Here is a 57,671-nt window from a genome sequence, read left to right as displayed (position 1 = left end):
CGCGGGTGTCCAACCACGATCGCACGAACGACAATGCCCGCAACAACGATCTGGCGACGATCCCGGGAACGGCGGCTCAGGCGGCGGCGATCATCACGGCGGCCAACCAGAATTGCCGCGCGCCTTTCACGACCAGGTCGTACTTCGACGGCGACACGAACCTCAACCGCTTTGCCACGTTCGACAATGACTGCCTGTTCCGCACGTTCACCGGCAGCGACGACGCGTTGCCTTACCCGACCGACGGCCGCGATCCGAGCGACATCAACGTGCGCGAACGGATCTATGCGGGATACGGCATGGCGAGCTTCCGTTCGGCGCTTGGCGAGACTCCGTTTAGCGGCAATATCGGCTTGCGCTACGTGCGGACGGATATTCGCTCGGTCGGCTACCGTCAGGCCTATCTGATCACCGTGGATCCGACCGCCGATACCTATGTCGTCGCGGTCGATCCGGCGGGTGCGCTGACCCAGAATACGCGCAAGGGCCGGTACAGCTATCTGTTGCCGAGCGCGAACGTCGCGTTCGACCTGACCGAGAAGCTGAAGCTGCGCTTGGCCGGATACAAGGCGATCTCGCGCTCCGGTATCGAAAGCTTCGGCGCCGGTATTAACCTGTCGCCGGGGCCGGGGACGGGCGTGAACAACATCATCCTGAACGCCACGACTGGAAATCCGAACCTGAAGCCGCTGCGGGCCTGGAATGCGGACGCATCGCTGGAACTCTACGCGTCGAAGGACACGTTGCTCTCGGTCGCCGGTTATTACAAATGGGTCACCGGCGCGGTCATCGGCGCGTCGACGCCGATCCCGACGCCGATCACCGTCACGACGATCACCTTGCCCGGCAATGTGCGTCAGACGCAGGATCTCATCATCAATCCGGTCGCTCCAGCGAACGACACCGAGACCCGGCATTTGTACGGCGTTGAGGTGACGGCGGCGCATGCCTTCACTTGGCTGCCCTCGCCGCTGGACGGGTTCGGGTTCAACGTATCGGGCAACCGTGCGTTCGCCGATTTCAAGTTCCCGGACACGTCGCCGCTATCGACCTATCTGGAACCAGCGAACCTGATCGGCCTGTCGAAATATACGGCCAGCGGATCGGTCTACTTCGAGAAAGGGGGCTTCTCGCTGCGTGGCTCGTACCGCTACCGCTCGTCATACTATAAGCCGAATGGCGGTACGAACCGCAGCGTGCGCGGGGCAGGCTATGTCAATCTGTCGGCGCAATACGACATCACGAAAAACGTCCAATTGAAGGCGCAGGCGCTTAACGTCACCAGCACGAAGGACGTGTTCTACAAGGGCGGCTATGACAGCATCGCTGAGGTCAGCAACAGCGGTCCGCAATTCTTCTTCGGCTTCCGGGTGCGCATGTGATCCGGTCCAGCCGCGGCACGGTTATCTTCTACGCCGCCGCGACGCTCGCCACCGTCGGCGGGTATCCGGCGGCGGCGGATACGTCGCTTCGCGCGCCGGCGCGGGCGTCGCTCTGCAAAGGGCCGGACGGTTATGCCGCGGCGTTTGAAGGTCGGCGGACGTTCCACCTGAAGTCGGATCAGTTGCTCGCGATCAAGGCCGCTCGCGAAACCGATCCGGCGGTGAAAGCCGCCTATACGGCGTTAATGGCGAAGGCGGATGCTGCGCTCGCGCGCAGACCCGCATCAGTAATGGACAAGACGACGATCCCCTTGTCGGGGGACCGCCACGATTATCTTAGCATCGCGCCCTATTGGTGGCCGGACCCGGCCAATCCGTCGGGCCCGTATGTCCGCCGCGACGGCGAGGTTAATCCCCGGCGGGACATCAAATCCTACGATCGAACGGCGATCGGACGGATGAGCCGGGATGCCGCCACGTTGTCGCTTGCCTATTTCTACAGCGGCAATCGCGCCTATGCGGAAAAGGCTGCGCAGATAGTTCGCACCTGGTTTCTCGACCCGGCGACGGCGATGAACCCGAATGCGAAGTTCGCACAGGCCGTGCCGGGGCGCGAAAACGGACGTGCGGAAGGCGTGCTGGACACGAATGCGTTCATGAGCGTGATCGATGCGGTCGGCCTGATCGGCCCGGCGGCCGTGATGAGCGCGGCCGAAATCACCGAGCTGGAAGGCTGGTTCGGCCGTTATGTCGACTGGATGCTGACCAGCCCGACCGGCAAGGAGGAACAGGCGGCGAAGAACAATCACGGCATCTGGTTCGATGCGCAAATCACGCAATATGCCCTGTTTGCGCGCCGCCCGGACATCGCACGAAAGACCGTGCAGGACTTTCCGAAGCGTCGCATCGCGGCCCAGTTCGCGCCGGACGGATCGCTACCGGCAGAGCTGAGCCGGACGCGCAGTTTCCACTATTCGCTCTACGCGCTGGAACCCGCTTTCGACGTGGCCGAAATGGCCGGGTGCCTGGGAATGGATCTTTGGAACTATGCGGACGACAAGGGGCGGGGTCTGCGCAAGGCGACCGACTTCCTCGCGGGGTATCGCGGTCGCGCCGCCGATTGGCCGCACAAAGAAATGACCTGGCCCGCGACTGAACTCGATGACATTCTGACGCGTGCGGATTGGGCCTGGGGTCCGGGCACATATCCGCGCACGCTGGATGCCGATACGGCGCTTCTCTACCGCCCGGCGCCGGCCGCACCGTGACCTCCCGGGCCGCCGCCGGCCAGCCTCGATGTTGAACCGCCGGCACGTCCTTGCCAGTCTGGGTGGTGCACCTTTCGTGGTTCCGCTGGTCGCGAGCGTGGCGCCGTTCGACCTGGTCGCGATCGAAGGTGCCCGCGTGATGCGCGCGGTGTCTGCCTACGCCAAAAGTCCAATCCGCACGATCACAGCGATCGCCGCACCACGCAGTCCGGCGACCCGTCACGATTACTATTCCGAGGCTGATTATTGGTGGCCCGATCCGGCGCATCCGGGCGGGCCTCATGTCCGCCGCGACGGCTTCTCCAACCCTGCAAAATTCGATGGTCACCGTGATGCGCTGATCCGCTTCGGCATCGAAATGCCGGCGCTCGCGACCGCATGGTTCGTCTCGCGCAGACCGCACTTCGCCCTGCGGGCGGCGGCGCATCTGCGCGCGTGGTTCGTCGATCCCGCCACCCGGATGAACCCGGATCTGTCCCACGCGCAGGCGATCATCGGCGTGAACACAGGACGCGCAATCGGCATCATCGATACGCTCCAGATCGTCGAGGTCGCGTGCGCGGCCCACCTGTTGGCGCGTCATGACGCGCCGGGCTATGCAGCAATTCGTCGCGGCGTGGACCGCTGGTTTCGCGAATATCTCGACTGGCTGACCGGCTCGGCCGCGGGGCGGCAGGAGCGCGACCAAAGGAACAATCACGGGTCGTGCTGGCTGTTGCAGGTCGCCGCTTTCGGCGCGCTTGTCGGTAACGACGAAGCTCTCCGGGATGCACGAACACGCCTCGTCGATCAGATCATTCCGACACAGATCGCGACCGACGGCAGCCAACCGCTGGAACTCGCGCGGACCAAGCCATACGGCTATTCGCTGTTCAATCTGGACGTGCTGGCCGGGGCCTGCCGGCTGCTGTCCATCAAAGGGCATCTCTGGCGCTTCCAGACGGCCGATGGCCGCAGCGTCGCGAAAGCGACGGCGTTCATGGCGCCATTCATTCGCGACAAGGCGCTTTGGCCGTACACGAAGGATGTCGAACATTTCGCGGACTTTCCAGTGCGCCATCCCAGCCTGCTTTTCGCCGGACAGGCGCTCGACCGGCCGGATTGGCTCGCTCTATGGCGTCGGCTCGACCCGGATCCACGCGTGGCCGAGGTGATCCGGAATTTCCCGATCCGGCAGCCGCTGCTCTGGCCTGAAGAATGATTTGCGCGAACGTCGCGATCACGTGGTGGAGAGGTGGCCGGTCAGCGCCTCGAGGAACAGGTGCACCTTGCGCGGGATGAGCCGCCGCGTCGGCATCACGGCCCAGATACCCTGATCGGGCAACGCACCGTCGCCGAGTGTGATCTCCACCAATCGTCCTTCGGCGACATCATCGCGAACGTTCCATTCCGAAATCCGGACGATGCCGAGACCGCGGATGCTTGCTTCGTGCAAGGCCTCCAGACTATCGGCGGCGAAGCGACCGTTCACCGCCTGGCGAACCGTCCGTCCCTTGCGCTCGAACGTCCATTGTCGCGCGGCTTGGCCGCTCAGACATTTGTGATCCCGCAAGCCCGCTACGGTCGTCGGGGCGGGATGCCGGGCCAGATAGGTCGGTGAGGCGTACAGCCCGCGCCGGTTACCGGATAGGCGGCGCGCCACCAGCGTACTGTCGCGTAGGTCACCGAAGCGGATCGCGACATCGACTCCCCGCGCCGCGATATCGACGACCCCATCGTCCAGCAGCAGTTCCACGCGAACTTGCGGATGCTCCGACAGGAATTGGACGAGCATTGGCGTCAGGATCTTGCGCCCGAACGGGACGGACGCCGCGATGCGCAGCAATCCCGTCGCGCCCTCCGTTTTGCCCGCGACCGCGGCTCGCCCCTCCTCGGCATGTGCGAGAATGGCCTCCGCATGCGGCAGGAACGCCTCGCCTTCCGGCGTCAATGACAGCGACCGCGTCGTCCTGTGGACGAGCCGGGAGCCGACTTCCGCTTCCAGTGCCGCCAGCCGCCGCGATGCGACCAGCGGCGTCAGGCCGAGCCGCCGCCCCGCCGCCGACAGGCTGCCCTGCTGCACCGCTTCGATCAATATGGCGAGGTCCGCGAGATCCAGCATATCTTCGTATGATAAGCCGGCATGTCGCAAAGCGCTACTTATGCATCCAGGCGACAGGGTCCAGATAGATCCGAACGCCGAACGATCAGGAGGTCTGCATGACAACCGAAATACAAACCGCCGGTACCGGGCAAAGCGCTTGGCAGCGGTCCGCGCTTACCTTCTCGATGGCGGTCGCGGCGGGCGTCGCCGTTGCCAATATCTACTACAACCAGCCAATGCTCGGCATCATGGAGCGCGACCTTCCCGGTTCGATCACCAGCTTCGTGCCGACCACGACGCAGCTGGGCTATGCCGCCGGCCTGTTCCTGTTGGTCCCGCTGGGCGATCTGGTCGAGCGCAAGCGCCTGATCGTCCTTCAGTTCGGCGGGCTCGCGGTAGCGCTCGCGATCGCGGCCGTCGCGCCGGGGGCGGCGCTGGTCGTGCTCGCGTCTTTACTCGTCGGTATCCTGTCGACCGTCGCGCAACAGGTCGTCCCGCTCGCCGCGCACCTGTCGACACCCGACCGACGCGGTGCAACGGTCGGAACGGTCATGGCGGGCCTGCTCTGCGGTATCCTGCTCAGCCGGACGCTGGCCGGGTTCGTCGCGACGCATCTCGGATGGCGCGAGATGTTCTGGCTCGGCGTACCGATGGCGATCGGTGCCGGTGCGCTGATGGCGGCGGTCTTGCCGCGTAGCATGCCGGACACGACGCACAGCTACGGCTCGCTGATCCGCTCGCTTGGCGGGCTGTGGTCCGAATTCGCCGCGCTGCGCAAGGCGGCAGTCACGCAGGCGCTGCTGTTCGCCGGGTTCAGCGCCTTTTGGACGATCCTCGCGCTTCACCTCCAGGAACCGCATTTCTCGCTCGGCGCCGACGTGGCGGGGCTGTTCGGGATCGTCGGCGCGGTCGGCGTCCTCGCAGCACCGGTCGCGGGCAGGATCGCCGATCGCCGCGGTCCGCGCCTCGTGATCTTGCTCGGCGCGATCATGACTCTGCTGTCGTGGGTCGTGTTCGGACTGCTGGGCTCGATCGCCGGGCTCGTCATCGGCGTGATACTGCTCGACTTCGGCGTCCAGAGCGCGCTCGTGTCGAACCAGCACATCGTCTACGCCCTGCGGCCCGAAGCCCGCGCGCGACTGAACACCATCTTCATGGGCGCGATGTTCCTGGGCGGAGCGGCCGGTTCCGCCGGCGCGACGATGGCCTGGGGGGCAGGCGGCTGGGTGCCGGTCGTCCTTCTCGGCGGGTCGTTGTCCGCGTTCGCCGTGCTGATCCAGATCGCCGGCGCAGGCTCGCGTTCAGCTTCCGACGTTTAAGATCACACGGGAAATTAGCCGAGGAAATATTCCGATGTACCCGCTCAAGATCGCTCTCGTTCTCACCGGTCTCGCCATCGCCGGCACCGCTACGGCAAGCGTCGATCGCACGCCGGGTCCGGGCGGGGTGTATCGTTTGAAGCCGGGCATCTACGTGCAGAAGGGGGTAGCTTGCGGCTCCGCGCCGAATGCCGCAATCCGGGAATATGACGGGCGAGGCATCAGCACCCCCCACACGCGCGCCTGCCGCGCACGCATTCTGTCGAAACGGGGCAACCGCTACACCGTCAGCCAATCGTGCATTGATGCGGGGGCGGGGCCAGCGCCACGCTTCACCGAGCGCCAGACCGTGGCGGTCGCCGACGCGCTCACCTTCTCGATCGCAACACGCGGCGCAGCGACTGCCTATCGCTATTGCCCAATGTACATGCTGCACGCCGGTATCCGGCCAGCCGCACGATAGCGGCACATCGATGCATATCGACTAGGCGACGGCGGCCTCGATCGCCTCCAGCAGTGCGTCCGGATCGATCGGCTTGGTCAGAAACGCCCGCGCGCCGCTGGCGATCATCCGGTCGCGCGTGGCGGCCGTCGGGAATGCCGTCATCGCGATCAGCGGGTGCGTGCATCCACGTCGCTGCAATTCGAGTTGCAAGTCCGGGCCGTCCATACCGTCCATATGAACGTCGGTGACGATACAGGCGAAGCTCTCCAGTTGCGCGCTGTCCAGCAGCGCTCCGCCTTCGGGGAACTGCACCCCGGTCAATCCGGCTGATCGCAGCAGACTTTCGATACTGCCGCGGACGCCGGGATCGTCATCGACGATCGCCACGAGCCGTGAAAAAGGCAAAACGCACTCCGAACCGGGGGCCTGAACGCTCCCGTCGTATGGAGATGGGCCCTTGGCGCCGCCGACGCCATCATACTCAGATATTAAACCGGTGAATGCTTTCGTCCCGCACGCCCAGCTGTTCTGCCATGCGTACGAGGTCGGCCAGCGACTGCGCCTCCATCTTGCGCATCACGTTTCCGCGGTGGATCTTGACGGTGATCTCGCTGAGCGCGAGCCGCGCGGCGACCTGCTTGTTCATCAACCCGGTTACCACGAGCCTCATGACCTCGCGCTCCCGCGGGGTAAGCCGTTCGTAACCGGCTTTAAGCCCCGCGACGCCGGCCGATGTCGCGCGGCGCGTTCGATCGGTGTCCAGCGCGGCGGCAACGGCGGTCAGCAATTGATCGTCTTCGAACGGCTTGGGCAGGAAATCGATCGCGCCCGCACGCATTCCCCGTACGGTCATCGGAATGTCGCCATGTCCCGTGATAAGCACCACCGGGATCACGATACCCTGGGCGGCAAGCCGCTCCTGAAAGTCGAGTCCATTCTCCCCGGAAAGGCGAATATCCAGGACAAGGCACGACGTTGCATCGGGCGATCCGGCGGACAGGAACGCGCCCGGGCCGTCATACAAGCGCACATCGTACCCTACGGAGCGCAACAGGCTGCCGATCGCTCCGCGAACGTCCGCATCGTCGTCGATGACGCAGACGCAGTCGAGTGGCGCTTCTGTATCGGCTGACGTCACGCCGCGATCCTTTCGAACTCGTCCGCAATCGGCAGGCGGAGGCTGAATGTCGCTCCGCCGCCCGCATTTCCTGCCGCTGACAGCGTGCCGCCATGCTGCTCCACGATCGATCGGCAAATCGACAGACCCATGCCCATGCCGTCCTGCTTGGTGGTAAAGAACGGTTTGAACAGGCTTTCCGGATCGGCGCCGGAAAGCCCTACACCGCAGTCGCTGATATCTATCACCACCCGTTCGCCTTCGGTGCGGGCACCTATACATAACGAACGACGCTCCACGGGCGTTTCCACCATCGCCTGCTGTGCGTTGATGAGAAGGTTCATCAGCACCTGCTGCGAATTGGACGCGGTCTCCGCATACGGACGGAAGACGATTGTCCAGCGCGACCTGAACGGCGACATGCCCGGCACCGAGATCGCGGTCCAGGATCGTTACGGTGTCCGCGACCAGTTTCGAAATCTCGACCGTCTCGCGCTGCGGCTCGGTCTTCCGTGCAAGGTCGCGAATGCGGGCGATGACATCCGCCGCACGCCGCCCATTCGACGCGACATGATCGAGGCAATCGGCCACTTCCGCGGCGCCCGGCGCTTCCTGCGCAAGCCATCGTCGGCCGGATTTGGCGTAGGTGATGATCGCCGACAGTGGCTGGTTCACTTCGTGCGCGATCGACGCCGCCAATTGTCCCAGCGTCGTGACCCGCGCCATATGGGCGAGTTCGGCCTGCGATTCAGCAAGCTTCGCTTGCGCACGGTTGCGCTGCGTCACATCCAGCGCGGTGATCAGGACATGCTTCCACCCCTGATGGTCGGGCGGCAATGTCACGCGCAGCACCACGTCGATAAGGTCGCCGGTCGTCGTGCGAAATTGCACTTCTTCCTCGACCGGCATGTCGCCGCGCAGCAGCCGTTCGAAAATCCGCACCTGCGCGGTTTGTGCGGCAACCGTGTGATGCGCGATGATGTTGCCGCCGATCAATTCGGACCGATCGGAATAGCCGAACAGTCGCGCGACCTCCTGGTTGGCATCCCGGATATAGGTCGGCCCGGCCGCGCGCTGCACCAGATCGAGGCTGGATGCTTCGCCGGCCGTCAGCATTTCATAGGCGGCGGACCAATCCGATTCCCAGATCGGAAAGCCAGTCGCGTCGAAGATCATGCCATAGCGTTCGTCGGCCCGCCTGCGCTCCGCCGCGACGGTGATCTGGCGGGCGCACAGCAAGGCCGTGGTGGCGATCGCGACGAGGCTGACGCCCAGCCGCATCGTCGGCGATCCCAGGGGATCGGCGCCGTGACTGATCCAGTATCCGATGATCGCCAGAGACGCACACACGGCGCCAGCGATATGCACTGGAAGGCGTCTCTGTTCGCGCGCGATCAGCAGGACGACGATCGTGTACAAGACCGCGACGGCGCCCTGTAGCGGGCTGAGTATGTCGAGCGCGAAGATACCCGCTGCAAGGCACGATGCCATTGCGGCGCGGATAACGGCCATCCACCGTCCGCCCAGTCTGTCACCCCCCATTGCCGCCTCCCGAAACGATCGAACAATCGCGACCTCCGCGCAAAGGCTGACCGATTGCACAAAAAACTGCAACTCCATCGCGTTGCAATGGAGATCGAAGACATATCCCATCACGCATCTGGTCTCCGCCGCGCATATTCAATGCCTCTCGGGCGTGCGGCGTAGCCGGTGCGTCGTGCGGCGGGTCCGATGGACGGCCTCGCACCCAAACCTGCGTATGATGGCGTGGACGGCGGTGTCATGCGACGTCATGTTCCTGAACGACTTTGCCGATCACTCGGAAACAAGGACATTATCAGCATGATCGACACGCGAGAGCACCAGCGTTTCCCGGTCCTGACACAGCCGCAGATCGATACGGTACGCCGTTTCGCCAGCGGTCCGGAGACTCGCTTCGATCCGGGGGAGACGATCTATGCGATCGGCGATCATGGCGCGCCGGCCTGGCTGGTGCTTGACGGTACGATCCACGTCGTCCGGCGTGACGGTCTCAGCCGCGAGGCGACGATCACCGTTCATCAAGCCGGACAATTTTCGGGCGAGGTCAACCAACTGGCCGGGCGACCCTCGATCGCCGCCGGGCGTGCGGGGCCGGACGGCTGCACCGCATTGCCGCTGGACCCGGCACATTTGCGCGCGCTGATGGTCGGGTCGGCGGACGTGGGTGAGATCGTCATGCGCGCATTGATCCTCCGGCGCGTCAGCTTGATCGAGGAAGGGGGCGCAGGCACGATCCTGATCGGCACCCCGGGCACCCCAGACATGACACGCTTGCAGGATTTCCTCGGCCGCAGCGGTCTTCCGAACCTTGTCCTCGATATTCGCTCTGATGAAGAGGGCAGGGCGCTCGTCGAACGGACCGGCGTCTTGCCGGAAGAACTGCCGTTAGTGGTTTGCCCGGCGGGTCCCGTGCTGAAGCGCCCAAGCGTCGAGGAGCTTGCCGCCTGCCTTGGAGTCGTTCCGGCGATCGACGCGGACCGCGTGTTCGATGTTGCGATCGTCGGCGCGGGGCCTGCGGGTCTGGCGACGGCCGTCTATGCCGCGTCCGAAGGACTGTCGGTCATCGTGCTGGATTCCAGGGCGATGGGTGGCCAGGCCGGGGCCTCGGCGCGGATCGAGAATTATCTTGGTTTCCCGACGGGCATTTCGGGTCAAGCGCTCGCTGGACGCGCGTTCAATCAGGCGCTCAAGTTCGGGGCGGAGGTCGCAATTCCCGTTTCGGTCGAGCGACTGGATTGCGATACGCCGGGTCTGCGCTTGCTGTGCGCGCAGGATCGCCGCGTGACGGCACGGTCCGTCGTGATCGCGAGCGGCGCGCGCTACCGCCGCCCGGACATCCCCAATCTCGAGCAATTCGAGGGTGCGGGTATTTCCTACTGGGTGTCCGCGATCGAGGCTCGGCTTTGCACGGGCGAGGAAGTCGTGCTCGTCGGCGGCGGCAACTCGGCCGGGCAGGCGGTGGCCTTCCTCGCGCCGCAGGTGCGCAAGCTGCACCTCGTCGTACGCCGCGAACTGGAGGCAACGATGTCCCGCTACCTGATCGACCGGATCGCCGCCTTGCCGAACGTAGAGTTGCACGTCGGCAGCGAGATTGCCGGGCTGGAGGGCGACCGGGAGAGCGGTCTTTCCGCTGCGACGTTTCGCGACCGGCGTAACGGTACGCTGACGCGTCGCGAGGTGCGGCACATGTTTCTGTTCATCGGTGCGGACCCCAATGCCGACTGGGCACGCGAATGCGTCGAGACGGACGGGAAGGGCTTCATCGTCACCGGTGCCGAGTCGCTACCGCTCGAGACCAGTCGGCCCGGCGTCTTCGCGATCGGCGATGTGCGCGCCGGCTCCACCAAGCGCGTGGCTGCTGCGGTCGGCGAGGGCGCTGCCGTGGTCGCCCAGATCCACAGCATGTTCGCAGCACAGTCCAATCCGGAGATGCAATCATGACCTGCACGCACATGAATACCATCCACCATGTTACGCCGAGTGCCAGGGGTTGCGAGGAATGCGTGAAGATCGGCAGCAAATGGCTGCACCTTCGCCTGTGCCGCGATTGCGGGCATGTCGGCTGCTGCGACCAGTCCCCGCACCGGCATGCACGGGCGCACTTCAACGCGACGCAGCATCCGATCATCGAAGGCTATGATCCGCCGGAAGGCTGGGGCTGGTGCTATATCGACGATGTCGAGGTGGAATTGCCGGATCAGACCCGGCAGGTCGGGCCTATCCCCCGCTATTATTAGCGCGCCGGCTGGGTTCGGCGCGCACGGAAAAAGGGGCGGAAGATTTCCGCCCCTTCGTCTTGCTCTCGATGGTCAGGCGCGGACGAATGCCAACAGATCCGGGTTGATCACATCGGCATGGGTCGTGAGCATTCCGTGCGGGAAGCCTTCATAGACTTTCAGCGTCGCATTCGGCAGCAGCTTCGCCTGCAACAGGGATGCATCCTTGTACGGCACGATCTGATCGTCATCGCCTTGCAGGACGAGGGTGGGTACCGTGATCGCCTTCAGATCCTCGGTCTGGTCGGTTTCCGAAAACGCCTTGATGCCTTCGTAATGTGCATTCGCGCCGCCCATCATGCCCTGCCGCCACCAATTGCGCACGACCCCGTCGGAAATCTTCGCACCGTCCCGGTTGAAACCGTAAAAAGGACCGGATGCCACATCGAGGAAGAACTGCGCGCGATTGGCCGCCAATGCCTCGCGAAACCCATCGAACACCGCGATCGGCGTGCCATCGGGGTTTGAGTCCGTCTTGACCATCAGGGGGGACGGCACTTACCAGAACGGCCTTTGCGACCCGCCCCTGCGGCTGACCGAATTTCGCGACATAGCGCGCGACTTCGCCGCCGCCGGTCGAGTGCCCGATATGCACCGCGTTCCTCAGGTCGAGATGTTCGGCCACCGCTGATGCGTCGGCGGCATAATGATCCATGTCGTGGCCGGACCCCGTCTGCGACGAGCGACCATGACCGCGGCGGTCATGCGCGACCACGCGGTAGCCGTTGGCCAAGAAAAACAGCATCTGCGCATCCCAGTCGTCGGACGACAGCGGCCAGCCGTGATGGAACACGATCGGTTGCGCATCCTTGGGACCCCAATCCTTGTAGAAAATCTCCACGCCGTCTGCTGTCGTGACGTAAGCCATGCTGTCCTCCATCTGTGTCCCGGACGACCGCCCGTCCGATGGATGCTATGTCGTACAATACCGATACGACGGGTATCATACGGAGGTTTCGGGTTTCACCAACGCCATGACGGCCTCGCTTGGAATTCTGTCGGTTCGTCGAAGCGAGATCAGTCGGGCTGTTTGGCAAGCCTGTCGAACGCGACAAGGCTCCGCAGCAATGCGGGCATCTCCTGCAATGGCACCATGTTCGGCCCATCGCTCGGCGCCCGATCCGGCGCTTCATGCGTCTCGATGAAGACCGCTGCCACGCCCACGGCTACGGCCGCGCGAGCAAGGGGGCTACGAACTCGCGCTGCCCGCCTGAACTCGTGCCCAGCCCGCCGGGCTGCTGAACCGAATGCGTCGCATCGTACATGACCGGATATCCGGTTTCCGCCATGATCTTGAGCGATCGCATGTCGCTGACCAACGTGTTGTATCCTAAGCTCGCGCCACGTTCGCACAGGATGATGTCGTCGTTGCCGGAGGCGGCGATCTTTGCCGCGACGTTCTGCATGTCCCAGGGTGCGAGGAACTGGCCTTTCTTCACGTTGATCGTGCGGCCTGTCCGCGCGGCGGCGACAAGCAAGTCCGTCTGTCTGCACAGGAACGCGGGAATCTGTAGAATATCGACCGCTTCCGCCACCGCCGCGCAGTGGCTCGCATCATGCACGTCGGTGAGCACGGGGCATCCGAAGCGCGCACGTAATTCTGCGAATACGTCGAGCGCCGCGGCCATGCCGATCCCGCGAGGGGCGTCGATCGACGTCCGATTCCCCTTGTCGTAAGAACTCTTGTAGATGAACTGGATGCCGGCTTCTTCGCAGATACCGGAAATGGCCTGTGCCATCTCCAGTGCATGTGCGCGACTCTCCATTGCGCAGGGCCCGGCAACGAGCACCAGCGGCTTGTTGTTGGCGATCTCGATCGCGCCCACCTTCACTGTCTTCAGCACCGTGGCTTTCCTTCAAAATGCGCCATGATCCGCGAGGATCGCTTCCACGTCGCGACCGCGCGCCGCCTGCATCCGGATATTCGCCTCGCAAGACAGAACTGCCCAGGCTTTGTCCTCGACCTCCGCCCATCGCGCGCGCGGAATGACGATGACGCCGTCTTCGTCGGCAAAGATGACGTCGTCGTTGCAGACCTGCACCCCGCCCATGCGGATGGGACGGTTCATCGCCTTGACCGTGCCTTCGTATTTGATGTCGTCGCATGTCCGGCTGCGGGCGTAGACCGGCAATCCAAGAGCCCGGACGTCGGTCGTATCGCGGGTTGCACCGTCGATCACGGCCCCGACGGCCCCCGACCGGATCGCGAGATTGGCGTTCAGGTCCCCGAAATAGGCGTGCTGTGGTAAATCGGTGGCGACCATGATGACGTCGCCTGGACGGACGAAGCGATAGGATTGAAGCGCATCGTAAATGCCGTTCCAGGCTCCTCCGACCGACCGGTCGGGCCGCTGCGCCAACGCCGTCAGCTCCAGTGTCTTGGCTCTTCCCAACAGCTTGCCGCCAGTCGTCGGGCGGATCGCCGCCGGCAGTACCACTTGCAACCCAAGCTCCTTCGACACATCGGATAATATCGATGAGGAAAGATGCGGCAGCATGGCGCGGAACCGGGTAACTTCCGCAGCTCGAACTCCCGCCGCGATCGTTTCCGCGACGGTCAGGTCTTGAACGAGATTTATATCGATCTGCTCCAGTGGATCGAGATCGAAGAGTATCGGGTTCGTACCGTAACGCCGAGCGGGGCAGGATTCGCTATTTTTCCGCACGATGTACAGGCTCATCGCCTCGACGATCGTGGCGGGTAGATCGACACTGTTGGGGATGCGGCCGACGCCATAAGCTGGCGTCTGTCCTTCCCATCTATAGTGTTTGGACCTGCTGACCGCGACAAGGCTGTCGGCCTGAGGATTTGCCAGCAGCGCAGCTATCGCGCGCGAAATCGTGTCCTTGGTCACGAACGGCGCGGTGCAGAGCAACTGTACCCAAAGGTCCGCGTCGGGACGCTGCGCGCATTCCCAGGCGAACATCTCGTGCCCGTCCGTATCGTTTGTCGCCAGTGCTGGAGGACGTGCCAGAATTGAAACGGGCAAGTCGTCGGCAAGCGCGGCCAACGCGTCACTCTCGGTATCCAGGCAGACTTCGGTGATCTCGGGACAATCGAGCGCTTGCTGTAATTTGCGTTTGAACAGGTACTCGCCGTCCAGAATACGGGTATTTTTGCTCGCGACACGCTCGCTACTTCCTTTTGCAGGAACGAAGGCGACGATCTTCATCTTATCAACCAATCATGATGTCGTTGGAATGGACGAGTCCGTGGAGCCGTCGATCGTGATCGACTACGGGCAGTACGAGCACACCCGTTCCGACACCGCGCAGCGCCAGCATCGCATCGCCGACGGTCGCATCGGGTGCAATGACGCGCGGGTCGCTTTTCATGACCGTGCGGGCAGGTGTGGAATAGACGTCGTGACGTGCCTGCAGATGCCGCCTGATGTCGCCATCGACGACCAGGCCCAGCAATACGCTCGAATGATCGACAACACAGGCCGCCCCCATCTGGCCGCCGGACATGACGGCCAGCAGTTCCGCCATCGAAGCAGATGGCAAGACACGTGGAACATCGGGGCCAGTCTTCATGATCGCTCGGATCGGGGTCATTTGCCGCCCCAGTGCGCCGGCGGGGTGATGGCGAAGAAAGTCGGCCCGCGTGAATGCGCGCGCCCGGCTCGCCGATATGGCCAAGGCGTCGCCGATCGCCATTTGTAAAGTGGTACTTGCGGACGGCGCCATACCGATATGGTCCGCCTCGCACTCGACGGCCGCCAGTATGGCGTGATCGACCAGTCTGCCGATAGGCGATGCTGCACACCCGATTATGCCGATCAACACGCAGTCTCTAGCCTTTAACGACGGCAGGATACGCAAGATCTCTTCCGTACTGCCGCTGTTCGAGAAGAGTAGCACGACCGATCCCGGCTGGATTGCGCCGAGATCGCCATGCGCCGCTTCCGCTGCGTTGACGAAGAACGCCGGAGTGCCAAGGCTGGAGAATGACGCCGCGACCTTCGCAGCGACCAGGCCCGACTTGCCGATACCGATGCAGAGAATGGGTTGCAGACTGGCCGCGAGCAGATCGACCGATGCTGAAACGTCGTCGGGAATGTCATGCTCGAACCGCTCGAGCGCCCGCCGTTCGCATGCGATGACCTCGGTAAACCACTCGACCGAAGCGTGCTTTACGAAGGATCGCGGCGCGACAACGGCTGCGGAACGGCTCACTGAACCGGCTCGTGCTTGACCGCGAGTACGCGCGCCATGCCGGCGTCCCACCGATCGGGATTGACAGCGCGAGTCATGCGATCAACCAGATCGTCTCCGCTTAGATCAGGATCGGTCGGATCGAAGGCTTCATTCGCAAGATGATAGGCAAACCAGCGTCGGGCGTCTGATTGTGATGGGGCGGCGGTTTTTCCGGTCCGTGCCAATGGCTCGAACCTGTCCAGATCGGTATCGCATGCGAGCCAGTCGGCGCTCGCAAACGCCGATCGCCGCACCATCGGGACCGAAAAGAGCGCGCCAAGCCCGAAACTTTTCGAATTGCCGAGCACCATGCCGTTAGCATGCCGCGCCACAGCCAGCGTGGCTGGTATTCCCGCGACTGTCGGTTCGGAAAGTTGCACATTGCGGCCAAGTGCCGAAATCGCACTGCGCAGCTTCGATCGATCTACATACAGTTCATTCAGGGGATGGTCGGTGACGACGATGTGCCAATGCTCTGCGAACTTTTCCGCGACCTCCCGGATCATGGCAAGACTGCACGTGCCTGTGCTCATATAATGATCGTTGAAGAAGTTCTCCTTGTCGTCGTATTCGAGCGGCATGAGTAGCAGCGGGCGGTCATCAGAAATGCTCAGCGCCTCACGCAAAACGGTCCGGTCTGGGATCGTGGCGTCCCAATGCTGTCGCATTTCGGTCCAGCGCGAGTCCACAAGGTCGTCCAGACGGCGTGATGCCGCAACGCCTAGTTCGGGCATGACGCCGTTTGCGAACGGCCGTTCGGCAATCATCGACGTGCAAGGGGTGACGTAAAATGGAGTAGCGGCCACCTCCATCAGAAATCGCACTATCCCGGGAAATCGATACGCGGTTTCAAAGTCAGCGGTTCGGCACAGGGTAAGATCGGGCGCCAAGCTGCGAACGAACGATAGGAGATCTTCGCGGACGTTTGTGGCGTTGAACCGCAGATCGGTATGGCCGGGGTCGTCAATAATGTGCCAGGTAATTTGCGGCAGGTCGCGGCAACTAGAAATCTGTTCCGGACGGATCCCCGTATTGCGCCAAGGAATAGGCGCAAGGATATGGACATCCGCCACCTCTACAAGCCGTCGCATGATCGGTTCGATGATGCTCGTGTACCACCACGGCGTCACCACCGGCAGGTATAGAAGCACCCTCACAATTGGCTTCCAGAAGCGATCTTCTCACGATGGCGCATGCCGACAGAATGGGTACGATGCATTGCTATCTCAAACGCCAGCCGATCTCATTGTCCCATTATAGAACGTTGATCGGCCGCCGGGCCGCATAGGCAAGATTTTCCTATCCGCGCGGTTCCCGACATCAGCCGAAGAGCGGCACCGTGTTTAGAAACTCAACCAATCTCGCAGTGGGCGGAATCGACAAGCACCATCGCGCGCAGCTTTTCCAGGATGATAGCCCCGCCGGTCTCGCTGAGCGCGTCGATCGTGATGTCGATGGCATATTCATCTCCGTCGGTCGTCACACGGAACTCCTCGACCAACAGGGCCTGCTGGGCGAACAGATTGAACACCCTGAGGGGGAATTGCGCATCGCGCCCGCCGCGTACGACGTACCGGTGCATCGGCGCATGGCTTTCCGTCATGCAACCTCGCGCAATGCGCCTCGATCCTGGATCAGGCGGCGGCAAGATCGTCGGCTGCGTCGTTCATCGCGAGACCGTTAGCTTCCGCATGCTGGAAGACCCGGTCCAACCGCTCTGCCGTTGCTTCGACGCGGGCTTGTGCGGCGAGCGCGGACCATCCGAGATACTCGGCCGCGACGTTGACGATCCCGCCGGAGTTCACGACGTAATCGGGGCAATACAGCACGCCCTTGTCGGCGAGGCGCGCCGTCCTCCGGCTTGGCTAGCTGGTTGTTGGCCGCTCCGCAGACAATTTTGGCCGCGATCTTGCCAATGACTTTGTCGTTGAACGTTGCGCCCAAAGCGCACGGTGCGATTACGTCAGCTTTCGCGGTCAGAATATCGTCAAGGGATACGGCCGTCGCTCCCGTGCGCGCTAAAACGTCCTCGATCGTCGCGGCATTCACATCTGCAATAAGCAACTTGGCCCCCGCATCGTGCAGCATCAGCGCTAGGTTGCGCCCGACATTGCCGACCCCCTGAATGGCGACGGTGCACTCGGACAGCGGACGGCTGAGGCGTCGTTCGACCGCAAGCTGCATCGCCAAAAAGACGCCGCGCGCGGTCCAGGGAGATGGATCGCCGCCCGGACGATCTTGTCTCGGCGGCAGTCCCGCGACGTGCCACGTCGATTCTGCGACGGTCTGCATATCTTCGACCGAGGTCCCGACATCTTCCGCCGTGACGTATCGTCCGTCGAGTGACCGAACCGCCTCTCCGAATGCGCGAAACAGCTTGCGCCGGTCGAAGTCGCCCCTTGGCTGGCGAAGGACCGCTTTGCCGCCGCCCAATGGGAGATCCGCCAGCGCGTTCTTGTATGTCATTCCTTCCGCGAGCCGATGCGCATCGACCGTCATCGTGTCCCTATCTTCGTACGCCCAGAAACGGCAGCCTCCCGCTGCCGGACCAAGAACGGTGGAATGTAGAACGATCGCGGCGTCGAGGCCAAAGGCGGCATCGCTGAAAAGGTGAACCTCCTCGGCGGGTTTTTGAAAGGAATTGAGGACCAATGGATATCTCCTTCGCGATAGCCGCGCTTATCGCCGAAGGCCCGGGACAAATCTGACCTAACCCCGTCTGGATCTTCGTGAATCTGGTCGGATTGTGCTGATGATGTTGCTATCGCGGAGAATATGACCAGCCTTGACGCCTTCGAGATAAAGATCATCCGCGAATTGCAGCGCGATGCGTCGCTCACTACTGCCCAGATCGCCGATCGGGTAGGGCTGTCGCCGTCGCCGTGCTGGCGAAGGATCGACCGGCTGGAACGCGATGGAATCATCAAGAAGCGCGTCGCGGTGATCGACCGGCGGAAAGTCGGGTTCAACGCGCACATCTTCGCCCAGGTTCGCCTCAACGCGCATGGTCGCGCGAACCTGGACGATTTCAGTCAGGCGATCCGGGATTTTCCGGAGGTTCTGGATGCCTACGTGCTGATGGGCACGACCGACTTCATGCTGAGGATCGTTACGCGCGACATCGAAGCCTATGAACGTTTCTTCTTCGAAAAGCTCAGCAAACTCGACGGCGTACAGGAAATCACGTCGACCGTCGCACTGTCGGAGATCAAGTCGACCTCCGAACTTCCGATCTAGCGCGCGACCGGACCTCAGTTACCGAGGTCGTCCGGTTCGCGGCTTGCACGCCCCGCCATCCGGCCATCCTCGCCAGCCTGGTCCGCGCACGACCTGACCTGGGCGCGCCCCGGTGGGTTCGCCATTACGAAGGACCTGCTGCCCGTTGACGAAGACGTGGCGCATGCCGGTAGCGAACGCCTGCGGTTTTTCGACGGTCGATCGGTCGAGTATGGTGCGTGGGTCGAAAATCGCGAGATCCGCTTGGTATCCGACCTTCAATTGTCCACGATCGCGCAGTTTCAGATTCGCGGCGGGCAGGGAGGTCATGCGGCGGATCGCTTCGGCCATCGGCATGCGCTTTCCGTCGCGCGCATAATGGCCCAGCACCCGTGCAAAGGTTCCGTAAGCGCGCGGATGCGGCCGCGATTTCAGGAACGGACCCTCCGGTGCCTGCGAGTCCGCGTCGGAACCGAAGCTCATCCACGGCAGAGAAACGGCACGCGCCACGTTCTTCTCGTCCATGAAGCGATAAAGGATACCGACCCGGCTGCCATCCTCGATAACCAGGTCCATCATCGTTTCTTCGGGACCGGTGCCGCGCATCTTCGCAATTTCGGCGATGGTCTTGCCCGCCAGTGGTTTAAGCCGGTCAGACTTGAACCCCGATGCGATCAGCCCCTCGGCCCCGCCGGAAGCACGATACAAATTCTCCCAGCCCACGCCCGGCGCGCGCATCTCCGCGATCAGCCGCTTGCGGATTTCAGGCTGCTTCATCCGCTCGATCCACGCCTCCAGCCCGCCGTCCTGCACCCAGGTCGGCATCGACGCGTCCAGCCCCGATCCGCCCATCGTATAGGGATACATATTGGCGGTGATCGGCAGGCCGCCTGCGCGAGCGGCCTCGACGCGAGCGATCGCCGCGTCGATCTTCGGCCAATTCTCTTTGCCGGCCTGTTTGAAGTGATAGATTTCGGCCCGCGCGCCGGTCTGGCGGGCGATGGAGATGAGTTCGTCGATAGCCTCGATCAGCCGGTCGCCCTCCGACCGCATATGGCTGATATACATACCGTCGCAGCGGGCGACCTCATCGACCAATGCAATCAGTTCCGGCGTTTCGGCATAGCTTGCCGGTGCGTAGATCAAAGACGATCCGACACCCATCGCCCCGCCACGCATTTCTGCCGCGACCAGAGCACGCATGCGGGTCAATTGCTCGGGTGTCGGGTCTACGTCCTTCTCGCCGAGCACGTTGGCGCGCACCGTTGTCGCACCGACGAAGGATGCGACATTAGGGGCAATGCCGCGTTTGGTGAGCCATTCGAGATATTCAAACAGAGACTGCCAGCCGACGTCGTAGCGAACGTCGCCCTGACGCTGTTGCGTGAGACGCTTCATTTCGGGTGATAGCGGCCCCATGCTGTCGCCCTCGCCGAACACCTCCAGCGTAACGCCCTGCCGGATGTCGCTCAGGCTCCGGCCATCGGCGATGAGCGATTCCACGGCCCAACTGAGCATGTTGATGAAGCCGGGAGCGACTGCGAGCCCCTCCGCATCGACCACTGTCGTCGCGGTGCCAGGCGCTCTCGGCCCGACATAGACGATCCGTTCGCCCTTGATCGCGACGTCGCCGACCCGCCCGGCGCCGCCGAGCCCGTCATAGATCGTGCCGCCGCGCAACAGCGTGTCGTACATGGGTGCAGGGGGCGGTGCAAATGCCGCGGCAAACACCATTGCACCCGTGGCGATCGCAACCTTGATCCGCCGTATTTTCATCCGCCTGCTCCTGCCACCGTTCGGAGTGCCTCAGTAATTCACGCTCATCGCCATCAGGCCGAAGGCGTAAGCGATCCACAGGATTACCAATGCGGACAGCAGCAGCAGGATCGCCCAGATCCGCCCCGGCCACCCGGCCGGTGCCGTCCAGGCTGCCCAGAGGTTCCACGCCATGATCGCGACACCGCCGACGAAGACGACCGCGCCGGCAATTTGCAGCATCCACAGCGCCGGATCCATTGCGCTGCCGAGGCTGTTTGTGTCCGCGCTCATCACGGTGACGGTCGTCAACCAGCCGACAAGCACCAGCACGGTGGCAATCGCCATGATCCGCGAAGCGCGGAATGCGCGCAGCCGCTGCGGCGTCATGGCGAGTACGCCCTTGAACCGACGGCGCACGATGGCCCGGATCGGCCACAGCACGGCCGTCAACGCCATCACGGCGAGTGCGACGTAAAGGGCGGGCAGCAGCCAGGAGGAGGATCGTGCCGCCGGCGTCTGGTGATATTCCATTACCGGTGCGACCTGGTCCATCGCGAACCGGACGACCTTACCGTCCTTCACCTCCGCGCCAAGCCGCTCGTGGCTCATCGGATCGGCCCACAGGAAAGGCGATACCTCTACCCATTTGCGGACGCCGCCGCCGAAGCCTTTCAACGCAGGGACGATCAACTCGCCTTTCGGGCCGCTCGATACGTTCATCTGCCCGAGCAAGCCGACCAGCGCCATGAAGCTCGACTGCGACCCGCGCGTATTGCTCCAGTTGCCGGCCATCATCGCCGCATGCTGGCGCGCGTTCGCATCGTCGACGCCCGCCACGATCGGGCGGCTGGGCGACGGGAAGTAGCGATCGGCGAAAGCGTCGAACAATGCGATCCGGATCTTGCCGGCCGCGCCCGCGTCACCCGCGCTGCTCAGCGACAGATACAGCCCGACATTCTCGGCGGGGAACAGATGAAGGGCACTGTGAAAGGCTTCGGAATCGCCCAGATGCCCGATGACGCGACGATTGTTGATGTTGCTTTCGAAAAAGCCGAGCGCCATGCGGTTCAGGTTCGCGATTCCACCTGGTTGGGCGGCATGCATTTGCGCCGTCGTTGCGGGGGACAGGATGCGCCCGCCGTCATATTCGCCACCGTTCAAATGCGCGAGCATGAAGCGCGCCATGTCGTTGCCGGTGATGCTCAGGCTGCCCGCGGGTGCCGGGCCGACGAGCTCAAAGGGGATCGGCTTGCCGCTTGCACGTCCATATCCTTGCGCGGCCTGCGCCGTGAACCGCGCCGGCAGCGGCTGGCGGAACGTCGCGTTGTTCATCCGCAAAGGCGCGAAGATATTACGTTCGACATAGACTTCGAACGGTTCGTTTGAGACGCGCTGAACGATGTATCCCGCGAGCGTCGTCGCCCAGTTCGAATAGGCCGGAACCGTTCCCGGCGCGAAAACACGCCTCGGTATCCAGCGCTTCAGATAGGCGTCGATCGGCATGAGCCGCTTCGGATCATGAAAGATGATGTCCTTCGCCGCTTCCTCGAACCCGGCGCGATGAGTCATGATCTGGCGCAACGTGATCGGCTTGCCGTCGCGCGGCGGAATCTTGAAGTCGAGGTATTGGTTGACGTCCGCATCCAGGTTCAACTTGCCACGCTCGACCTGCTGCATGACGGCGGTCCACACGAACAACTTGGATATCGATCCCGGCCGCATCAGCGTGCGTGCGGGATCGACCGGTGTGCGCTTCGCGATATCGGCATAACCGAAGCCGCGGCTTGTCAGGATCGCGCCGTCCTTCACGACGACGACCGTCGCGCCCGCGATGTCGCCATCCGCCAAGGCGTAGGGCATGAAGCCATCAAGCCACGTGTCCACGTCCGCACGGGTTAGCGCGGGCGCGCCGCCGGGCGGCGGCGTCAATCGCAGAGCGGGCTGCGCGATGCCAGCGGGCCGGGCGATCGTCGGGGCAGGCCCCTGTGCCGTGACGAGGGAGGGGGTGACCACGGCCCCGACCATTGCGACCATGCCGATAAATCGTCGAAACATCATCCCATTCCCCGCCTTGTTTTATCTAAGGACCAGTCGGGTCCATATCGAAGCCTAACATAGATTCTCGGTACGCGACCACATTTTTCCGAACGGAGATATCGTTGCAGTATCGAGGCTGGTTGCGTGCGGCGTAGGAGGGAGGTCGATTCAGAACCGGAACCGGACGCCGGTCGCAAACTGCCGTCCGATCACGTCGTAGAAAACCCCGTTGGTCTGTGACGGCGTCTGGAACGTACTGGGCGTATGCGGCGGATCCTGGTTCAGAAGATTCCGGACGTTGAAGAACAATTGCACGCGTTGACGGGGTGTATCGACCACCTTCAACTGCAGCGACAGATCAACGTAATTGCGCCCCGACACGCTGTTGTCGTTGATGTCGACACCCTCGACATATGTCGCGTCATAAGTGCCACCGCCGACGAACCGGTCCTGCAGGAAGAGAGTGAACGGTCCCCGATCGTAGGTGATGCTCGCATTCGCTTTCCAACGTGGCACCCCGCTCGATCCCAGACCAACCTGACCGACGCGATCGATGTTCGATATCAGCACGAGTTTATCGACATACGTGCCCAAGCCACGGATGCTGATCGTCCCGTCGCCGAGCGGTCGCGTGTAGGAAAGCTCGAGATCGACGCCGCGGGTCGTTTGACGCGCCACGTTTACCTGCGTGCTTGTCACCGACGTGACCTGGTTGCTGCCGTTACGGGCGATGAACCCGCAATACTCGGCATTGCCGGTGAAGCAGCCGTCGACGGTTTCCTGCGCACTGAGTTGTCCGATCCCGTCACGAATCTTGATGTCGTAATAGTCTACGGAGGCGCGCAGGCCAGGGACGAAGCCGGGCGTGAGCACGGCGCCCGCAGTGAAGGTATTGGCGATCTCAGGATTCAGCGCGCGATTGCCCTGCGAGATGATCTGGACCGTATAGGTCGAGCCGTTATTCGCCGGGTCGGAAATACCGGCGAAGCGGAACAGGGCGTTGGTGAACAGTTCGTCGGAATTGGGCGCACGGATATCGCGTGATCGCGTGGCACGGAGCCTGAGAAGTTCGTTCACCTGCCATGTCGCGCCACCCTTCCACGTCGTGACGGTACCGCTGGTGCTGTAATCCGTCACGCGGATCGCGCCGTTCAGATCAAGCGCCTGGAAAAAGGGTGCGTCATGGATGAGCGGTACGAGTACCTCGGCAAACGCTTCCTTGACGTTGATCTTGCCGGCCAGCGCCCTCGGATTGCCGATGGCGAATCCGCCCGACTGCGAGATCGCGTCGGACACGCCGCTCACCTTGTCCTGCCGAACCTCGCCGCCGACCGCGAGCGTTACGGCGTTCTTACCGATCCGAAACAGATTGCCCTGGATTTCCGCGGCTGCGACGCGCTGATCGATATCGACGTCATAGCTTTGAGTGCCGTGGATATAGTCCAGAGCAGCCGCACTCGGACTGCCCTGTCCGAACAGATTGAGCGGCACGCAGGCGGCGTCCGTCACGGTGACCGCGTTGACGCGGCAAGTCGGCACGCCTCCGACCAGGACCGAATTGACCGCCCGGGTGAAGCGCTGCGTGATAACGTTGTTGCGCAGCAATGCTCGGTAATCCGTCTTTCCATATTCGCCGTAGATGGTGAATTTCCAACCCGCGCCGATCTCGCCCTCCAGTCCCGCGACGATCCGTTTCGTGCGGTTGCTGGTATCGCTTTCGAAATACCCGAAGTCCGGGCTGAACCGTCCGAAGTTCGGCGTCGTGATCGTCGTCGTCGGCAACTGCGCCGCCAGAGCCGCGGGCAGGAATGCATTGTCGCGCTGGATCGTGATGTTGCCGAGATTGAAGGGCGGGGTGAGCCGGGGATTGTAGCCGCGCGAATACGAATAGGATCCTTCGAAGAACGCGGTAAGGCCGCCGAAATCATACTCGCCGGTGGAATAGAAAGAGTATCGCTCGAACGGCACGCTAAGAGAGATGAGGTCGCTGCCTTCGACCCCGCTGCCACCGATCTGATAAGCGCCCTGATATTGTCCGTAAACGAAGGGGCGGGGCACCCCGCCGGGTCCAAAATCTGTGCCGCGCAGTGGCCCGTTGACGAACAGGCCGCCAAGCGATGCATTGGCGAGCTGTAGCCCCGGCAGGATGAACCGTCGCGGGTTGCCGGCGGCGGGGTTGGAGATCAGGCCATAGGCCCCATCCGCCCAGGGACGGCTGGCCTGGGATAGGACGCCTTCGTTCTTCTCACCCTCGGCCGCGATCGTGAAATGGCCTGCGCCGTCGGCGAAGCCCGTGCCCCAGGCGAGCGATCCCTTGTACGTCGCATTGTCGCCATACGTGCTTATGCCCGACTGGATTTCGCCGGTCACACCCTGCACATTCCGCTTGAGGATAAGGTTCACGACGCCCGCGACGGCGTCCGAACCATAGGCCGCGGATGCGCCGCCGGTCACAACCTCGACGCGTTCGATCAGCGAACTTGGGACGACGTTGGTATCGACGGTCGCTCCCGTGGTCGTCGATACGAAGCGTCGCGAGTTCACCAGCACCAGCGTGCGATTGTTTCCAAGGTTGCGCAAATTCAGGAAGGCGGCCCCGGCGAGCTGTGACTGAAGGGTCGAGGTCGCGGGCGTGAAGGTCGCGGTGAACGCGGGTATCTGTTGAGCGAGTTGGCCAACATTGGTCACGCCGGCATTGTCGAGTTCGGCTGCGCCCAGCACGGTGGTCGGCGTCGGCGATGTGAACCCGCTACGCGCGATGCGGGATCCTGTGACGACGATCTCGTCCCCCGCCACCGGCTCGGCATTGGTTTCTGCAGGGATCGGCCCCGCGGTCGGTCCAGGAACAGTGGCGTTCGGTGCTTCCTGCGCAGCTGCGGGAAACGCCATGAACATCAGCGTATGCGTAGCGAGAGCAGTACAGAGCTTTGCGCTGACCGTGATCACGACGTTTCCCCCTGTTCTTAATATGTTGAGGAAGCTGTCAGAGACTCGATAGGTCGTCAACCTCTTCAGAGAACTATTTTCCGATCAGGATGAATAGGTATAATAACTGCCTTGCTTCTACGGGCAGGCTCGTCATGATACGATTGGATGCCGACGGTTCAAAGTTGGGCATCGCTGTCGGTAGGGGTTTCTATGATGATCCGCGCAATGTCTCGCCATGTGATGTCCGGCGTACTCGGCGCCGCAGCCGCGTTGGTATCGAATGCTGCTCATGCGCAAACATACGACACGATCATCCGCGGCGGGACGATCGTCGACGGCAGCGGTCTTCTGGCATTCAAGGGCGATGTCGCTATCGACGGAAAACACATCGCCGCGGTTGGCGATCTGGGGTCGGCCACCGCGACCGACATCATCGACGCGCACGGCCTTGTCGTTGCGCCGGGCTTCATCAATATTCACAGCCACGCGCAGCCGGATGCCGTGGCGACCGCGGTCAACATGCTCACACAAGGCGTGACGACCGAGATCACCAATGCGGACGGCCACGGCACGACCGATATCACGAAGCAATTAGCCGGTTTTGCGGCTAACGGACTTGCCGAGAATATCGGGCTGTACATCGGCTTCAACGCTGCTTGGGCGGAGGTCGTCGGCAATGACGATCGCCGCGCCACGTCGGGCGAGATCGCCCGGATGCGCGACATTCTGGACCTTAACCTATCGAACGGGGCTTGGGGTGTCGCCTCCGGCCTGGACTATAAACCCGGCTATTACGCGCATGTCGACGAAGTGGTCGGCGTCGTTTCGGTGGCCGGCAAGTGGCGCACCAATTTTCCCAATCACGATCGCATCAGGCCCGAAGAAAATTACAGTTCGTTCAAGGGCATGGCGGAAACCATCGCGATCGGCGAACAGACCGGCGTGATCCCGGTTATCACGCATATTAAAACGCAAGGGGCCGAGCAGGGCAACGCAGCGGCAGTCATCGCGATTATGGACGCCGCGACTAGGCGCGGTACCTATACCGCAGCCGACGTCTATCCCTATCTCGCCGGTTTGAGCGGACTGTCGTTGAACGTGCCGGGCTGGGCCATCGCAGGTGGTCGCGACGCGATGCTGAAGCGATTTGCGGATCCCGCGACGCGAGCGCGTATCGCCACCGAAACCGAGACCGCGATGAAGCGGCGCTGGAATGGTCCCGATGGCATCTATTTGTTCAACATGGGGCGAGAATTCGCGGACATCGTCAGGGAAATGAACGTTCGTCCCGGCGAGGCCGTGATCCGCCTACTGGAGCAGCAAGAGCATTCGGCTATCCTGCGCTTCGGCAAGGAGGAAGATGTCATTGCGTTCCTGAAATATCGCAACAGCGCCATGGCTTGCGATTGCGGCGCATCGATCGGCCAGAAGGGACATCCGCGCGGCTGGGGCTCATTCCCGCGCGTGCTGGGCCATTACGTCCGCGAACAGAAGGTACTGACGCTGGAGGACGCGATCCGCAAGATGACGGCGCTGCCGGCGGCGATCATCGGCATGAACGACCGGGGATATCTGGCGCCGGGCATGGCCGCGGATATCGCGGTGTTCGATCCGCGTACGATCCGCGATCATGCGACCTATCAGGAACCGACCAAGCCATCCGAGGGCGTGCGCTACGTGGTCGTAAACGGCATCGTCGCGTTGCGCGAAGGGCGATCGACCGCGACGAAGACGGGCGAGGTGGTGCTGCGCACCCGGCACATGCCGAGCCGCCCGATGACGCCGGCCACGATGGCCAGGGGCTTGCAAGTGACTGGAGACGTAGGCGGCCACGATAAAAGCTATACCGTCGCGGTATCGCTGCGGCAGCAACCCGGGCAGCGTGCGGCATCAGGCAAGCTGACGCTGACGGACGTACGGTCCGGCACAATCTGGAGCACGGAGCGTATCGGAACGCTGCAAAACGCCAAGGGGTGGACCAGCGTCACCGCGATCCTTCGCGATCCCGCAGGCAAATGGCATGCGGCGATGGTGACGCTGGATGAGGCCGATACGAGCAGCGGCAAGGCGAAGCCGACGCTCGTCGTACAACTGGACGGCGGCGCCGATATGATCGGTATTCCTAAATGATGTGGGAATGGCTGGCCGCCGCGGTGGCGGTTGCATCTCCTCTGTCGCCGGCTGTCGCGCAGACACCGCTGTTCGGCGAGAGCGAACAGGCTGCAATCCTAGACGAATATATCCAGTTCCTCGCGATCCACAACGTCGCGGCGGATACGGCCGGTATTCGCCGCAACGCCGAAGCGCTGGTCGCGATGATGGCCCGCCGCGGCCTCAGGCCGCAGTTACTGAAAGGCGCGGATCCGTCGGTTCCTCCTGCCGTATATGGCGAGTGGAAGGTGCCGGGAGCATCGCGCACGCTCGTCCTCTATGCGCACTATGATGGGCAGGCGGTCACCCCGGAGGACTGGAAGTCGACCCGTCCCTTCGAACCGAAACTCTATTCGGACCGGCTGGACCGCGGCGGCAAACCGGTCCTCGACTGGAAGCGCGCCCGGCTGGATCCGGACTGGCGCCTCTACGGACGTTCGGCTTCCGACGATAAGGCGGGCATCATGGCAATCCTCGCTGCGGTCGATCGCCTACGTAGCGAAGGCAAACGGCCGGCTTTCAATCTCAAGCTCGTTTTCGAAGGCGAGGAAGAGGCGGGATCACCGCATCTGGCGGGCATAATCGGTGCCAACCGCGCGCTGCTCAAATCGGACGGCTGGATCATATTCGACGGACCCGCAAATCCGTCGGGTGCGAAACAGGTGGTGCTTGGCGTACGCGGCGTCGTCGGCGCGGAGATCACCGTCTACGGTCCGTCGCGACCGCTCCACAGCGGTCATTACGGAAACTGGGCGCCGAACCCGGCGATGGATCTCGCTCAGTTGCTCGCGTCGATGAAGGATCGCGATGGCAAGGTGACGATCAAGGGCTTTTACGACGGCATAACGCCGTTCACTGCGAAGGAACGCAAGGCGCTTGCCGCCATCCCGAACACCGATGCGAAGCTGAAGGCGGATCTCGCGCTCGGGCGCAGCGAAGGCGGCGGCGTACCGGTGGCGGAGGCGGTACAATTGCCCTCGCTCAACATCGACGGCATCCGCAGCGCGGATGTCGGGTCGCGCGCTCGGAACGTCATTCCATCGACCGCGACCGCGACGCTGGATATGCGGCTGGTGGCGGGAAACGATTATCGGCGGCAGTTCGACAGGCTGGTTGCGCATATCCGCTCGTTCGGTTTCGAAGTGATCGATCGTGATCCGACCCTGGCCGAACGCGCGGCGCACGTCCGTCTGGCGAAGGTGACTACGGACGGTGGGTACAATGCCGAACGCACCCCTCTCGACCACCCGCTCGCGCTCGACGTGATCGCGGCGGTCAAGCGGGTCGAGCGCGATACGGTCGTCCTGCCCTCGCTCGGTGGGAGCCTGCCGCTTTATGTCCTGCGCGAGGTGCTCGGCGCACCAAGCGTCACAGTCGCCGTCGCGAATGCCGACAACAATCAACATGCCGAGGACGAGAACCTGCGGCTGGGAAACCTGTGGGATGCGATAGCGATCGCACGGTCGATCCTGTCGATGGAGCGCGCGAAGTAAGTCGGTCACGGCCGGCATCAAACCGCGCTTGTGTCGACCTTGTCGTGCAGACGTCTTTCCTCCACCACGCGTTCGAACGGGTCGATCGCGCGCAGCATCAGCGCGGCGATACCGCCCAAAGCGGCAAGCAGGAAAAAGTAGGTCGAATGATCGACGCGGCTCCACAGCGTGCCGACCAGGCCGGCGGCCAGGCTCCCCGCAAAGGTCGCTAGATACCAGGCGGCGACGGTCGTCGCGCCAAGCCCCGCAGGTGCCAGTCGAGCGAACAGGCCCAGACCCGTCGGCAGGATGTACAGTTCACCGAACGTCAGCACGACGAAGAACGCGGCCAGCCACGACCAGTGGCTCGGGCTGCCCGCGAGTTCCAGCAGGCCGAGCAATACATAAGCCCCCGCGACGACCGCCGCGCCCAGCGCCATCTTGCGCGCCGGCCGCTCGATCCGTCCGGCAGCGGCGCGATTTCGCCAGATCGCAAGTAGCGGCGGCGTCATCACCATGACCAGCAACGGGTTGAGCGCCTGAAACCAGGTCATCGGGATCGTACCGACAGGCGTGGTGCGATCGACGCCGATATCCGCCCAGAGCGCGACCGTATTGCCGACCTGTTCATAGGCGCTCCGGAAAACCGTCACCGCCAGCGCGATCGCAGCCAGCAGCAGGAATATCTCCCGTGGGAACCGCACTTGGGGCAGCGCCCCGCGCTCGACCCTGGGATGCAGGGCCTGCGCCGGAAGATAGCGCTGTCCCCACAGATAGATGCACAGGCCGACCAGCATCCCGATCCCCGCGGCGCCGAACCCCCAATGCCAGCCATAAAGTTCGCCGAGTGTGCCGCAGATCAGCGGCGCCAGAAAACCACCGATGTTCACGCCGACATAATAGACGTTGTACGCCCAGCCGACCCGCGGATCGCCGGGTGCGTAGAGATCGTCGATCTGGCTCGGCAGGCTGGGCAGGAACAGGCCATTGCCCAATGCGATCGTCGCCAGCGCAACGTAGAATAAGGGTTCGAACGTCATCATGAAATGGCCGGCGGCCATGATCGAACCGCCGATCACGATCGCGCGGCGCTTCCCCAGAAGCCGGTCGGCGATGACGCCCCCGATGATCGGGGTGAAATAGGCGCACGCCGTGTAAACGCCGAAGATGATCGAGGCGGTGCCTTGTGCGATCAGCAACTGCTTGGTCATGTAATAGACCAGCAGGGCACGCATGCCGTAATAGGAGAATTGCTCCCACATGTTCGTCAGGAACAGGATCGTCAGGCCGCGTGGCTGACCGAACCATGTGGGCTCGCGTGTCATTTCGCCGTGTCGCGAGCACCGCCCCAGACGGTATCCGGCGCGTAGAGCGTTCCATCTGCGTAGACGACGCCGGGGGTGCGATCCTGCGCCAGGAACGTCGGGCCATCCAGATCGACCAGGTCCGCAATCTGGCCCAACACGAAGCCGGGCGCCGTCGCCAGGCTGGTGCCGATCATCGTACCGACCATGACCCCAAGGCCGAGCCGCCGCGCTTCGGCGGCCATCAACAGCCCCTCGGTCAACCCGCCGCACTTGTCGAGTTTGATATTCACGACATCGAACCGGCCCACCGCGCCCGCGACATCGGCTAGCGTCAGCAGGCTTTCGTCGCCCGCTACCGGTATCGGGGATTGGAAGTCCTCCAGCTCGGCGTCGCGGCCGCGCGCGAGCGGTTGTTCGAGCAAAGCGATATCGTGCGGAAGCAAACCGTTGACGAGCGCATCCAGATCGCCACGAACGAAGCCCTGATTGCCGTCGACCCCCAGCCAGACGTAGGGCCGCGCAGCCCGGATCGCGGCGACGCGCGCGAGGTCGAGGTCGAGCTCGCCGGTCAGCTTGATCTTGATCGACTTTGCCCCGGCATAGCTTGTCGCGCGTGCGGCCATGGCTTCCGGCGTATCGGCGCTGACGGTGAAGGTGGTGACGATCGGACGGGGTGCCTCCGTCAGGCCGGCCAGTTGCCAGACGGGCCGTCCGGTCCGCGCCGCCTCCAGGTCCCACAAAGCAGCGTCCACCGCATTGCGCGCGCCGCCAGCCGGCATGATGGAGCGAAGCTCCTCACGCGTCGGCCCCGACTCGATTGCCGCGCGCGCGGTTTCGACCGCTTCCCGCATATGATCGAGATCGTCGCCAAGGTAATAGGCGCCAGCGCCTTCGCCATGCCCCCGATATTCGTCATCCCGGAGAGTGACGATCAACACCTCTGCAGTTTCAAATACGTATCCGGAGATGCGGAACGGCTGTGCCAACCGAAGCACATTAGTCGCGACGTCGAGTTTTAGACTGCCCATCAATGGTTTCCTGTTATGGCGATAAAGTCGTGAATAGGATCGAACGTGCGGCAGATCCCGCTACGTGCCGTATCGGAAACGGATCGCTGCAAAGCGTAGCCGACAGGTCCCGGCCTCGCACATGCCCATCCCCCCCTTGGCCATTGCCGCATCCGACCGGGTCCGGTAGGATGTATGAAATATCTGATTAGGACTACCTTATCCTGATCGGAGAGATCGTCAATGGCGAGCGAAAGGATTCTCGTGTCATCAAACCCACCCACTTTAGGTGCCCTGCTCCGCGGCATGCGCTCACGCGAGGGTTGGACGCTTAAAGAGATGAGTGCGAAGACCGGTATTCCCGTCTCGACCTTGTCCAAGATCGAGCATGACCGTCTGACCCTGACGTACGACAAGCTGCAATTGCTCGGCCAACGTCTTGGATTGAGAATGTCGGAGCTGTTCGCTGAGGCAGAAGTCGAGCCGACCCAGTCGGTTACCGCGCGCCGCAGCCTGAGCGACATGGCGAGATCAGTGCGGATTGAGACGCCGAATTACGACTATTATTATCTATGTACCGAACTGCGTCGCAAGCGGATGGTCCCCGTCATCACAAAGATCCGCGCGAGATCGCCCGAACAGTTCGGCGATCTGGTGCATCACAGCGGCGAGGAGTTTCTCTACGTTCTGAGCGGGAAAGTCGTCGTGCAGACCGAATTTTACGACGCCGTCACGCTTGGTCCGGGGCAGGCACTCTATATCGATTCGAGCATGGGCCATGCCTATCTGGCGGCCGAGGGGTGCGACGAAGCGGAGGTGCTTGCAGTTATGTCCAGCAGTGAGGAAGAATTGATGGAATCGTTACTGAGGGTGCACGAGGAGCAGCGTCAAAGTGCAGTTGCGGTGAACGAAAACGATGCCCCGGGCGATGGCGTTAGCCGGACACGGAAGCGTCGATGAGAAAAGCTGTCCGGTGGCTGGGCGCCACATTGCTGTTCACTGCGCTTCCACTTCCGGCGGCAGCGCAGGATTACGCCGCGCGCGTCGCCCGCGTGTTGCGGACGACGCCGCTGATCGACGGCCATAACGACTGGCCCGAAGCCCTGCGCGAGCGCGAGGGCGAGGCCCGCTGGACGATGGATCTGAACGATCTGTCGCGCCGTCCGGTGCGATACAACACCGACATCGCCCGGCTTCGCAAAGGTATGGTCGGCGGGCAGTTCTGGTCCGTATGGGTCTCGTCCGCGCTGCCGGGCAAGGAGCAGGTCGAACAGACGTTGGAGCAGATCGATCTCGTTCACGCGATCGCCGCGCGTTATCCGCAGACGTTCGTGATGGCACGGACGGCGGCGGACGTTCGGCGCGCGCATGCGTCTGGCCGTATCGCGAGCTTGATCGGCGTCGAGGGCGGCGGACAGATCGACGAAAATTTGTCGGTATTGCGCAGCTATGCCGCGCTGGGGGCTGGGTACCTGACCCTGACCCATTCCCGTACCATCTCCTGGGCGGATTCCGCGACCGACAATCCCGAACATAAGGGGCTGACCGACTTCGGACGCAAGGTCGTGCTCGAACTCAATCGCTTGGGTATGCTGGTGGATCTCAGTCATGTCAGCGAGGCGACGATGCGCGATGCGCTCGCCGTGACGAAGGCGCCGGTCATCTATTCGCATTCCAGCGCGCGCGCGATCGACGATCACCCGCGCAACGTGTCCGACGCGGTCCTGAAGCTGATCAGGGGCAATAATGGCGTCGTGATGGTCAATTATGCGCCGGCTTACGTATCGGATGCCTATCGACGCTGGTCGGCGGATTCTGCCGCTGAAAAGACGCGGCTGAATTCGCCGCCGTTCGACGGTCTGGACATCGGTCAGCCGGAGAAGGCGGCGGCGGATTATGCAGCGTGGCTGAAGGCCAACCCGGCGCCCGTCGTGACGCTGTCGCAGGTGGCCGATCATATCGAACATGTCGCGCGCGTCGCGGGGGTCGATCATGTCGGGCTGGGGTCGGACTTCGATGGTGTCGGCGAAACCCTGCCGGCGGGGTTGACCGACGTGGCGACGTATCCGGCATTGCTGGCCGAACTGATGCGTCGCGGCTGGAGCGATACGGATATCGCCAAGCTGGCCGGCAACAACGTGCTGCGGGTCATGGAAGCCGCGGAACGTGTCAAAGCGAGCTATGTCGCCCCCGCTCCAAGCAGGCGTCCTAAATAGGATTGTATTCTCCAGATAGGTCGCGCACCATCCGGGTGTCGGTATAACTATCTGGAGATGTTGGCATGACCCCCTGGATCCGGAGCGCGATATCACTCTTGCTGATCGGCGCGGCGCCCGTCCCGGACCGGCCGGACTGGGATGTCGTCATTCGTGGCGGTCGTGTGCTCGACGGCGCCGGCAATCCCTGGGTGCGGGCGGATGTCGCCATCCGCGACGGACGCATCGTCAAGATCGGCAGGATCGATGGGCGCGGCCGGGAAGAGATCGACGCGACGGGGCGATATGTAGCACCGGGCTTCATCGACATGCTCGATCATTCGCAGCGCGCGCTGTTGAATGACGGTTCCGCGGTCAGCAAGCTGCGGATGGGCGTCACGACCCTGATGGCCGGGGAGGGGGCACTGCCGTGCCGGCGGCAGAACTCGCGGGGTATTTCACCACGCTGGAAAAGACCGGCATCGGACTGAATTTCGGCACGACCTATGGCGCGGTTCAGGCGCGGGTGAAAGTCATGGGTGATGCCGCCGGCTCGCCGACCGAAGCGCAATTGCGGGCAATGGAGGCCGAAGTCCGCACCGCGATGAAGGCGGGTGCGTTCGGTGTATCCAGCGCATTGATCTATTCCCCTGCGACGTTCCAGTCGGCCACCGATCTTACGCGGATGGCGACGGTCGCGGGGCGTTGCGGCGGGCTGTACGCGACCCATATGCGCGACGAAAGCGACAAGCTGCTGACCGCGATCGACGAGGCCGTCGCTATCGGCGAAAAGAGCGGCGCGCGGGTAGAAATCTTCCACATCAAGGCGGCTTATGCGCCGATGTGGGGCAAGTTGATGCCCCAGGCGGATGCTCGGATCGAGGCGGCCCGGGCGCGGGGCGTCGATATCGCCGCCGACATCTATCCCTATGTCGCCGGCGGCACCGGACTGGACGTGACCATCCCGACGCACGTCTTCGCCAAGGGCCGCGAGGCCGCACATGCGGCGCTACGCGACCCCGCGGTCCGGGCGCAGCTGAAGAAGGAACTGAAGGCCGGGCCGCAGCCAGACTGGTCGAACCTGGTCAATGCATCGGGCGGTTGGAAGAATGTCGTTCTCTCGAGCGCGCAAAGCACCGAATACAAGAAGTTCGAAGGGAAGAGTTTCGCGGACATCGGCGCCGCGCTGGGCCGCGATCCGGCGGATGCGGCTTGGGATATCTGGCTCGCCGCGCTGCCCAAACGGGCAGGGGCGCTGTACTTCATGATGGATGAGCGCGACGTCGCGCTGGCGATGAAGAAGCCGTGGGTCAGCGTCGGCACCGACGCATCGGTCACAGACAAGACAGTGCCCCCCGAAACGCTGGGCAACGGGCACCCGCGCGCGCACGGCACCTTCCCGCGTATCATCGCCGAATATGTCAACGCGCGCGGCGTGCTGACACTGGAGGATGCCGTCCGCAAGATGACCTCGCTGCCGGCAAGCCGCCTGGGCTTGTCCGACCGCGGCATGCTCCGTGAGACCATGCGCGCAGATATCGTCGTGTTCGATGCCGCGAAGATCCGCGACCGCGCGACCTACGATGCGTCGACCGCCCCCGCCGAGGGGATTGGCGAGGTGATCGTCAACGGTGTCTTAGCAATTCGCGGAGGGCAGCCGACCGGATCGCGGAGCGGAATGGTGCTGCGCCATCGCTGCGAAATCTGAACAGAAAAGGCCGTCCGGATGACCGGACGGCCAGATGCAACGCGTCGACCAGCCCTTACTGCGCAACCTCGGTATAGAGATATTCATGCTGGCTATCGCGGATCGACAGCGTGCGCTTGCCGCCCGCCGTGCCGATCAGCGCGTCGACCCCAATAGACCCGGGCGCGACCGTCACCAGAGATACCGATCCATCGGTATTTTTCCGCGTGGCGGCAGGGCCTTCGATGAACCCGGCGGTTACCCATTTCGCCCCGTCGCGATCGCGGACCGTAAGGTTCAGCCCTTCCGGGGAGCGATACGCCGAGGCTAGTCCGTTGAGCACCGCAGCGTCGCCCGGAACCGTCAGGCGCGCACGTCGCGCGGCGACACTCGCCTTCTGTCGCGCTGCTGCCGGCGCGATCGCCTGCACCGCTTCCGGCTTCCCGTCATAAACCACTTCCAGGATGCGGCGCAGGAACGGCGCGAACATCGCCGGGCCGGTGTCCGAGTTGGTCAGGATGACGGCGCCGATGCCGGATTCCGGCAGGGCGTAAAAATTGCTGTGATACCCCTGCAAAGTCCCGCCATGCGTGACGACGTTGACCCCGGACTCGGTCCGGTCCATCAGCCCCATACCGTACCAGGCGTCTTCACCCAGCGAGACATTGTGCTTCCGGCGCTCCAGGATATTCGCCTCGCTGACGATCCGCTTGCCGTTCGGGCCGATCCCCTTGCTGAGTTCCAGCTGGACGTAGCGCGTCATATCGGCCGCGCTTGACCACGCACCGCCGGCCGGGCGATGCGGCACGATCAGATGGTTGAACCCGTTCGTCATCAACGTCATCCGGCCGTCGATATCGTAGCTGTGGGGTTGCGCCCAATCGCCGCTTTCGCCGATCTTCAAATCGAACGTCGTGTCGCGCATGCCAAGCGGCGTGAATATCCGCGTCTGCATCGCACGGTCGAACGCCGCGCCGATCTCCATGTCCGGATAGGCAAGATGCCCCCCGAGATATCCCGCCGCCGATGCCATAAGGTTGTTGTACTGGAACAGCTCGCCGAACTTGCTGGTCGGCTGCGTCACGGCAAGCTGGGTGAAGGTGTCGGACGCCGGGGCGCCGCCATCGGCAAGGATGAAGGCATAGTCCTTACGCGGCAGGCCGGTGCAGGCGCATACCAGATGGCGGACCTCGACGGACCGGGTCACCTCGTCGCTGCCCAGACGAAATTGCGGATACAGTTCGGTGACCTTCTGGTCCCAGCGCAGCTTGCCTTCATCCGCCAGCACGGACAGCAACAGCGTCGCCATGCCCTTGGTATTCGACGCGATCATGAATTTCGTATGCGCCGTGACGGGTTGGGTCGAGCCGAGCGCGCGGACTCCGATACCGCCCTGCCAGACGACCTTTCCGTTATCGATCAGCGCGAGCCCCACGCCGGGCACTTCGAGCGTCTTCGCCGCATCCGCCACAAAATCCCGAAGCAGCGTGATACGCTCCGGCGTAAGGCGATGTGCGGTCTTCCCGGCAAAGGTTTCGCGCTGGTAACCAGCCGGGCGCAAGCTGCCGACGATCGTCCCCGTCGCCGCGGATCGCTTGTTGGCGACCGCTTCCGATCCCTCGGTGATGACGACGGTCCATGCCGTACCTTTTCGCAACGCGAGCGCCGAGACCGCGGCGCGTTCGCTGGGTGCAGTCTCATAGGCGAGGCTGACCCGCTCGTCCCAGCCGTCGCCGGGCGCGGCCGGAGTGACGAGCCGGGGCCTGCGATTGGATTGCGGGGAAAAGGCGCTCCATCCGGCTTTAGCCGCGGCGCTGGCATCGGTAGCGGCACCGACCTCGACCACCGCGATCTTCAGCGTTCCTTCCGGCGCGGCGAAGATCGTCGCGTTGCCGGCGGTCGTGCGCGTCCAGTCGCGCGGCTGGATGAAGGCGATGCCGCTAGCCGTATTGCCCGGCGTGTCGGCGGTGGCGGCGACTTGCGCCATTGCGGGCAGGGGGAGTGCGGGCAGGGGCAGGGCGAGCAATGCCAGAGCGAATGCGAGTTTCATGATAGCATCTCCGGACGAGGGCAGAAGGCGTGGATCGCGGCGCAAGGGGCGGGGGCAAGGTTCACTTGCCCGCGCTCACTGGCGTGAACAGCAGGTCCTGGAAGTCCCAGCTGAAGTCGGCGACCGGAGAGACCGGGCGCATCGTGATCCGGTCGATCTTGCCCATCGGATCCAGCGCGAAGGTGACGTAGGCAGGTTCGAAGCTCTTATCGTCCCAGCGCGTGCGGAAACTGTCATACTGCCAGTGATCGAGCGTGCCGGTGAGACCGGGCGATTGCTTGAAATCGATCCGAAGCGCATTGCCCTCCGCGCGGATAGCGATCGGCCCGTACCACGGATCGGCATACTCCCCGGCATATTTGGCCAAGGGCAGCGATGGACCGACCGCGACCGGCTGTGCCGCCGCAGCGGACAGCGTCGCCGCCGCCCGCTGCTGCCGCGCACGCTTGTAGGCGCGCCAGTCCGTTGCCCAATCCTGCGTCGGCTTGTCGAGATAATGATCGAGCAACTGGTACATCAAACCGCGGACCAGCTCGCCATCCTCGGAATTGATCAGCATTGAAAAGCCGATATTCTTTTCCGGGATCATCACCACGGTGGCCTGGAAACCGAACACCGCCCCATCGTGGGAGACGATTTTCGCGCCTTTATAGTCGCTTACCGACCAGCCGAGCGCATAGGCGCTGAACATCGGCGATGCGGCGTCGAGTGGCGGTGGCAACTGCCCGCCCGGCGTCAGTACTGCGGGCTTCCACATCTCGGCGGACTGACGCTCACTGAACAGTTGGCCGCCGCCCGGCAGTTTGCCGTGCGCAAGCTGGATCGTGATCCAGCGCGCCATGTCGCGCGCACTGACGGCCAGGCCGCCGGCCGGCGCAGCGATCCGCCCCAGTTCCTTGCGTTCGTCCAGCAGTTCCTGATCCCCGAGGCCGCGGAATGCTCCGTTGATCCGCGCGTGCGGAAACGCCCGGTCGCGCGTGGAGAAGCGTTTTTCGTCGGATGTCGCGGTCTTCATCCCGCCCGCGCGCAAGACGTTCTGTTCGACGAACGTTTCCCAGCTTTGCCCGCTGACCTCCTCGATCAACTGGCCCGCCACCATGTAGAGGATGTTGTCATAGGCATATCCGCTGCGGAAGCTGGTCGCCGGTTTGATGAAGCGCAGGCGTCGCACGGCCTCGCGCCGCGTCAGGTTGCTGCTCGGCACGAACAGCAGGTCGCCCGCGCCGAGCCCGAGACCGCTGCGATGCACGAGCAGGTCGCGGATCGTCATCTCGCGCGTGACATAGGGATCGTACATCTGAAAGCCGGGCAGGCGATCGATCACCTTGTCATCCCAGCCGATCTTGCCCTGGTCGACAAGCACCGCGAGCGCCGCAGTCGTAAAAGCCTTGCCCGTCGATCCGTTGGGAAAAATCGTGTCCGGCGTGACGGGATCGTTGCGGTCGATCCGTCTCACGCCATAGCCCTTGGCCAGCGTGGTACGGCCATTCTCGACGATGGCGATCGCCATTCCGGGGACGCCGATCGCCTTGCGCAGCGCCTCTACCCGCGCATCGAAGCCGGCCGGCGGATCGGCCAATGCCAGTCCGGGCGCCAACGCCAGCGAGATCGCGAGGCCGGTGCCGCCAATGCGTCGGTGAAGGCTGATCGGCATCGCGTCTTCCTTCAGGATTTGACGAAGTGATAGGTGACGTGCGGCTGCGATGCGAAGGACAGGCGTGGATCGCGTCCGTCGCCATAGAAGCGCAGCCGGTCATATGGGCCGCCCTGTCGCGCCCCGGTGACCTGCTCGTACGTGTCGGCCCCGATCCGCTGCCACGATGACGTGCGGCCGTTTTGGTCGAGCTTGAGCAGCGACGGCCCGGCAACCGAGACCTTCAGGTCACGGTCCGGATTGACGGCAAGGGCATAGTCGCGCCGGTTGGTCCGGTAGCTGCCCACATATCGCGGCGCCGGACCGGCCTGGCGAACCGAGGCGGATTGCGGGAACATCCGTCCAAGAACAGCATCGGCAAGTTCGGTACGCGCGCCATAGCTGCCTTCGCCACCGGTCATCGATATGAAGATGCCGAAGCCCCGATCCGGCGCGAGCACGAGATCGGAGTGGAAATCGCGCGTGTTGCCGCCATGTCCCACCAACCGGGTGGATCCCCATCCGCGTACCATGAAGCCGTGCGCCATCCCAGGAAGCCCCGCGACGTTGGCGAAGCTGTCCGACATCAGCAATTTCACCGACTGCGGCTTGAGGATGCGCACGCCGTTCAACTGTCCACCACCGAGCATCGCCAGCATGAAGCGGGCCATCTCGTCACCCGGCGCGGAGGCGGATCCGGCGGGCAGGATGACGCCATAATATTCGACCGGCTGCGCGACGAAGCGTCCACCCTCGACCTTGTAGCCCAGCGCCGCGCGCTGTCGCAGGGACGGCGCCAGATCCTCCCGGAACGTCGTCGTCTTCATCCCCAGCGGCCGGAAGATGTTGCGCTCGGCATAATCGGCAAACGGCACGCCCGATACTTTTTCCACGATGTATCCCGCGAGTGCGGCGCCGTAATTGGAGTAGGACGTCTCGGTTCCCGGTGCCCAGATACGGCGCGGAATATGCGTCTTCATCCATGCGGTGAAATACTCCACCTTTGCTGGATCGCCGGTCGAAATGCCGCTGGAATCGCTCATGCCCGGGGTGTGCTGGAACAGGTCGCGGACGGTGACGGGCTTGCCCTCGAACGCCGGAATCTTGAAGTCGAGATAGGTATTCACATCGTCGTCCATTCGGACGCGACCCTGTTCGATCTGTTGCATCAGCGCGGTCCAGGTGAACAGCTTCGAAACCGATCCCGGCCTGAACAATGTCGTCGCCGGATCGACGGTGATGCCGCGATCGACATCGGCGAAACCGTATCCGCGCGACATGACGATGCGGCCGTCCTGAACCACGGTGACGACCGCACCGGCGACTTCGCGCGTCGCGATCTGCTGCGCGACGACGCCGTCGATAAAAGCGGGGAGGCTGGCGATCGCGGCAACGGATGTTGCCGTCGCGCGTGGGCGGGACTGTGCCGATGCCGCGCCGGGCAGGCTGGCCGATGCAAGCAGGGCCAGGGTCAGCGCTGCACCGAGGCGTGCGGAACCACGCAGGATCATGTGTTGCTCTCCAATACAGAAACGGTCTCGATCGGCCGTTCGACGTGGCGGATCAGGCGCGGCAGGCCGAGCGCGATGAGCGGGACGACGTAAACGGCCAGGATGACATAGGCGAGGAAGCGGTATCCGCTGCCGATCAGGGCAACGAGGCCGAACCGGTCGGCGACGAAGATGCACCCGACGAGCAGGGTCGCGGCAAGCGTCGCACGACCGGCGGGCGTCAGGCCGGACCCGCGCTTGATGCGCATCACGGTGTCGACCCGCTCGTTGATTGCGTGGACGGCGCCGCAGCCGCTTTCGAGCAGAGCCGCGAAGATCATCAGCTGGAACAGATAATGGAATGCCGGCAGGTTCAACTGACGCAGCAGGAAGTCCGATGGCAGCGTCTCGGACGCGATGCCGGGATAGAAAGCGATCATCGCGACGAAGAACAGGATCGCCGGCAGCATTGCCAATGGTCCTGCGACGAGGCCCGCGGTCACCGCGTCACGCTGGCTCGTCATGTGGCGAACGACAGGCAGGATCACCACCGCGCCGACGATATTGTAGCTCGCATAGGTCAGCCCGCCCAACGCCCAGCCGTCCGCGGGTGCCGCGATCGAAAAGTTGGCGGCAATCCGGTCGCCGAACCCCGACAAAGCGAGCATGATGAACAAGGCGTAGACGCCGTACAGAAGGAACGAGACCCATTTGAACAGGCGCTCGACCGAGCTGTTGCCGAACGTCGCGAACCCCGCGATCGCGACCGTCAGCGCCAGCGTTCCGACGATCGGCGGCGCGCCCATCGTGGCTGCGGCGATCGCGCCGGCGGCGGCGCCGAACACCGACAGGATCAGGATGACGAACGCGACATAGGCGATCTCGAACAGGATCCAGAACGGGCCGAGCAAAGCCTTGAAGAAACTGCGGTAATCATACGCCTGCACCGCTCGTGCGAAAGCGAAGGTCAACGCGCAGATCACGCTCCAGATGATCGTCGCCAATATCATCCCGGCAAGCCCGCCCCACGGCCCGCTCGGCAGGAAGAATTCGGCAAGTTCGCGCCCCGTCGCATAGCCGCCGCCGATCACGACCGCCTTGAAGGCAAATCCGGGCAGCAGGAAACGCTGGAACCAGCTCGACGTCGTACCGGCGGGCTGATCTGCGCCTGTCACGCGAGGCAATTCGCGACGAGTTTGTCGAAGGCCGGGCCACCGCGGATCGGGTCGGCCACGGGCAGGCCGAGCCGCTCACCGTCCTCCGCCATCAATCGATCGGCTTCGTCGGCGTCCAGGCCCGACGTGTTGTACGATATTCCGCCGCACCGGATGTCCGGGTTGGTCCGCCGGCCCAGCATGACGGTCGCGGCGATGACCTCTTCGATGCTTGGCAAGTCATACCCCGGCGCGCCCAGGACGGTCGTCCGTCCGGGCTCGTGACAGACGATGAAGACGTCCGGCTGGCTGCCGTGCAGCAATCCCAGCGATACGCCGGCATAGGCGGGGTGGAACAGCGAGCCTTGCCCTTCGATGATATCCCAGTGATCCGGATCGGCATCGGGCGACAACATCTCGGCAGCACCAGCCTCGAAATCGGCGACCACGGCGTCCATCGGAATGCCGCCGCCCGCGATCATGATCCCGGTCTGCCCGGTCGCGCGGAAATTGTTGGCGAGGCCCCGTTCGGACAAGGCGCCTGCAATAGCCAGCGCGGTGTATTTCTTGCCCAATGCGCAATCGGTGCCGACCGTGAGCAATCTCTTGCCGACGCGCTTGCGTCCGGTCGCGATGGGCAGGGTGGCGGGCGGCACGCGAACGTCGATCAACTGTCGTCCCAGCCGCGCCGCCTCGTCCGCGAGACCGGGGATTTCGCCAAGGCGGGCATGCATCCCGCTGACCAGGTCCAGCCCGGCGTTCAGCGCTTCGATCAGAGAGGCGCGCCAGCCCTGCGGAATGATGCCGCCCTGATTGGCGACGCCGATCAGCATCGAACGGGCACCGCGTTCGGCCGCCTGTGCCGGCGTCAACTGCACCAGCCCGGTCGATACGGTCGCCCCCGGCAGCGCATATTCGCCGACGCAGCTATCCGCGGCCCAGTCGCGCAGCCCGAATGCGGTTTTCGCGAACCCGGCTTCGGTCACGTCCCCCAGGAACAGGAGATAGGGTTGCGGCAGCATCGTCGTGGATGCGGTCGATGCGATGGGATGTGCGTGCGCAGTCATGGTTCAGCCGCCCCAGGTTGCACTGAGCAGGCGCTGGAAATTGCCGCCCAGCACTGCCTTGATGTTGGTGTCGGAATAGCGACGCCGGATCAGTTCCTCGGTCAGGTCGTACATTTTGCGAGGATGGTCGAAGCCGTCGACGTCGATCTTCTCGCGAAAGGCGTAACTGTCCTTGTATCCCGCACGAAGCTGCTTGTTCGCTTCGGCCGGCATGTCGTCATAGCCGTTCAGGTCGGAATCGGTGCCGATACCGACATGGTCGATGCCGGCGACCTTGACGACATGGTCGATGTGGTCCGCGATGTTGGCGATCGTCGTCGGATCGGTCTTGCTGACGAAGTTCCGAACGCCGGTAATCCCCATCACGCCGCCTTTCTTGCCGAGCGCGCGGATAGCCTCGTCGGTCTTGACGCGTGGATGGTCGATGATCGCCCGGCAGTTGCTGTGGGTGATCGCGATCGGTTTGGGCGACAATGCGATCGCGTCCAACGTCGTACGATCGCCGCTGTGCGAAACGTCGACCAGCATCCCGACCTTGTTCATCTCCTGAACGATCGCCACGCCGAAATCGCTGAGGCCACCGTCCACCCGGTCGGTCGAGCCCGATCCGATACGGTTCTGCGAGTTGTAAGTAAGCTGCGAGACGCGCTGACCGATTTCGTAGAAGAACTGCACGTCCGATGGCCGCAGGAAGTGGTCCGAATTCTGCAGGCCCATGATGACCGCGCATTTCCCATCGCGCTTGGCGCGCGTGAGGTCTGCGGCCTTGCCGACTGCGCAGAACAGATGCGCATGGCGGGCGACGTAATTGCCCCAGATCGCGAAGAAGGCGAGGGCACTTTCCTTCGCGTTCGCGCCCCCAAGGCCGACCGCATGATGGAAACCGGTTATGCCGCTGGCGCGAAAATCGGCTTTGTCCTGCGCACTCATCGGTTTCGAATAGAAAGCCGGTTCGAAGTCGATCTTGATCGGAGCCAGCATGTCGATGACGAGGCTTTCGCGCACCAGATCGATCGCCCGCTTCGAATAGCGCCGCGGTTCCGAAGCGGCGAGCGCGTAGGCGTTGCGATTGATCATCGGAACGGCCGCTGCGCACCCGATGCCTATTACACCCCTGCGTGTAAGACCCGCCATGCCACCCCCTGTGTGTTTCTGATTAGGATCGTATCTATCGCAATAGAGAACGTCAACACGACTCTCGCTGTTTATCGAATCACCGGAAGTTCGATGTACGATGCCTGTTCCGCGTCATGATGAACGCCGTTGTCCGCAACGATCGGGGTCGTTTCCTTTGCGATCACGCCGCCCGTGTTCAGGTTGCGCGCGAATTTCGGGAAGTTGGACGATGTCACCTCGACGCGGATCCGGTGGCCCTTGCCGAACGTGATGGCGGTGGCGATCGGTGACGGTTTCAGCGTGTATGCCACGCCGGGCGCCATCAGTTTCGGTGCGTTGAAACCGTCGCGATAACGCGCGCGCAGGATCGTGTCGCCGATGATCCACGCGGTCCCGTCCAGCGCGACATCGACCAGCTTCACCGCAAAATCAGTGTCCTTGGCGCTCGACGATACCTTCAGCACCGCATCCACGAAGCCGCTGACCTCGATGGGTTTATCGAGCGGGTCGCTGGTGTAGACCAGCACGTCCTGCCGGGATTCGACGCCGCGCTGGTCGAATGCGCCCGGAATGACGAGCCCGCCGTTGCAGCAGTCCCCGCCGCCCACCGTCGGCGCAGGATTGAGCGGGTCGTAGCGGAAACGATCGGCCGGTTCGCGCCCTGGCGCGGCGATATCTAGGCGACCGTCACCCCATAGGGTGTTCGCGCGACCGCCGCTGCGCAGATAGAGTCGCATCGGTTTGGCGGCGAGCGGTGGCCATTGGGTCGCCGATTTCCATCTATTTTCGCCCATCGCGAAATAGCGGACATGCGGTGTCGAGTCCGGGAATGCGCCGCGCTCACCCTTCAGCCATCGGGCGAACCAGGCGAACACCGCGCCGTTTACGTCGAAGCTGGTATCACCCATTTGTCGTTTGCCGACGACGGTGTCGGGGCCAAGATTGGCGTAGCCGCAATGCGTTACCGGTGCGACGACGGCATATTGGTTCGCACTGGCCTCGCGATCGTCGCGCGACGCGCGGGCGTGATTGAACAGTTCCAGATTGGGGCCGATCGACACGTCGTACCAGGAGTTGAACCACAAGGCGGGCACGCCCCAACCCATGTCGTCGTGATACAGGCCGCCCGTCCGCCACGCCGGATCGCCCGGCTCGCGGACGATGAACTGCTCGAACGTCGCAGGCGGCTCGCCGAGGTCCGACAGCATCGTCTCGAGTGGAAGATGCTGGATCTGCGTCGGCCAATCGACTTTCGGCTTGGTGGCGGAAAGATCGTTATATTGCGACACCCTGGCGCGGGTGGCCTCGTCCAGGCCGGCGGGCAGTTGCGGGCGTATCGGCGTATCGACGCCGTACAGCCAAACCCAGAAAAGCGACCGCGGAACTCCGCCGGTATACCAATTGCCCTGTTCCTGAAAACGTCCCACCTTGCCGATGCCCGCGCCCGACGCCATCGGAACCATTGCCGCGTGTGCCGGATGATTCTGCGCGGCCAGCGCCAACTGCCATTCGGCGGAGGAGGAGCATCCGAGCGTGCCGACCTTGCCGTTGGACCAGGGTTGCTTCGCGATCCAGCTAAGCGTGTCATAGCCATCGGTCTGGGGACGCCCAAGAATTTCGAACGTGCCTTCCGAGAAATACCGACCGCGTTCGTTCTGCACGATGAAGACATAGCCACGCCGAAGCGCCTCGATGACGTAGCGCTGCGTTGACCCGCGCAGGTTGTGCTCGTTATACGGAGTCTTCCAAAGGATGGTCGGCAAGGGGCCGCGCGCGTCGCGCGGGGTATAGATGTTCGTCGAAAGGCGGACGCCGTCGCGCATCGGCACCATCAAGGCTTTTCGTGCGGTTCCCAGTGTCGCGACTTCGCGATCCAGCGCTTCGGGCGTGTACTTCGCCAGATCCTGCGGCGGTGGCGCCATCGGGAATACAGCATTGGCGCACAACGCCACCAGCGGCAGCAAACGCATCACGATACCGGCCCTGCGCATCACGTTCTCTCTCCCGACGCTATCTGCCACGATCATCGGCCGATCGCGATCCAATGTCTAGAAACTTGTTTTCTCTTCAAGACGCCTATTGTCCTGATCGAGACATCGTGACATCCTCTTGTAATCGTGATCGCTAATGAGCAACACAAAGGGGGATTTTCATGCGCCGGACATTAATTCGCGCCAAGGCGACCAGCACGCTCACCTGCAGCATTTTCGCGCTTTCAGCTGCACTGGCCATCGCACCGGCAGCGGCACAGACCGCTCCGCCATCGCCGACGAGCGATAGTCCGGCCGAGGAAGCGGGTGCCGACGAGGGCGAAATCACCGTCACCGGTTCGCGAATCGATCGCGCTGGATTCGATCAACCCACGCCGACCACCGTGATCGGCGTCGTCGAACTGCGCCAGGGGCAACGGCCGAACCTTCAGCAGGTCCTGAACGATCAACCGGCCTTTCGCCCAAGCGTCACGCCACAGGTGTCCGTCGGCAACACTTCCAGCGGCAGTGCGCCGGTCGATCTGAGAGGTCTCGGTGCAAACCGCACGCTGACGCTCGTCAACGGGCGGCGCTTCGTCGGTCAGAACAACCTCAATTACGTACCGCTGGGATTGGTCAGCAGGGTCGAAGTCGTCACCGGCGGCGCTTCGGCGGCCTATGGCTCGGATGCGGTTGCCGGCGTGGTCAACATCATCCTTTCCGACAGTGTGAAAGGCATCACGGTCGGCGGCGTATCGGGTATCTCGTCGCGCGGCGACGGCGCGCGCTACGGCGGTGACATCACGATGGGCACGTCATTTGCCGACGGGCGCGGACAGATCATGTTCAGCGGCGAATACGTGAAGGACAAGGCGATTTCTGATCGCAACAGCCGCCGGAACCTTGGCAGCGCGGGAATCGTCCGCCTTTCGCCGACCAGCACCACCGATCTGCGACAGGTGCTGGTACCCGATGTCAATTTCGGTAACCAGGCGTCTGCGGGCCTGATCACCAGCGGTGTCTTCGCCGGACAGATTTTCAACGACGACGGCACGTTGCGACCATATCAGGGCGGAACGTCGCTGGCAGCCAACCCGGCGACAACGCCGTTTCCGGGGCAGGTACTCGGCGGGGTGGATGCAGTCGGCACCTATGACGCGGTCTATGTCACGACGCCGCTGGAACGGATCAGCACGTTCGCGCGAGCGAGCTATGATTTCGGCGACGTGAAGCTGTGGGCGGATGCGACCTATGGCCGGTCCCGTACGGTCTATCCTTTCCTCCCGGACATCGGCCTTGGCAGCCTGACGATACAGGCGAACAATCCCTTCCTGTCGCAGACCATTCGAAGCGGTCTGGCGGCTGCCGGGCAGACTAGCTTCACCTTGGGTCGCTTCTTCGACAATCAGTTCCGCCTGGTGTTCGACGGTAAGCGCGAACAGAAGGAAGGCGCGATCGGCGTCGATATCGATCTCGGCGGCAACTGGAAGGCGCAGGCACATTACAGCCACGGCGAGATCGACTTCCGGCAACGTGTCCTCAATGCGCGGAACGTCGCCCGGTTCAACAACGCCGTCGCGGCGGTGCCGTCGGCCAACGGCCAGCCGGCCTGCGCGATCAACGTCGATGCGAGCACGGCCAATGACGATCCCGCGTGCCGTCCCCTGAACCTGTTCGGTCTGAACGCTCCATCGGCAGAGTCGCTCGCCTATATCCGTGGCACGCAGCAGAACGACACCACGAACAAGCTCGATGCGGCGGCCGCTGAAATCCAGGGCGATCTCTTTCCGCTCTGGGGTCGGTCTCCCATCAGCATCGCCATCGGTGCGGAAGCGCGGTGGGAAGAACAGAAGTCGGTCAGTGGCGCACCCGATCTGGCGGGCGCTTTCGGGCCGCTCAATCTGTTTGGATCCCCGATCAGCGGCGGCTTCAACGTGAAGGAAGGCTTCGGCGAAATCGCCGTTCCGCTCTTCGAGGCGGAGGGCAAGTTCAAGATCGATCTGAACGGCGCGGCGCGGTATTCCGATTACAGTCGCAGTGGCGGCATCTGGTCGTGGAAGGGCGGCGCGACGGTCAACCTCTTCGACTCGCTGTTACTTCGTGGGACGCGGTCGCGTGACATACGGGCACCCACTATCGCCGAGCTGTTCGCCGTCCGCTCGATCAACATCGGGCCGCTGGTCGATCAGGACAGCGCCGGACGCCTTGCGGCGAACTCGGGTTATAATCCGGCGCCACAGCTGGTCACGACTTTCAGCGGCGGAAACGCCGATCTCTCGCCGGAAATCGGCCATACGACGACCTTGGGCGCGACTTTCTCGCCGAAGTTTTTCCGTGGGTTCAACGTGTCCGTCGATTACTATGACATCGATATCGACGGTGCGATCACCACGTTGTCGGCATCGAACCTGACGCTCGCGTGCCGGAACGGCAGCGCCGCCGCGTGCGCGCAGATCACTCGCGACGCAACCGGGACGGTGACGCAGGTCAGTTCGAATTCGCAGAACATCGCGACGTTCCAGACCCAGGGCTTCGATATCGAGGCATCCTATCTGTTGCAGATGTCATCGCTCAGCGCGTCGATGCCGGGCACGTTGCGCATTCGGGCGTTGGCGACGCATGTGAAGAAGTTCGTGTTCGACACCGGCGTTTCACGCGTCGATACGGCCGGCGACGTCGGCAGCAGCACCGGTAACGCCATTCCCAGCTGGCGCGGAACGCTGGGGCTGACGTATCAGAGCCCGCGGCTAGGCCTCGACGCACGCGTGCGGTACATCGGGAAGGGCTTGTTCAACCACCTTCTGGTCGACAACCCCGCCACCGCGACGACCGAAGGGCTGGTGAACAATCGGGTGAAGGCGTTCACGTATCTGGACCTCGGCGCGCAATTCAAGGCAACCGAGGCCTTCACGCTGTCGTTCAACGTCAACAACGTGTTCGACAAGAAGCCACCGCTCAGCCCGACCGGGCCGATCTATTACGACGCGGTGGGCACCTACTTCACCATCGGTGCGCGCGCGAAGTTCTGAAGATCCGATCCCTAAGGTTGCGATGACCCGTCATCCGACGGGCTCATCGCAACCTGGAGGTCCTCACCGGGATGCGCGCGCTTTGGCGAACAGTCGACGGAAGTCGCCTGCGTCTATCGCGCCCATCACGAGCAACCGTTCGGCAAGAAAGCCCGGCGTGCCGGTAAGCCCGATCGAATAGGCCTCACGGCCATTCACACGTAGCCGTGCTTCGACCGCGTGCAAGTTCCGACGCAGCCAGCCGGTGACGCGGGGCCAGTCCCCGCCCGCCGAAGCCACGAGATCACGCAGCATGTCATCGTCGATCTTTCGACTGTCGGTCATCAAGAGGCGATGGACGGCAGGATAAATCCCCTGTTCGGCGCAGCCCAGCGCGACCATTGCGGCGCGTTCGGATGCCGGACCGAATATCGGCCAGTCCTTGTAGATCACCCGCACCTTGCCATCGGTACGCACCGCCTCCTCCATCGCCGGAAAGGCGTGCCGGCAGGCGGGGCACCGATAGTCGGTAAACACGGCGAGCCGCAACGAGGCGTCGTCCGGACCGTCTTCGGGCGAGCCGCCGCCGGCCACGATAGGGGTCGCGGCGTCGCCGATATCTCGCCCTATCGGTGCAGTCCGGCGCAACACCTGGCCGACTGCCCAGCCGCCAAGAACCACCGCGCCCAGCCCGATCGCCTGCCGTCGATTGATCGGTCCCGGCATCTTGCCCTTTCTGATGTCTGAGGCGGCTATCGCTGCGTGACCAGCGGATGCGACAATCTCAGTTCGTCGAGCAGATGCTCGATCGCGGCGATGTCACGCGCATCGCCCGAGGGTGATACCGACCAGTTGCAATGTGGGTGCGTCGCGGGATCGTGTACCCGGATCGGGCCGACCGCCAGACGCCAGCGCCGCGTACTTCCGCCCATTTTGCGGGCGAGGGTCGCTACTATCAGATGCAGAATGTCGTCACCGGTCATCACTGTGTCATCATCGAGAGAATGCGGAAAGGGTGCCGTATCGCAATGTCGGACGTTCCGCCCAGTCGAAAACGACGCAAGCGAGAACCCTGATGATCTTTTTCACCGCCGACACCCATTTCGGTGATCATCGCACGATCAACATCCAGCGCCGGCCGTTCAACGATGTCGCGGCGATGGACGCGGTGATGATGGAGCGCTGGAATTCCGTCGTCCGGCCAACCGATACGGTCTGGCATCTGGGCGATGTCGCTCGCAGGCCGGCCGACGTCCCCGGCCTGCTCGCGGGATTGAACGGCACGAAGCATCTGCTTCGCGGTAACAACGATCCTGCGGCGACGCTGACGGCGACGGGCTGGGCCAGCGTCGGCGACTATGCCGAACTGGAGCTGGACGGGCGCAAGCTTGTCCTGTGTCATTACGCATTCCGCAGCTGGAACGGCCAGCATCGGGGGGCGATCAACTTGCATGGGCATAGTCACGGCCGCCTGAAACCGATGCCGCGACAGTTCGACGTGGGTGTGGACGTCCGCGATTTCACGCCCGTAATGTTGGAACAACTGCTGGGGCCGCCCGCCGAATTGGTGAAGGACGTGATGGGCTGACGGCGGCGTACCGGTCAACGCCGGTTCGCGCCGGCGTGTTTCGAACGGCGTGATCCGTCGATGGAAAGACCGATCGCCGCCAGCGGCAGCGCGATACCGATCCAGCAGATGAAGTCGATGACGCCATCGCCCAGTAACCCGACGATCAGTGCGACCAACGACGTGATCGCCAGGAAGGCTGGAATCGCAAACGTGGTACGGCGTCGTCTCATGCCGGCGACCGCCTTCGGCCGAGCCAGAGATAGATGCCACTCCCCAGCACGACGATCGCCACGATGTCGAGCAAGGCCCAGATGATCTTCATAGGCATTCCACCATAATCGCCGAAATGGAGCGGCTGCGACAGGCGGAGGGCAAGCATGTACCACGGCATCGACCGCATCGCCGTAAGTTCACCCGTACGCGCGTCGATCAAGGCCGGAGTCAACAGGCGCTGCGTCGCCGGCGTCGCGCCCTTCAGCCACACCGCGTAATGATGCTCGCTGCTGAAGCGAGTGCCCGGAAAGGCGACGAATTGCGGGTCGGTACCGGGCGCCGCAGCGCGTGCCGTACGGACCGCCGCATCCAGTGATCCCCAGGCGGCGGGCGGCAACGCTGGCTGTCCATCATAAGGTCGGGTAAGGGCAGCGAGCTGGTCGGTCCGCCAGATCGCCACCAACGTCTCGGACAGCGTATTGATCACGCCGGTCAGCCCGACGACACCGACCCACATGGCGGTGGCGATGCCGAGCAGATTGTGCAGGTCGAGCCAGCGTACCCGGCGCGTGCGCGCCGTGCGGATCTCGCCGAACGCCAGTTTGCGCATGAACGGTGCATACACGACGATCCCCGATACGATCGAGATGCAGAACAGGAACCCCATCAAGCCGAGGAACAGTTTTCCGGGCAGCCCGGCGAACATATCGACGTGCAGGCGCAGGATGAACGCCATCACGCCGCGATCCTCATCCAGCGCCTCCACAGGGCGGGCGGTTCGACGATCGATCGCCGTGATGTGCAAATCGCCGCGAGCCGGTTGCGGAGTTTTGCCGGTGGTGACGTTGACGACTGGCCGATCGACGTCGAAGCTCATGAACAGAGGTCGCTCGCCCGGGTACATCGCCGTGGCCGTGCGCACGAACGCATCGAGGGGCAGCGGAGGCGTTCCCGACGGCACCACCGCAAGCGCAGGACCGTCGTCTATCGCCGCCTCGATCTCGTCATGGAAGATCAGCGGCAATCCGGTCAGACACAGCATGAGAAGGAACAGCGTGCAGACGAGGCTGGTCCATTTGTGGATCGCCAGCCACGTCCTGACCGTCCCCGTGCGCATCAATACTCGACCGTGATCGATGCCTTGACGGTGCGCGGCTGACCCTGAAGCAAATAGCCGCCGAACGCCGACGTCCAATAACGGCGGTCGGCAACATTCTCCGCGCTCACCCGGAACGTCACTGGATGCTCGTCGGCGACCAGGATGTAGCGCAGCCCGAGATCGAACCGTGTCCAGTCATCCAGGCGCTGGCGATTGGTGACGTCAAGATACTGGCGGCCGGTATGCACGACACGCCCGGTCAGCGTCGCGGCACGCAGGAAAGGCGGGATGAATTCAAGGCCCAGATTGACCTGATAGTCGGGCACGCCGATCGCATCGTTGCCGTCCGTCAGGCCGCCCGCGGTCCGGCGCAAGGTCGCATCGTTGATCGACCCGCCGCCGATCACCCGCAGCCAATCGACGGGTTCGCCGTTGAAACCGATCTCGATACCCTGGTTGCGCTGACGACCATCGACGACGAACGTGGTTGCCGCGGGGGCGGCGGATGTCGGCGTGGCGATGCTGTAACCGTTCGGCTGCGACGTGCGATACAGCGCCAGCGTCGCGGTAAGGCGCCGGATTTCCCACTTTGCGCCGATTTCATACTGGACGGTGCGATAGGGCGCGAAGACCTCCCCCGGGTTGGTGACTGTGTCGTTCAGCGGTGCCGTGGGGCCCTGGACCAATCCTTCGATCCGGTTGCCATATAGCGAAAAGGTGGGCGTAGGCCGGACGACGATACCAACGACGGGCGTGGTGGCCGACTGGTCATATCGGCTCGTACGCGCAAAGGTCGTCCGGCTGAAGGCGTCGACGACCAGATGCTGTTGCCGGACGCCGGCGGTGACCAGCACCCGATCGTCGAACAGCCCGATCGTGTCGGACGCGAAGACGCTGCCGAACTCGCTCCGCGACACGCGCGGCGGATCGGCGAGGTTGCCGCCGGTGCCGACGAGATTGATCGGACGCGCCACGGCAACCGGTGCGTATATGTTGGTATTGACCATCGTCGTCGTTCCGCCCGCCGCGGTGACATAACCACCGGAGGCAAATGCATTTCGATTCTCGGCGAGGTTGAGCGTGCCACCGACGCTGATCGCGTGCGTGGTGCCGCCGACGGCAAACTTGCCCCGCACGCCGATCTGCCCGCTTTCGTTATTGTCTTCCCGCGGAACGAACAGTCGCGCCTGGGTTGCCGCGCCGGTGACCGAATTGGTCACGGTCGGCGTTGCATATTCGCCATTTTCGCGCCCGTCGCGGAAGCCGGCCGCCAGGTAGACCGTCCAGTCGGGCGCAACGTCAACCTCGGCACGGGCGAGTGCGTAGACGTCGCGCAGCTTCGTGAAAGCCCAAGGCTGCGCGTAATTGGCGTCGGCACCGGGCACCCGCGGAATGGCAAGCCCGGTATTCGCCAAACGGACCTGTGGTCGCGGCGCGTACACCCTTTGGTCCTCATAGCCGACGTCGAGGAAGAAGCGGCCCGGTCCGGCGCGGAAATCGAAGTCGGCGCCGCCGACCCGGACGCTGCGCTGCTCGCCATCGATCGGCGTGTCGCCCTTGCGATACACGCCGTTTACACGCAGCCCGAACGCGTCGTTCGCGCCGAACCGTCCGCCGGCATCGAAATTACCCCCTAATACGCTGTCACCGGCATAGTTGGCGGTCGCGCGAAACAGCGTCTTCTCTGCGCGCTTCGGGATCAGGTTGATTCCGCCGCCCAGTCCCGTACCGCCAGGCGCGGCACCGAAGAGGAACGCGCTCGATCCATTCAACACCTGTACCCGGTCGTACAATTCCGGCGATACCAATTGCCGGGGCGTGATGCCGTAAAGCCCGTCTATCGCAACGTCGTCACCCGCCAGCGCAAAGCCGCGAATGACGAACAGCTCAGCCTGGTTGCCGAATCCCTGCGTCGTTCGCACGGACGGATCGTTCTCCAGCACTTCGCCGAGCGTCTCCGCCTGCTGATCGAGAATGAGTTGCGCTGTGTAGTTGCGTACGTTGAACGGCGTTTCGAGCGCCGGGCGATCGCCAAGTGCGCCAAGCGCGCCATCGCTGGTGACCTGCGGTCGCTGCTGCTGCGCGGTGACAACGATGTCGTCGCCGCTGTCGGCCGTCTTCTCCTGAGCGAACAGCGTGCCCGCGTGGCAGCCCAGCAGCGCGACCGCTGCGGCACGGGAGGCAATCCTGGCGAACATATTTCAATCCCACGACGATGATCGTGCGGACCGATAGGATATTGCGAGGCATTTTCAACAAGAAACTGGATTCGATAAGGTTCCGGTCTACAGGCTCGACGGGATCGATCGAAGCCGGCCTGAGGCGATCAGCGTAAACCTAAAGGCACCGGGCTCGACCGACCGACGACGACATCACGTCCAGTACAGGATCCGCGCGGTGGGAAGGTGCCGGGTGATCTCATGTTCGAAGAATGACCGAAGACTGCGCATCGTATCGGCATCGTAAACATATTTCAGCGATCCGAACTTCGTCCGCTTTTCCACCCGACCCGCCATCGTCATGTCGAGCGACGACCCCGGATACCAGCTTTGAAGCACCGCACGGGATCCCGGCGTGTAGCGGTGCGTGATCAATTCTATCGTGAGATCGAGGTGCGGCATATGCGCCAGTGCCGCGCCGGCCTGGGCGATGAGTTCGGCATAAGCCTGTTCCCATCCCGCCGCCGCAATGATCGGCGCGATTGTAAGTCCGACGGGATACCCGGCTGCGGCCATTCGCGCGAGCGCGTGGAGCCGCGCCGCGACGGGATCCGTACCGCCCTCATGCCGTGCATAGCTTGCAGGGTTGATCGATGCCCGCATCCGCGTTTGCCCTGCGTGGTCGATCGGCAGCAGTGGATCGACCGCCGCAAACTTGCTCGTGAAGCGCAACTGGAGCGCTTCGTCCCACCGCCCGAAATGTTCGATCAAGGCGGACAGTGATCCCGTCAGATGCTCCAGCGCCAGCGGATCGGTATAGCAACTCGCCTCGAACGTCGTACCTTCCTGCGCCCGCGCCCTCGACCGCGACGTCACCATGCCCTTGCCGAGATGAGCCGGCATCTCGGCCATGATCTCCGGCAAATTGGCATAGGTGCGGGTGATCGGCGGTCCCTTCAGCGAGCCGGCCAGATAGCAATAGCTGCAATGCGCGGGACAGCCTTCCGCTAGATCGATACGCCAGTCGGCGGACGGCGCGATCGGTTGCAGCCGTCGCTTGGACGGCGGTGCGACGACAACCGCCAGCATGTTCTTTGCCGCCGCATACGCCTTCCGCTCGTCTTCCGGCATGGCAAGCGGGAGCCTGTCGGACGGCAATTCCTCGACGTCAAGGCCGAGCCGGCCCGCGCGTTCGGCGATCGCCCGCCCGTGATCCCACTCCATTGCGGACCGGGTGACGATGACGCGTTTCGGCAGCCACAGCTTCCGACGCCCGAGATCCGGTGGCGAAGGCAGCGCATCGATGGCGTCGGCGGGAAACGGAAAGGCTGGCACCGATGCTGAACGCCGCGGGCATCGGGTCGGTTCAGCGATCGGCCGGATCACGTCGATTTGGCCGGGCTACGGTTTCAACGAACTCCCGTGTCCAGCGTGAAGATTACAGAATGGGGGAACTCAGCGCGGTGTCAGCTTCAAGACGGCGGCTACCGTATCTGTCGAAATCGGAACGACGAATTCCAGGCCGAACGTACTGGCCGACACCCATCGCACGACCGCGCGGCCCAGGGGGAGGCCGCAGACGATCGGCACACATCGCCCTTCGGAAGGCGGCATTGGGGAATGCGCGCGCGCGCCACTTTCCGAAATATCCAGCACGTGAAGGGTAATCACCTGATCGCCGTTCATCCAGGTGCCCGGCTGGAAACTTTTTTGCCTGCGCGCGGCACGGTTGATCTGTTCGGCCGGCATGAAATTATCTCGATTTTCGAAAAGAGGGTTCGAGCGACGGTGGATCGACGGGTCAGCCCTTCTTCCCCTTGAGCGCGTCTTCGGCGGCTTTCGCAGCGTCGTCGTTCCCCTTGGCCACGGCCTTGGCGATAGCTTCGGCGGCTTTCGCAGCGTCGTCTGCCGCCTTCTTCGCATCCCGCGCCGCCTTGTCCTGTTGCTTGGCAAGGTCAGCAAGCGTGGCGGCGGCAAGTTTGCCCGCTGCCTTGATGATGTTATCGGCAAGCTTCTCGGCTTCGTGCTCGGCCGCTTTGGCAGCGGCATCCGCCGCCTTGGCCGCGTCCTTCATCGCTTTCTCGGCTGCCTTGTCGGTCTCTGCCTTGGCTGCATCTCTCATCGCCTTGTCGGCCTGCGCCTGCGCCGCAGCAGCGTTCGCCTTGGCCGCCTCGTCACTGGCCTTTGCCGCGTCCCGTGCAGCCTTCTCGGCCATTGCCACCGCCTGGGGATCATTGCCCGAACTCGCTGCGGTGGCGGCAGCAGCTGCCGCGGCGGCTGCGGCTTGATCCGCAGCCGCCTGCATCTGCGTGACGACGGAAAGTGCGGCAACGCGATCGGCCTCCGCCTGTGCAGCGACCTGCGCGGCGGTCGCTGCAGCGGAAGCCGCCTCGTCTGCGGCAAGCTTCGCAGCTGCGGCAGCAGCCTCGCCTCTCACCTTATCTGCATTCGCCTGCGCCGTCGCTTCCGCCGCACGCTGTGCTGCCAACTCGGCAAGCTGTGCCGCCTGATCGGCATCCGCCTTCGCCTTTGCGGCTGCTTCGGCCGCCTGCGCCTGTGTATCCGCCACCGCGCTTGCCTGTTCCTGCGCTTCCGTGGCGGCGATCGACTTGGTGGCGGCTTCTACCGAACGGACCGCGGAACTGGACGCTTCGTTCGCCGATTTCGACACGCTTGCCAGCGCGGTGAGATCGGCGTCGCCACCCGTCGTGCCGTTGACCAACCCCCCCGTGACAGTGGCCAACGGTACCGGCGCCTCGAACGCCGCGGTGACTATCGACGGACTATCGGGGACGATCGCGGCCGTCTCGGCGGCCGGCGGCACTATCGTTGGATCGACCGGGACCGCAGGCACAGCCGGCGCGGCAGGGGATATGACGACCTTGGTGATTCCGTTAGTCTCGACCTGCATCCGGTACAGATCGTTCGCGCCCACCATCGCGAAGGACCCCGGACGCAGCAGATCGTGCGCACCGCCATCGGGGGTGGCGACATCGACGGCACCCTCCAGCACCTGAACCGATGCCCCGGTCGCGCTCACGCCCACGGAAAAGGTCGTGCCTTTCACCACGGCGGCAAGATACGGCGTCTTCACCTCGAAGTGCGCTGTCATCTTCTTCTTGATCATGAAGACCACATTGCCGATTTCCGTGAATACCTGCGTGAAGCCGGATGCAGCGACGTCCGTCGGCAGACGCAGCCGGGACGACGCGGCAACCATCATATATTCGGTGCCGCGAACCAGAACCGCGCGGCTTCCGGGACCCGTCGTGACGGTATCGCCGGCCTCTACCTGCGACCCGCGCGTCGCGATCTTGGTCACGCCGCTATGCAAGACCTGAACGGACCCGCTGGACTCGCTGATCTTCCAGCCACCATCGCTGGCCATTGCCGCCGTCGAGCAACTGGCCGCCAGAATTGCGATAAACGGTTTGCGCACAACGTCTCTCCAACCAATCTCTCCGTCGGGCTAGGCATCAGACTTTGCCATGATGTTAGACGATCTGGTAAACGCGGTGTTCACTAATGTACGCGGTCTAACCTTTTGGAAAGGCATAAGCTTTACCCCCGATTCTCGATCGAAGACGGGGATTGTGGATGCGTTGGTTGGGTAAGATGGTCTGGACGGCGTCCGCTCTCATGATGGCGTCTGCCAGCTACGCGCAGACGGGGCTGAACCAGGCCGATCCCTCGATTGTGATCCGCTCGCTGCCCAAACCCGGTGCGCCCGTCACGCAAATTCAGCCGCCCGT

Annotated in this window: 46 protein-coding genes and 2 pseudogenes (2 of these 48 only partly in view); 17 read left to right on the top strand and 31 right to left on the bottom strand. The window is 63.4% G+C overall.

The features are described 5' to 3' along the window. The 3 genes from H5J25_RS10350 to H5J25_RS10340 form a co-directional block, all read left to right on the top strand. On the top strand, window positions 1–1,382 hold the 3' portion of the coding sequence (locus H5J25_RS10350) for a TonB-dependent receptor (RefSeq protein ID WP_202096290.1). 1,027 nt of this gene lie to the left of the window's left edge; only the last 1,382 of its 2,409 coding nucleotides appear in the window; its start codon lies beyond the left edge, outside the window; it ends in the stop codon at window positions 1,380–1,382. Then, a complete protein-coding gene (locus H5J25_RS10345) occupies window positions 1,379–2,650 on the top strand; it encodes an alginate lyase family protein (RefSeq protein ID WP_202090706.1) in 1,272 nt (423 codons plus the stop codon). Before H5J25_RS10350 ends, H5J25_RS10345 begins: the two co-directional genes overlap by 4 nt. 76 nt (window positions 2,651–2,726) lie before the next feature. Further along, entirely contained in the window at window positions 2,727–3,851 is a 1,125-nt protein-coding gene (locus tag H5J25_RS10340; protein ID WP_202090704.1) for an alginate lyase family protein, read from the top strand. Between the two features lie 18 nt (window positions 3,852–3,869). Here H5J25_RS10340 and H5J25_RS10335 read toward each other — a convergent pair whose 3' ends face one another. Continuing rightward, window positions 3,870–4,751, bottom strand: coding sequence for a LysR family transcriptional regulator (locus tag H5J25_RS10335; protein WP_202090703.1), 882 nt, complete (start codon window positions 4,749–4,751; stop codon window positions 3,870–3,872). Between the two features lie 98 nt (window positions 4,752–4,849). Here H5J25_RS10335 and H5J25_RS10330 point away from each other — a divergent pair, with 98 nt between their 5' ends. Together H5J25_RS10330 and H5J25_RS10325 are read left to right on the top strand one after the other, a co-directional pair. Beyond that, complete coding sequence (locus H5J25_RS10330; protein ID WP_225883045.1) at window positions 4,850–6,052, top strand: MFS transporter; 1,203 nt, start codon at window positions 4,850–4,852, stop codon at window positions 6,050–6,052. 34 nt (window positions 6,053–6,086) lie between these two features. Continuing rightward, window positions 6,087–6,515, top strand: coding sequence for a hypothetical protein (locus H5J25_RS10325; RefSeq protein ID WP_202090701.1), 429 nt, complete (start codon window positions 6,087–6,089; stop codon window positions 6,513–6,515). Between the two features lie 21 nt (window positions 6,516–6,536). Here H5J25_RS10325 and H5J25_RS10320 read toward each other — a convergent pair whose 3' ends face one another. Together H5J25_RS10320 and H5J25_RS21810 are read right to left on the bottom strand one after the other, a co-directional pair. Continuing rightward, complete coding sequence (locus H5J25_RS10320; protein WP_202090698.1) at window positions 6,537–6,884, bottom strand: response regulator transcription factor; 348 nt, start codon at window positions 6,882–6,884, stop codon at window positions 6,537–6,539. 94 nt (window positions 6,885–6,978) lie between these two features. After that, complete coding sequence (locus tag H5J25_RS21810; protein WP_202090696.1) at window positions 6,979–9,156, bottom strand: response regulator; 2,178 nt, start codon at window positions 9,154–9,156, stop codon at window positions 6,979–6,981. Window positions 9,157–9,450: 294 nt separating this feature from the next. Between H5J25_RS21810 and H5J25_RS10310 the strand changes: the two genes are divergently transcribed. Beyond that, the gene (locus H5J25_RS10310) at window positions 9,451–11,097 is read left to right on the top strand and encodes an FAD-dependent oxidoreductase (protein WP_202096288.1); all 1,647 of its coding nucleotides are present in this window, start codon (window positions 9,451–9,453) and stop codon (window positions 11,095–11,097) included. Continuing rightward, window positions 11,094–11,393, top strand: coding sequence for a UBP-type zinc finger domain-containing protein (locus H5J25_RS10305; protein ID WP_202090694.1), 300 nt, complete (start codon window positions 11,094–11,096; stop codon window positions 11,391–11,393). Before H5J25_RS10310 ends, H5J25_RS10305 begins: the two co-directional genes overlap by 4 nt. Before the next feature lie 72 nt (window positions 11,394–11,465). Here the strand turns inward: H5J25_RS10305 and H5J25_RS21635 are convergent, their stop codons facing one another. From H5J25_RS21635 to H5J25_RS10270, 8 genes and pseudogenes are all read right to left on the bottom strand, one after another. Further along, entirely contained in the window at window positions 11,466–11,915 is a 450-nt protein-coding gene (locus tag H5J25_RS21635) for an alpha/beta fold hydrolase (RefSeq protein ID WP_404829527.1), read from the bottom strand. Next, window positions 11,845–12,177 (bottom strand): annotated as a pseudogene (locus H5J25_RS21630) (alpha/beta fold hydrolase); the annotation flags it as partial. The gene H5J25_RS21635 and the pseudogene H5J25_RS21630, both read right to left, overlap by 71 nt. Window positions 12,178–12,449: 272 nt before the next feature. Then, window positions 12,450–13,222, bottom strand: a pseudogene (gene kdsA, locus H5J25_RS10295) (3-deoxy-8-phosphooctulonate synthase). 66 nt (window positions 13,223–13,288) lie between these two features. After that, a complete protein-coding gene (locus H5J25_RS10290) occupies window positions 13,289–14,605 on the bottom strand; it encodes an RraA family protein (RefSeq protein WP_225883043.1) in 1,317 nt (438 codons plus the stop codon). Window positions 14,606–14,609: 4 nt separating this feature from the next. Next, window positions 14,610–15,611: a KpsF/GutQ family sugar-phosphate isomerase gene (locus H5J25_RS10285; RefSeq protein ID WP_202090691.1), complete on the bottom strand. Its 1,002-nt coding sequence runs from the start codon at window positions 15,609–15,611 to the stop codon at window positions 14,610–14,612. Further along, window positions 15,608–16,783 carry a hypothetical protein gene (locus H5J25_RS10280; protein WP_202090690.1) on the bottom strand — a complete coding sequence of 392 codons (1,176 nt, stop codon included), beginning with the start codon at window positions 16,781–16,783 and terminating at the stop codon, window positions 15,608–15,610. The genes H5J25_RS10285 and H5J25_RS10280 overlap by 4 nt, the downstream gene beginning before the upstream one ends. 200 nt (window positions 16,784–16,983) lie before the next feature. Continuing rightward, on the bottom strand, window positions 16,984–17,235 hold the full coding sequence (locus H5J25_RS10275; RefSeq protein WP_202090689.1) for a hypothetical protein: 252 nt from the start codon (window positions 17,233–17,235) through the stop codon (window positions 16,984–16,986). A gap of 77 nt (window positions 17,236–17,312) precedes the next feature. After that, a complete protein-coding gene (locus H5J25_RS10270) occupies window positions 17,313–18,284 on the bottom strand; it encodes a Glu/Leu/Phe/Val dehydrogenase dimerization domain-containing protein (RefSeq protein ID WP_225883042.1) in 972 nt (323 codons plus the stop codon). A 123-nt stretch (window positions 18,285–18,407) separates the two neighbouring features. Here H5J25_RS10270 and H5J25_RS10265 point away from each other — a divergent pair, with 123 nt between their 5' ends. Continuing rightward, complete coding sequence (locus tag H5J25_RS10265; RefSeq protein ID WP_202090688.1) at window positions 18,408–18,869, top strand: Lrp/AsnC family transcriptional regulator; 462 nt, start codon at window positions 18,408–18,410, stop codon at window positions 18,867–18,869. A gap of 18 nt (window positions 18,870–18,887) precedes the next feature. Here the strand turns inward: H5J25_RS10265 and H5J25_RS10260 are convergent, their stop codons facing one another. From H5J25_RS10260 to H5J25_RS10250, 3 genes are all read right to left on the bottom strand, one after another. Continuing rightward, entirely contained in the window at window positions 18,888–20,624 is a 1,737-nt protein-coding gene (locus H5J25_RS10260) for an N-acyl-D-amino-acid deacylase family protein (RefSeq protein ID WP_202090686.1), read from the bottom strand. Between the two features lie 30 nt (window positions 20,625–20,654). Beyond that, window positions 20,655–22,661, bottom strand: coding sequence for a serine hydrolase domain-containing protein (locus H5J25_RS10255; protein WP_202096287.1), 2,007 nt, complete (start codon window positions 22,659–22,661; stop codon window positions 20,655–20,657). 150 nt (window positions 22,662–22,811) lie between these two features. Next, entirely contained in the window at window positions 22,812–25,532 is a 2,721-nt protein-coding gene (locus tag H5J25_RS10250; RefSeq protein ID WP_202090684.1) for a TonB-dependent receptor domain-containing protein, read from the bottom strand. A gap of 252 nt (window positions 25,533–25,784) precedes the next feature. On the opposite strand from H5J25_RS10250, the gene H5J25_RS10245 reads away from it, so the two are divergent. Further along, on the top strand, window positions 25,785–27,701 hold the full coding sequence (locus H5J25_RS10245) for an N-acyl-D-amino-acid deacylase family protein (RefSeq protein WP_225883041.1): 1,917 nt from the start codon (window positions 25,785–25,787) through the stop codon (window positions 27,699–27,701). Continuing rightward, the gene (locus H5J25_RS10240; protein WP_202090680.1) at window positions 27,698–29,215 is read left to right on the top strand and encodes a M20/M25/M40 family metallo-hydrolase; all 1,518 of its coding nucleotides are present in this window, start codon (window positions 27,698–27,700) and stop codon (window positions 29,213–29,215) included. The genes H5J25_RS10245 and H5J25_RS10240 overlap by 4 nt, the downstream gene beginning before the upstream one ends. A 17-nt stretch (window positions 29,216–29,232) precedes the next feature. On the opposite strand, the gene H5J25_RS10235 is transcribed toward H5J25_RS10240, so the two are convergent. Together H5J25_RS10235 and H5J25_RS10230 are read right to left on the bottom strand one after the other, a co-directional pair. Beyond that, on the bottom strand, window positions 29,233–30,519 hold the full coding sequence (locus tag H5J25_RS10235) for a peptide MFS transporter (RefSeq protein ID WP_202090678.1): 1,287 nt from the start codon (window positions 30,517–30,519) through the stop codon (window positions 29,233–29,235). After that, window positions 30,516–31,529 (bottom strand): dipeptide epimerase, encoded by a 1,014-nt coding sequence (locus H5J25_RS10230; RefSeq protein ID WP_202090676.1) that lies wholly within the window; start codon window positions 31,527–31,529, stop codon window positions 30,516–30,518. The genes H5J25_RS10235 and H5J25_RS10230 overlap by 4 nt, the downstream gene beginning before the upstream one ends. A gap of 222 nt (window positions 31,530–31,751) precedes the next feature. Here H5J25_RS10230 and H5J25_RS10225 point away from each other — a divergent pair, with 222 nt between their 5' ends. The 4 genes from H5J25_RS10225 to H5J25_RS10210 all read left to right on the top strand — a co-directional run bounded on the left by H5J25_RS10225 (window position 31,752) and on the right by H5J25_RS10210 (window position 35,411). Continuing rightward, the gene (locus tag H5J25_RS10225; RefSeq protein ID WP_202090674.1) at window positions 31,752–32,468 is read left to right on the top strand and encodes a helix-turn-helix domain-containing protein; all 717 of its coding nucleotides are present in this window, start codon (window positions 31,752–31,754) and stop codon (window positions 32,466–32,468) included. Further along, entirely contained in the window at window positions 32,465–33,724 is a 1,260-nt protein-coding gene (locus tag H5J25_RS10220) for a dipeptidase (protein ID WP_202090672.1), read from the top strand. Before H5J25_RS10225 ends, H5J25_RS10220 begins: the two co-directional genes overlap by 4 nt. 65 nt (window positions 33,725–33,789) lie before the next feature. Next, on the top strand, window positions 33,790–34,194 hold the full coding sequence (locus H5J25_RS10215; RefSeq protein ID WP_202090670.1) for a hypothetical protein: 405 nt from the start codon (window positions 33,790–33,792) through the stop codon (window positions 34,192–34,194). Next, complete coding sequence (locus tag H5J25_RS10210) at window positions 34,134–35,411, top strand: N-acyl-D-amino-acid deacylase family protein (protein ID WP_202090668.1); 1,278 nt, start codon at window positions 34,134–34,136, stop codon at window positions 35,409–35,411. The genes H5J25_RS10215 and H5J25_RS10210 overlap by 61 nt, the downstream gene beginning before the upstream one ends. A gap of 55 nt (window positions 35,412–35,466) precedes the next feature. Here H5J25_RS10210 and H5J25_RS10205 read toward each other — a convergent pair whose 3' ends face one another. From H5J25_RS10205 to H5J25_RS10175, 7 genes are all read right to left on the bottom strand, one after another. After that, entirely contained in the window at window positions 35,467–37,440 is a 1,974-nt protein-coding gene (locus H5J25_RS10205) for a serine hydrolase domain-containing protein (protein ID WP_202090666.1), read from the bottom strand. A gap of 61 nt (window positions 37,441–37,501) precedes the next feature. Beyond that, complete coding sequence (locus tag H5J25_RS10200; RefSeq protein ID WP_202090665.1) at window positions 37,502–39,094, bottom strand: serine hydrolase; 1,593 nt, start codon at window positions 39,092–39,094, stop codon at window positions 37,502–37,504. Between the two features lie 11 nt (window positions 39,095–39,105). Next, entirely contained in the window at window positions 39,106–40,584 is a 1,479-nt protein-coding gene (locus H5J25_RS10195) for a serine hydrolase domain-containing protein (protein WP_202090663.1), read from the bottom strand. Then, window positions 40,581–41,738 carry a YkvI family membrane protein gene (locus H5J25_RS10190; protein WP_202090661.1) on the bottom strand — a complete coding sequence of 386 codons (1,158 nt, stop codon included), beginning with the start codon at window positions 41,736–41,738 and terminating at the stop codon, window positions 40,581–40,583. Before H5J25_RS10190 ends, H5J25_RS10195 begins: the two co-directional genes overlap by 4 nt. Then, window positions 41,735–42,784, bottom strand: coding sequence for a DUF1611 domain-containing protein (locus H5J25_RS10185; RefSeq protein WP_202090659.1), 1,050 nt, complete (start codon window positions 42,782–42,784; stop codon window positions 41,735–41,737). The genes H5J25_RS10190 and H5J25_RS10185 overlap by 4 nt, the downstream gene beginning before the upstream one ends. Before the next feature lie 3 nt (window positions 42,785–42,787). Beyond that, complete coding sequence (locus tag H5J25_RS10180; protein WP_225883040.1) at window positions 42,788–43,861, bottom strand: dipeptidase; 1,074 nt, start codon at window positions 43,859–43,861, stop codon at window positions 42,788–42,790. A 128-nt stretch (window positions 43,862–43,989) separates the two neighbouring features. After that, window positions 43,990–45,891 (bottom strand): CocE/NonD family hydrolase, encoded by a 1,902-nt coding sequence (locus H5J25_RS10175; protein ID WP_225883510.1) that lies wholly within the window; start codon window positions 45,889–45,891, stop codon window positions 43,990–43,992. A gap of 161 nt (window positions 45,892–46,052) precedes the next feature. Here H5J25_RS10175 and H5J25_RS10170 point away from each other — a divergent pair, with 161 nt between their 5' ends. Beyond that, window positions 46,053–48,899: a TonB-dependent receptor plug domain-containing protein gene (locus H5J25_RS10170; protein WP_202090640.1), complete on the top strand. Its 2,847-nt coding sequence runs from the start codon at window positions 46,053–46,055 to the stop codon at window positions 48,897–48,899. A 63-nt stretch (window positions 48,900–48,962) separates the two neighbouring features. Here the strand turns inward: H5J25_RS10170 and H5J25_RS10165 are convergent, their stop codons facing one another. After that, window positions 48,963–49,604, bottom strand: coding sequence for a DsbA family protein (locus H5J25_RS10165; RefSeq protein ID WP_202090632.1), 642 nt, complete (start codon window positions 49,602–49,604; stop codon window positions 48,963–48,965). 26 nt (window positions 49,605–49,630) lie between these two features. Next, entirely contained in the window at window positions 49,631–49,861 is a 231-nt protein-coding gene (locus tag H5J25_RS10160) for a hypothetical protein (protein WP_202090624.1), read from the bottom strand. A 92-nt stretch (window positions 49,862–49,953) separates the two neighbouring features. Between H5J25_RS10160 and H5J25_RS10155 the strand changes: the two genes are divergently transcribed. Then, a complete protein-coding gene (locus H5J25_RS10155) occupies window positions 49,954–50,466 on the top strand; it encodes a metallophosphoesterase family protein (protein WP_225883039.1) in 513 nt (170 codons plus the stop codon). A gap of 14 nt (window positions 50,467–50,480) precedes the next feature. Here H5J25_RS10155 and H5J25_RS10150 read toward each other — a convergent pair whose 3' ends face one another. From H5J25_RS10150 to H5J25_RS10125, 6 genes are all read right to left on the bottom strand, one after another. Continuing rightward, window positions 50,481–50,678 carry a hypothetical protein gene (locus tag H5J25_RS10150; protein ID WP_202090622.1) on the bottom strand — a complete coding sequence of 66 codons (198 nt, stop codon included), beginning with the start codon at window positions 50,676–50,678 and terminating at the stop codon, window positions 50,481–50,483. Continuing rightward, window positions 50,675–51,778 (bottom strand): PepSY-associated TM helix domain-containing protein, encoded by a 1,104-nt coding sequence (locus H5J25_RS10145; protein ID WP_202090621.1) that lies wholly within the window; start codon window positions 51,776–51,778, stop codon window positions 50,675–50,677. Before H5J25_RS10145 ends, H5J25_RS10150 begins: the two co-directional genes overlap by 4 nt. Continuing rightward, on the bottom strand, window positions 51,778–53,958 hold the full coding sequence (locus H5J25_RS10140) for a TonB-dependent receptor (protein WP_202090619.1): 2,181 nt from the start codon (window positions 53,956–53,958) through the stop codon (window positions 51,778–51,780). Before H5J25_RS10140 ends, H5J25_RS10145 begins: the two co-directional genes overlap by 1 nt. 174 nt (window positions 53,959–54,132) lie before the next feature. Continuing rightward, entirely contained in the window at window positions 54,133–55,254 is a 1,122-nt protein-coding gene (locus H5J25_RS10135) for a radical SAM protein (RefSeq protein ID WP_225883038.1), read from the bottom strand. Window positions 55,255–55,374: 120 nt separating this feature from the next. Beyond that, the gene (locus tag H5J25_RS10130) at window positions 55,375–55,668 is read right to left on the bottom strand and encodes a PilZ domain-containing protein (protein ID WP_202090613.1); all 294 of its coding nucleotides are present in this window, start codon (window positions 55,666–55,668) and stop codon (window positions 55,375–55,377) included. 52 nt (window positions 55,669–55,720) lie between these two features. Next, on the bottom strand, window positions 55,721–57,358 hold the full coding sequence (locus tag H5J25_RS10125; protein WP_202090611.1) for a FecR family protein: 1,638 nt from the start codon (window positions 57,356–57,358) through the stop codon (window positions 55,721–55,723). Window positions 57,359–57,516: 158 nt separating this feature from the next. Here H5J25_RS10125 and H5J25_RS10120 point away from each other — a divergent pair, with 158 nt between their 5' ends. Then, a protein-coding gene (locus H5J25_RS10120; RefSeq protein ID WP_225883037.1) for a ShlB/FhaC/HecB family hemolysin secretion/activation protein crosses the window boundary here: on the top strand, window positions 57,517–57,671 show its 5' portion. Its footprint extends 1,705 nt past the window's final position; only the first 155 of its 1,860 coding nucleotides appear in the window; the start codon lies at window positions 57,517–57,519; the stop codon falls past the right edge of the window.

It is taken from the genome of Sphingomonas aliaeris (assembly GCF_016743815.1).
In the GTDB taxonomy this organism is placed as follows: Bacteria; Pseudomonadota; Alphaproteobacteria; order Sphingomonadales; family Sphingomonadaceae; genus Sphingomonas; species Sphingomonas aliaeris.
Note: the sequence above shows the minus strand (reverse complement) of the source record. Positions and strands in the feature narration are given on the sequence as shown.

Excerpts from the sequence above, each read along its gene's own strand:
- H5J25_RS10335 (WP_202090703.1), bottom strand. The coding sequence starts at position 4,751 with ATGCTGGATCTCGCGGACCTCGCCATATTGATCGAAGCGGTGCAGCAG.
- H5J25_RS10330 (WP_225883045.1), top strand. The coding sequence starts at position 4,850 with ATGACAACCGAAATACAAACCGCCGGTACCGGGCAAAGCGCTTGGCAG.
- H5J25_RS10325 (WP_202090701.1), top strand. The coding sequence starts at position 6,087 with ATGTACCCGCTCAAGATCGCTCTCGTTCTCACCGGTCTCGCCATCGCC.
- H5J25_RS21810 (WP_202090696.1), bottom strand. The coding sequence starts at position 9,156 with ATGGGGGGTGACAGACTGGGCGGACGGTGGATGGCCGTTATCCGCGCC.
- H5J25_RS10305 (WP_202090694.1), top strand. The coding sequence starts at position 11,094 with ATGACCTGCACGCACATGAATACCATCCACCATGTTACGCCGAGTGCC.
- H5J25_RS21635 (WP_404829527.1), bottom strand. The coding sequence starts at position 11,915 with ATGGTCAAGACGGACTCAAACCCCGATGGCACGCCGATCGCGGTGTTC.
- H5J25_RS10290 (WP_225883043.1), bottom strand. The coding sequence starts at position 14,605 with ATGAAGATCGTCGCCTTCGTTCCTGCAAAAGGAAGTAGCGAGCGTGTC.
- H5J25_RS10275 (WP_202090689.1), bottom strand. The coding sequence starts at position 17,235 with ATGACGGAAAGCCATGCGCCGATGCACCGGTACGTCGTACGCGGCGGG.
- H5J25_RS10265 (WP_202090688.1), top strand. The coding sequence starts at position 18,408 with ATGACCAGCCTTGACGCCTTCGAGATAAAGATCATCCGCGAATTGCAG.
- H5J25_RS10260 (WP_202090686.1), bottom strand. The coding sequence starts at position 20,624 with ATGAAAATACGGCGGATCAAGGTTGCGATCGCCACGGGTGCAATGGTG.
- H5J25_RS10255 (WP_202096287.1), bottom strand. The coding sequence starts at position 22,661 with ATGTTTCGACGATTTATCGGCATGGTCGCAATGGTCGGGGCCGTGGTC.
- H5J25_RS10250 (WP_202090684.1), bottom strand. The coding sequence starts at position 25,532 with ATGGCGTTTCCCGCAGCTGCGCAGGAAGCACCGAACGCCACTGTTCCT.
- H5J25_RS10245 (WP_225883041.1), top strand. The coding sequence starts at position 25,785 with ATGATCCGCGCAATGTCTCGCCATGTGATGTCCGGCGTACTCGGCGCC.
- H5J25_RS10240 (WP_202090680.1), top strand. The coding sequence starts at position 27,698 with ATGATGTGGGAATGGCTGGCCGCCGCGGTGGCGGTTGCATCTCCTCTG.
- H5J25_RS10235 (WP_202090678.1), bottom strand. The coding sequence starts at position 30,519 with ATGACACGCGAGCCCACATGGTTCGGTCAGCCACGCGGCCTGACGATC.
- H5J25_RS10230 (WP_202090676.1), bottom strand. The coding sequence starts at position 31,529 with ATGGGCAGTCTAAAACTCGACGTCGCGACTAATGTGCTTCGGTTGGCA.
- H5J25_RS10225 (WP_202090674.1), top strand. The coding sequence starts at position 31,752 with ATGGCGAGCGAAAGGATTCTCGTGTCATCAAACCCACCCACTTTAGGT.
- H5J25_RS10220 (WP_202090672.1), top strand. The coding sequence starts at position 32,465 with ATGAGAAAAGCTGTCCGGTGGCTGGGCGCCACATTGCTGTTCACTGCG.
- H5J25_RS10215 (WP_202090670.1), top strand. The coding sequence starts at position 33,790 with ATGACCCCCTGGATCCGGAGCGCGATATCACTCTTGCTGATCGGCGCG.
- H5J25_RS10205 (WP_202090666.1), bottom strand. The coding sequence starts at position 37,440 with ATGAAACTCGCATTCGCTCTGGCATTGCTCGCCCTGCCCCTGCCCGCA.
- H5J25_RS10200 (WP_202090665.1), bottom strand. The coding sequence starts at position 39,094 with ATGCCGATCAGCCTTCACCGACGCATTGGCGGCACCGGCCTCGCGATC.
- H5J25_RS10195 (WP_202090663.1), bottom strand. The coding sequence starts at position 40,584 with ATGATCCTGCGTGGTTCCGCACGCCTCGGTGCAGCGCTGACCCTGGCC.
- H5J25_RS10185 (WP_202090659.1), bottom strand. The coding sequence starts at position 42,784 with ATGACTGCGCACGCACATCCCATCGCATCGACCGCATCCACGACGATG.
- H5J25_RS10180 (WP_225883040.1), bottom strand. The coding sequence starts at position 43,861 with ATGATCAATCGCAACGCCTACGCGCTCGCCGCTTCGGAACCGCGGCGC.
- H5J25_RS10175 (WP_225883510.1), bottom strand. The coding sequence starts at position 45,891 with ATGCGCAGGGCCGGTATCGTGATGCGTTTGCTGCCGCTGGTGGCGTTG.
- H5J25_RS10170 (WP_202090640.1), top strand. The coding sequence starts at position 46,053 with ATGCGCCGGACATTAATTCGCGCCAAGGCGACCAGCACGCTCACCTGC.
- H5J25_RS10165 (WP_202090632.1), bottom strand. The coding sequence starts at position 49,604 with ATGCCGGGACCGATCAATCGACGGCAGGCGATCGGGCTGGGCGCGGTG.
- H5J25_RS10160 (WP_202090624.1), bottom strand. The coding sequence starts at position 49,861 with ATGACCGGTGACGACATTCTGCATCTGATAGTAGCGACCCTCGCCCGC.
- H5J25_RS10155 (WP_225883039.1), top strand. The coding sequence starts at position 49,954 with ATGATCTTTTTCACCGCCGACACCCATTTCGGTGATCATCGCACGATC.
- H5J25_RS10150 (WP_202090622.1), bottom strand. The coding sequence starts at position 50,678 with ATGAGACGACGCCGTACCACGTTTGCGATTCCAGCCTTCCTGGCGATC.
- H5J25_RS10145 (WP_202090621.1), bottom strand. The coding sequence starts at position 51,778 with ATGCGCACGGGGACGGTCAGGACGTGGCTGGCGATCCACAAATGGACC.
- H5J25_RS10140 (WP_202090619.1), bottom strand. The coding sequence starts at position 53,958 with ATGTTCGCCAGGATTGCCTCCCGTGCCGCAGCGGTCGCGCTGCTGGGC.
- H5J25_RS10130 (WP_202090613.1), bottom strand. The coding sequence starts at position 55,668 with ATGCCGGCCGAACAGATCAACCGTGCCGCGCGCAGGCAAAAAAGTTTC.